Origin of the sequence: uncultured Algibacter sp. (assembly GCF_947487575.1) — a bacterium.
Taxonomy (GTDB): domain Bacteria; phylum Bacteroidota; class Bacteroidia; order Flavobacteriales; family Flavobacteriaceae; genus Algibacter_B.
Map to the genome: position 1 here is coordinate 173,015 of NZ_CANKXG010000007.1, position 57,671 is coordinate 230,685.

At 31.9% G+C, this 57,671-nt stretch carries 59 protein-coding genes, 1 other RNA gene and 1 pseudogene (2 of these 61 running past the window's edge); 29 read left to right on the plus strand and 32 right to left on the minus strand.

Features of this window, described 5'->3' with window-relative positions:
- From Q0870_RS09470 to rsfS, 7 genes are all read right to left on the minus strand, one after another.
- Nucleotides 1-1,033 carry the 5' portion of a TlpA disulfide reductase family protein gene (locus Q0870_RS09470; protein ID WP_298555018.1) on the minus strand. Its footprint begins 110 nt before the window's first position, so only the first 1,033 of its 1,143 coding nucleotides appear in the window; its start codon is at nt 1,031-1,033; the stop codon falls past the left edge of the window.
- A 156-nt stretch (nt 1,034-1,189) separates the two neighbouring features.
- A complete protein-coding gene (locus Q0870_RS09475) occupies nt 1,190-1,453 on the minus strand; it encodes an acyl-CoA-binding protein (RefSeq protein WP_298555023.1) in 264 nt (87 codons plus the stop codon).
- Nucleotides 1,446-2,102: a phosphatidylserine decarboxylase family protein gene (locus tag Q0870_RS09480; protein WP_298555026.1), complete on the minus strand. Its 657-nt coding sequence runs from the start codon at nt 2,100-2,102 to the stop codon at nt 1,446-1,448. The genes Q0870_RS09475 and Q0870_RS09480 overlap by 8 nt, the downstream gene beginning before the upstream one ends.
- Nucleotides 2,092-2,913, minus strand: a complete 822-nt coding sequence (locus Q0870_RS09485; protein WP_298555029.1) for a phosphatidate cytidylyltransferase — start codon at nt 2,911-2,913, stop codon at nt 2,092-2,094. Before Q0870_RS09485 ends, Q0870_RS09480 begins: the two co-directional genes overlap by 11 nt.
- A gap of 1 nt (nt 2,914) precedes the next feature.
- Nucleotides 2,915-3,523, minus strand: a complete 609-nt coding sequence (locus Q0870_RS09490; RefSeq protein ID WP_298555034.1) for an LUD domain-containing protein — start codon at nt 3,521-3,523, stop codon at nt 2,915-2,917.
- A 120-nt stretch (nt 3,524-3,643) separates the two neighbouring features.
- Nucleotides 3,644-5,605: an ATP-dependent zinc metalloprotease FtsH gene (ftsH, locus tag Q0870_RS09495; protein ID WP_298555036.1), complete on the minus strand. Its 1,962-nt coding sequence runs from the start codon at nt 5,603-5,605 to the stop codon at nt 3,644-3,646.
- 9 nt (nt 5,606-5,614) lie between these two features.
- On the minus strand, nt 5,615-5,986 hold the full coding sequence (rsfS, locus tag Q0870_RS09500) for a ribosome silencing factor (RefSeq protein ID WP_298555038.1): 372 nt from the start codon (nt 5,984-5,986) through the stop codon (nt 5,615-5,617).
- A gap of 93 nt (nt 5,987-6,079) precedes the next feature.
- Between rsfS and Q0870_RS09505 the strand changes: the two genes are divergently transcribed.
- Nucleotides 6,080-6,811 (plus strand): biotin--[acetyl-CoA-carboxylase] ligase, encoded by a 732-nt coding sequence (locus tag Q0870_RS09505; protein ID WP_298555041.1) that lies wholly within the window; start codon nt 6,080-6,082, stop codon nt 6,809-6,811.
- Here Q0870_RS09505 and Q0870_RS09510 read toward each other — a convergent pair.
- A complete protein-coding gene (locus tag Q0870_RS09510; RefSeq protein ID WP_298555044.1) occupies nt 6,808-7,203 on the minus strand; it encodes an SRPBCC family protein in 396 nt (131 codons plus the stop codon). The genes Q0870_RS09505 and Q0870_RS09510 overlap by 4 nt on opposite strands.
- 95 nt (nt 7,204-7,298) lie before the next feature.
- A complete protein-coding gene (gene pyrE / locus Q0870_RS09515) occupies nt 7,299-7,943 on the minus strand; it encodes an orotate phosphoribosyltransferase (RefSeq protein WP_298555229.1) in 645 nt (214 codons plus the stop codon).
- A gap of 249 nt (nt 7,944-8,192) precedes the next feature.
- Here pyrE and Q0870_RS09520 point away from each other — a divergent pair, with 249 nt between their 5' ends.
- Both Q0870_RS09520 and Q0870_RS09525 read left to right on the plus strand, forming a co-directional pair.
- Entirely contained in the window at nt 8,193-12,023 is a 3,831-nt protein-coding gene (locus Q0870_RS09520; protein ID WP_298555047.1) for a T9SS type A sorting domain-containing protein, read from the plus strand.
- 178 nt (nt 12,024-12,201) lie between these two features.
- Nucleotides 12,202-12,783, plus strand: a complete 582-nt coding sequence (locus tag Q0870_RS09525) for an NUDIX domain-containing protein (protein ID WP_298555050.1) — start codon at nt 12,202-12,204, stop codon at nt 12,781-12,783.
- A 1-nt stretch (nt 12,784) separates the two neighbouring features.
- On the opposite strand, the gene Q0870_RS09530 is transcribed toward Q0870_RS09525, so the two are convergent.
- The gene (locus Q0870_RS09530) at nt 12,785-14,521 is read right to left on the minus strand and encodes a M14 family metallopeptidase (RefSeq protein WP_298555052.1); all 1,737 of its coding nucleotides are present in this window, start codon (nt 14,519-14,521) and stop codon (nt 12,785-12,787) included.
- A gap of 165 nt (nt 14,522-14,686) precedes the next feature.
- Between Q0870_RS09530 and Q0870_RS09535 the strand changes: the two genes are divergently transcribed.
- Complete coding sequence (locus Q0870_RS09535; protein WP_298555055.1) at nt 14,687-15,058, plus strand: hypothetical protein; 372 nt, start codon at nt 14,687-14,689, stop codon at nt 15,056-15,058.
- Nucleotides 15,059-15,160: 102 nt separating this feature from the next.
- A complete protein-coding gene (locus tag Q0870_RS09540) occupies nt 15,161-16,774 on the plus strand; it encodes a SulP family inorganic anion transporter (RefSeq protein ID WP_298555058.1) in 1,614 nt (537 codons plus the stop codon).
- A 321-nt stretch (nt 16,775-17,095) separates the two neighbouring features.
- On the opposite strand, the gene Q0870_RS09545 is transcribed toward Q0870_RS09540, so the two are convergent.
- The 6 genes from Q0870_RS09545 to Q0870_RS09570 form a co-directional block, all read right to left on the minus strand.
- Nucleotides 17,096-17,734 carry a hypothetical protein gene (locus Q0870_RS09545; protein ID WP_298555061.1) on the minus strand — a complete coding sequence of 213 codons (639 nt, stop codon included), beginning with the start codon at nt 17,732-17,734 and terminating at the stop codon, nt 17,096-17,098.
- Nucleotides 17,735-17,785: 51 nt separating this feature from the next.
- Complete coding sequence (locus Q0870_RS09550) at nt 17,786-18,388, minus strand: Crp/Fnr family transcriptional regulator (protein WP_298555064.1); 603 nt, start codon at nt 18,386-18,388, stop codon at nt 17,786-17,788.
- 126 nt (nt 18,389-18,514) lie between these two features.
- Nucleotides 18,515-18,961 carry a HEAT repeat domain-containing protein gene (locus tag Q0870_RS09555; protein ID WP_298555067.1) on the minus strand — a complete coding sequence of 149 codons (447 nt, stop codon included), beginning with the start codon at nt 18,959-18,961 and terminating at the stop codon, nt 18,515-18,517.
- A gap of 218 nt (nt 18,962-19,179) precedes the next feature.
- Nucleotides 19,180-20,718 carry a phospholipase D family protein gene (locus Q0870_RS09560; RefSeq protein ID WP_298555070.1) on the minus strand — a complete coding sequence of 513 codons (1,539 nt, stop codon included), beginning with the start codon at nt 20,716-20,718 and terminating at the stop codon, nt 19,180-19,182.
- Between the two features lie 8 nt (nt 20,719-20,726).
- Nucleotides 20,727-21,185 carry a pantetheine-phosphate adenylyltransferase gene (gene coaD, locus Q0870_RS09565; protein ID WP_298555073.1) on the minus strand — a complete coding sequence of 153 codons (459 nt, stop codon included), beginning with the start codon at nt 21,183-21,185 and terminating at the stop codon, nt 20,727-20,729.
- Between the two features lie 137 nt (nt 21,186-21,322).
- On the minus strand, nt 21,323-22,294 hold the full coding sequence (locus Q0870_RS09570; protein WP_298555076.1) for a D-alanine--D-alanine ligase: 972 nt from the start codon (nt 22,292-22,294) through the stop codon (nt 21,323-21,325).
- 351 nt (nt 22,295-22,645) lie between these two features.
- On the opposite strand from Q0870_RS09570, the gene Q0870_RS09575 reads away from it, so the two are divergent.
- The 7 genes from Q0870_RS09575 to Q0870_RS09605 all read left to right on the plus strand — a co-directional run bounded on the left by Q0870_RS09575 (nt 22,646) and on the right by Q0870_RS09605 (nt 28,644).
- Nucleotides 22,646-23,203: a PASTA domain-containing protein gene (locus tag Q0870_RS09575; protein WP_298555079.1), complete on the plus strand. Its 558-nt coding sequence runs from the start codon at nt 22,646-22,648 to the stop codon at nt 23,201-23,203.
- A gap of 3 nt (nt 23,204-23,206) precedes the next feature.
- Entirely contained in the window at nt 23,207-24,241 is a 1,035-nt protein-coding gene (locus Q0870_RS09580; protein WP_298555082.1) for an RluA family pseudouridine synthase, read from the plus strand.
- A gap of 1,045 nt (nt 24,242-25,286) precedes the next feature.
- Nucleotides 25,287-26,045 carry a peroxide stress protein YaaA gene (gene yaaA / locus Q0870_RS09585; RefSeq protein ID WP_298555085.1) on the plus strand — a complete coding sequence of 253 codons (759 nt, stop codon included), beginning with the start codon at nt 25,287-25,289 and terminating at the stop codon, nt 26,043-26,045.
- 77 nt (nt 26,046-26,122) lie between these two features.
- Entirely contained in the window at nt 26,123-26,800 is a 678-nt protein-coding gene (locus tag Q0870_RS09590; RefSeq protein WP_298555088.1) for a uracil-DNA glycosylase family protein, read from the plus strand.
- 123 nt (nt 26,801-26,923) lie between these two features.
- A complete protein-coding gene (locus Q0870_RS09595) occupies nt 26,924-28,195 on the plus strand; it encodes a DEAD/DEAH box helicase (protein ID WP_298555091.1) in 1,272 nt (423 codons plus the stop codon).
- A 6-nt stretch (nt 28,196-28,201) separates the two neighbouring features.
- Nucleotides 28,202-28,417 (plus strand): DUF6500 family protein, encoded by a 216-nt coding sequence (locus tag Q0870_RS09600; protein WP_298555094.1) that lies wholly within the window; start codon nt 28,202-28,204, stop codon nt 28,415-28,417.
- Nucleotides 28,417-28,644: a VF530 family protein gene (locus tag Q0870_RS09605; protein ID WP_298555097.1), complete on the plus strand. Its 228-nt coding sequence runs from the start codon at nt 28,417-28,419 to the stop codon at nt 28,642-28,644. Before Q0870_RS09600 ends, Q0870_RS09605 begins: the two co-directional genes overlap by 1 nt.
- On the opposite strand, the gene Q0870_RS09610 is transcribed toward Q0870_RS09605, so the two are convergent.
- The 9 genes and pseudogenes from Q0870_RS09610 to Q0870_RS09645 all read right to left on the minus strand — a co-directional run bounded on the left by Q0870_RS09610 (nt 28,641) and on the right by Q0870_RS09645 (nt 37,061).
- Nucleotides 28,641-29,444, minus strand: a complete 804-nt coding sequence (locus tag Q0870_RS09610) for a DUF1080 domain-containing protein (RefSeq protein WP_298555100.1) — start codon at nt 29,442-29,444, stop codon at nt 28,641-28,643. The genes Q0870_RS09605 and Q0870_RS09610 overlap by 4 nt on opposite strands.
- Before the next feature lie 117 nt (nt 29,445-29,561).
- Nucleotides 29,562-30,014, minus strand: coding sequence for a tRNA (cytidine(34)-2'-O)-methyltransferase (locus Q0870_RS09615; RefSeq protein WP_298555103.1), 453 nt, complete (start codon nt 30,012-30,014; stop codon nt 29,562-29,564).
- Nucleotides 30,014-30,778, minus strand: coding sequence for a tryptophan synthase subunit alpha (trpA, locus tag Q0870_RS09620; protein WP_298555106.1), 765 nt, complete (start codon nt 30,776-30,778; stop codon nt 30,014-30,016). Before trpA ends, Q0870_RS09615 begins: the two co-directional genes overlap by 1 nt.
- A 224-nt stretch (nt 30,779-31,002) precedes the next feature.
- A complete protein-coding gene (gene trpB, locus Q0870_RS15420; RefSeq protein WP_363317950.1) occupies nt 31,003-32,184 on the minus strand; it encodes a tryptophan synthase subunit beta in 1,182 nt (393 codons plus the stop codon).
- 51 nt (nt 32,185-32,235) lie between these two features.
- Nucleotides 32,236-32,871, minus strand: a pseudogene (locus Q0870_RS15425) (phosphoribosylanthranilate isomerase); the annotation flags it as partial.
- A gap of 76 nt (nt 32,872-32,947) precedes the next feature.
- Nucleotides 32,948-33,733 (minus strand): indole-3-glycerol phosphate synthase TrpC, encoded by a 786-nt coding sequence (gene trpC, locus Q0870_RS09630; RefSeq protein WP_298555111.1) that lies wholly within the window; start codon nt 33,731-33,733, stop codon nt 32,948-32,950.
- A 299-nt stretch (nt 33,734-34,032) separates the two neighbouring features.
- Nucleotides 34,033-35,028, minus strand: a complete 996-nt coding sequence (gene trpD / locus Q0870_RS09635; protein ID WP_298555114.1) for an anthranilate phosphoribosyltransferase — start codon at nt 35,026-35,028, stop codon at nt 34,033-34,035.
- A 58-nt stretch (nt 35,029-35,086) separates the two neighbouring features.
- The gene (locus Q0870_RS09640; protein WP_298555117.1) at nt 35,087-35,653 is read right to left on the minus strand and encodes an aminodeoxychorismate/anthranilate synthase component II; all 567 of its coding nucleotides are present in this window, start codon (nt 35,651-35,653) and stop codon (nt 35,087-35,089) included.
- Between the two features lies 1 nt (nt 35,654).
- On the minus strand, nt 35,655-37,061 hold the full coding sequence (locus Q0870_RS09645) for an anthranilate synthase component I family protein (protein ID WP_298555118.1): 1,407 nt from the start codon (nt 37,059-37,061) through the stop codon (nt 35,655-35,657).
- Between the two features lie 266 nt (nt 37,062-37,327).
- On the opposite strand from Q0870_RS09645, the gene Q0870_RS09650 reads away from it, so the two are divergent.
- The 5 genes from Q0870_RS09650 (at nt 37,328) to Q0870_RS09670 (ending at nt 40,044) form a co-directional block, all read left to right on the plus strand.
- Nucleotides 37,328-37,873: a TlpA family protein disulfide reductase gene (locus Q0870_RS09650; RefSeq protein ID WP_298555120.1), complete on the plus strand. Its 546-nt coding sequence runs from the start codon at nt 37,328-37,330 to the stop codon at nt 37,871-37,873.
- A gap of 7 nt (nt 37,874-37,880) precedes the next feature.
- Nucleotides 37,881-38,522, plus strand: coding sequence for a thioredoxin family protein (locus tag Q0870_RS09655; RefSeq protein ID WP_298555122.1), 642 nt, complete (start codon nt 37,881-37,883; stop codon nt 38,520-38,522).
- A gap of 108 nt (nt 38,523-38,630) precedes the next feature.
- The gene (locus tag Q0870_RS09660; protein WP_298555125.1) at nt 38,631-38,948 is read left to right on the plus strand and encodes a rhodanese-like domain-containing protein; all 318 of its coding nucleotides are present in this window, start codon (nt 38,631-38,633) and stop codon (nt 38,946-38,948) included.
- 19 nt (nt 38,949-38,967) lie between these two features.
- A complete protein-coding gene (locus tag Q0870_RS09665) occupies nt 38,968-39,366 on the plus strand; it encodes a rhodanese-like domain-containing protein (RefSeq protein WP_298555128.1) in 399 nt (132 codons plus the stop codon).
- Between the two features lie 408 nt (nt 39,367-39,774).
- A complete protein-coding gene (locus tag Q0870_RS09670) occupies nt 39,775-40,044 on the plus strand; it encodes a hypothetical protein (RefSeq protein ID WP_298555131.1) in 270 nt (89 codons plus the stop codon).
- A 55-nt stretch (nt 40,045-40,099) separates the two neighbouring features.
- On the opposite strand, the gene ssrA is transcribed toward Q0870_RS09670, so the two are convergent.
- Nucleotides 40,100-40,494: a transfer-messenger RNA gene (ssrA, locus tag Q0870_RS09675) on the minus strand.
- Between the two features lie 215 nt (nt 40,495-40,709).
- Between ssrA and Q0870_RS09680 the strand changes: the two genes are divergently transcribed.
- From Q0870_RS09680 to Q0870_RS09690, 3 genes are read left to right on the plus strand one after another with little or no spacing between them, the layout of a single operon-like run.
- Entirely contained in the window at nt 40,710-41,912 is a 1,203-nt protein-coding gene (locus Q0870_RS09680; protein WP_298555134.1) for an NAD(P)-dependent oxidoreductase, read from the plus strand.
- 39 nt (nt 41,913-41,951) lie between these two features.
- Nucleotides 41,952-42,731 carry an SDR family oxidoreductase gene (locus tag Q0870_RS09685; RefSeq protein WP_298555230.1) on the plus strand — a complete coding sequence of 260 codons (780 nt, stop codon included), beginning with the start codon at nt 41,952-41,954 and terminating at the stop codon, nt 42,729-42,731.
- Nucleotides 42,732-42,782: 51 nt separating this feature from the next.
- Complete coding sequence (locus Q0870_RS09690) at nt 42,783-43,160, plus strand: DUF1801 domain-containing protein (RefSeq protein WP_298555136.1); 378 nt, start codon at nt 42,783-42,785, stop codon at nt 43,158-43,160.
- 1 nt (nt 43,161) lies between these two features.
- On the opposite strand, the gene kdsA is transcribed toward Q0870_RS09690, so the two are convergent.
- The gene (gene kdsA / locus Q0870_RS09695; protein ID WP_298555138.1) at nt 43,162-43,980 is read right to left on the minus strand and encodes a 3-deoxy-8-phosphooctulonate synthase; all 819 of its coding nucleotides are present in this window, start codon (nt 43,978-43,980) and stop codon (nt 43,162-43,164) included.
- A gap of 189 nt (nt 43,981-44,169) precedes the next feature.
- Nucleotides 44,170-44,529, minus strand: a complete 360-nt coding sequence (locus tag Q0870_RS09700; protein ID WP_298555140.1) for a hypothetical protein — start codon at nt 44,527-44,529, stop codon at nt 44,170-44,172.
- A 143-nt stretch (nt 44,530-44,672) separates the two neighbouring features.
- On the opposite strand from Q0870_RS09700, the gene typA reads away from it, so the two are divergent.
- From typA to Q0870_RS09745, 9 genes are all read left to right on the plus strand, one after another.
- The gene (gene typA / locus Q0870_RS09705; protein ID WP_298555142.1) at nt 44,673-46,472 is read left to right on the plus strand and encodes a translational GTPase TypA; all 1,800 of its coding nucleotides are present in this window, start codon (nt 44,673-44,675) and stop codon (nt 46,470-46,472) included.
- 73 nt (nt 46,473-46,545) lie between these two features.
- Nucleotides 46,546-46,785 (plus strand): uroporphyrinogen decarboxylase, encoded by a 240-nt coding sequence (locus Q0870_RS09710; RefSeq protein ID WP_298555143.1) that lies wholly within the window; start codon nt 46,546-46,548, stop codon nt 46,783-46,785.
- Between the two features lie 28 nt (nt 46,786-46,813).
- Nucleotides 46,814-47,023: a hypothetical protein gene (locus Q0870_RS09715; RefSeq protein ID WP_298555144.1), complete on the plus strand. Its 210-nt coding sequence runs from the start codon at nt 46,814-46,816 to the stop codon at nt 47,021-47,023.
- Nucleotides 47,013-48,395: a class I SAM-dependent methyltransferase gene (locus Q0870_RS09720; RefSeq protein WP_298555145.1), complete on the plus strand. Its 1,383-nt coding sequence runs from the start codon at nt 47,013-47,015 to the stop codon at nt 48,393-48,395. The genes Q0870_RS09715 and Q0870_RS09720 overlap by 11 nt, the downstream gene beginning before the upstream one ends.
- Nucleotides 48,395-49,882 (plus strand): hypothetical protein, encoded by a 1,488-nt coding sequence (locus Q0870_RS09725; protein ID WP_298555146.1) that lies wholly within the window; start codon nt 48,395-48,397, stop codon nt 49,880-49,882. Before Q0870_RS09720 ends, Q0870_RS09725 begins: the two co-directional genes overlap by 1 nt.
- Nucleotides 49,883-50,020: 138 nt before the next feature.
- Nucleotides 50,021-51,322: an O-antigen translocase gene (locus Q0870_RS09730; protein ID WP_298555147.1), complete on the plus strand. Its 1,302-nt coding sequence runs from the start codon at nt 50,021-50,023 to the stop codon at nt 51,320-51,322.
- A gap of 65 nt (nt 51,323-51,387) precedes the next feature.
- A complete protein-coding gene (locus tag Q0870_RS09735; RefSeq protein ID WP_298555148.1) occupies nt 51,388-52,647 on the plus strand; it encodes an O-antigen translocase in 1,260 nt (419 codons plus the stop codon).
- Nucleotides 52,648-52,652: 5 nt separating this feature from the next.
- Entirely contained in the window at nt 52,653-53,489 is an 837-nt protein-coding gene (locus tag Q0870_RS09740) for a glycosyltransferase family A protein (protein ID WP_298555149.1), read from the plus strand.
- The gene (locus tag Q0870_RS09745; RefSeq protein ID WP_298555150.1) at nt 53,486-55,087 is read left to right on the plus strand and encodes a sulfatase-like hydrolase/transferase; all 1,602 of its coding nucleotides are present in this window, start codon (nt 53,486-53,488) and stop codon (nt 55,085-55,087) included. The genes Q0870_RS09740 and Q0870_RS09745 overlap by 4 nt, the downstream gene beginning before the upstream one ends.
- A gap of 94 nt (nt 55,088-55,181) precedes the next feature.
- On the opposite strand, the gene Q0870_RS09750 is transcribed toward Q0870_RS09745, so the two are convergent.
- The 4 genes in view from Q0870_RS09750 to Q0870_RS09765 are tightly spaced (at most 58 nt apart) and all read right to left on the minus strand, a layout consistent with a single transcriptional unit that may run on beyond the window.
- Complete coding sequence (locus tag Q0870_RS09750; RefSeq protein WP_298555151.1) at nt 55,182-55,439, minus strand: hypothetical protein; 258 nt, start codon at nt 55,437-55,439, stop codon at nt 55,182-55,184.
- 38 nt (nt 55,440-55,477) lie between these two features.
- Nucleotides 55,478-55,984, minus strand: a complete 507-nt coding sequence (locus Q0870_RS09755; RefSeq protein ID WP_298555152.1) for a hypothetical protein — start codon at nt 55,982-55,984, stop codon at nt 55,478-55,480.
- A gap of 58 nt (nt 55,985-56,042) precedes the next feature.
- Nucleotides 56,043-56,978 carry a glycosyltransferase family 2 protein gene (locus tag Q0870_RS09760; protein WP_298555153.1) on the minus strand — a complete coding sequence of 312 codons (936 nt, stop codon included), beginning with the start codon at nt 56,976-56,978 and terminating at the stop codon, nt 56,043-56,045.
- Nucleotides 56,979-56,984: 6 nt separating this feature from the next.
- Nucleotides 56,985-57,671: the 3' portion of a hypothetical protein gene (locus Q0870_RS09765; RefSeq protein WP_298555154.1), read on the minus strand. It continues 642 nt past the right edge of the window; only the last 687 of its 1,329 coding nucleotides appear in the window; the start codon falls outside the window, past its right edge; it ends in the stop codon at nt 56,985-56,987.

Consider the following 57,671-nt stretch of genomic DNA (forward strand, 5'->3'; position numbering starts at 1 on the left):
AAACAAAGGTTGGAATGCCTTGAATTCCATATTTAATTGATGTTTCGCTATATCTTCCTTTTCCATCCCAAATACTATTCCAAGTAACTTTATCTCTTTCTAACGACTTTAGCCAAACATCTTTTTTGGGGTCTTGGGTGAAGCTTACTATTTTTAAAGAATCAGAATACTCCTTGTTTATTTCTACTAATTCATCTGCTGCTTTAATACAAGGGCCACAATAAGCTGCTGTAAAGTCAAGAAGTGTATATTCTCCTCTAATGTTTGAAAATTTAACCTTTTCTCCCTTTTGATTTATTCCTTCAAAATCGTGAAATTTATCTCCAATTTTAGCGATATTCTCTCTTAGAAATACTTCAACTACTTTGGCATATTTACTTTCTTTTATTTCAGGTGTATAATTTTTAAATATTTTCTGTATTGTGTCTTTTGGTAATTGATTTTTCAAATAGCCAAGTTCTATTATACTTATATAGGTGTTGGGATGTGATTTTATATAGTTAATTCGTGAAATCTGTGTAGCGCTATCTATTGTTCTAATTTTCTTCCAAATTCCTGCTCCTATTTCTCGTTGCTTTTCTTGGGGTAGATTCATAAAAGTTTGTACCAAAGAATTTCTTTTGATATTATTTTCCTTTGTTAGGCTTTGAGAATAATTAAAATCTTCTTGAGTTTTTGAACCTCTGATATTTACATTCCATGGAAAGTCTGATATATCTCCTTTAACAGTAATATTGTCATTTCCGATAAGAAGATTAGTATAAATAAATTTTTTATCAACAGTAGCGTTTAACCAAATTTGTTCTGGTGGGCTAGATAAATGTCCTTCAAACTTAAAACTGTTATTTTCTACTGTTGTGCTATCGAATACAGCATCAGTAGCCAAGTTTCTTAAATAAAATTTAGTCCCATCTGGAAATCCACTTATTTGTCCCAAGATTGTAAATTTTTCCTTTTTTCTTTCTTTTTCAACACAAGCAGTTATAGAAATTACAAAATAGATACTTAGAATTAATTTGTATATTATTTTCATTTGTTTAATGTTAGGTTTAATGGTTCACAACTAAAGGTATATTCAACTGCTTTATGTTTTATATCCGACTTTAAACGAAGTTATTTGAATTTTTTTACAAAGTCAAGTTTATAGTCTTATAAACTTTTAGAAATAGACGTTGTTTTATCTGTAAAATCACTTCCTGTATAAGAAGTAATTTGTAACCAAATCGATATAGGCTTGTTTGGCTTCATCTTCACTAAGTCCTTTGGCTTGGAATAAAGCGTTGGTTTTAAAAGCATTTATAATAGGTTTTTTGCTTCTAGGTTTACCGTAATTATTTGTGGCCTTTTTGTAGTAGGCATAAAGTTTTAAAAGGGTATCAGCAGGAAAAGGCGCTTCGTGAGCATTCACTCGTTCTACAGCTTCTTCAAACTCTATGTCTAATGGGTTACTCATTAATTTCTGCAATAATACTTTCGCCTCCCTTTACTTTCTGATTTAATTTTACTTTAATATTAGTATCTAAGGGTAAAAACAAATCTACTCTAGATCCAAATTTTATAAATCCAGATTCTCCACCTTGAGTAGCTTTATGGTCAACTTTTGCATAGTTTACAATTCGTTTTGCTAATGCACCAGCAATTTGTCGGTGTAATACTTTACCATAGGTTTCGTTTTCAACAACCACGGTTGTGCGTTCATTTTCTTCACTTGCTTTAGGATGCCATGCTACTAAATATTTTCCTGGGTGGTATTTACTAAACACAACATTTCCACCAATAGGGTAGCGCGTAACATGAACATTTATTGGCGACATAAATACGCTAACTTGCAAACGTTTTTTTTTAAAATATTCTTTTTCAAAAACCTCCTCAATAACAACTACTTTACCATCTACTGGCGAAATAACTTGGCTGTCATTAAGTTGCGTGTTTCGTTTTGGGTTTCTAAAAAATTGCAATATCAAAATGAGAAATACTAATAATGCTATCATTATAATAGTTCTTAGCCAAGTAATATCAACAAAACTATCTACTAATAAATAACCAGCTACAACAATAATAAGTGTAACAATTATAATTTTATGACCTTCTTTATGAAACATAATTCAAAATTCTTAAAAATAAATATATAAATGGAGCAGCAAAAATAATGCTATCTAGTCTATCTAATAATCCACCATGCCCAGGCATAATAATACCACTATCTTTTACGTTTGCTTGTCTTTTAAATTTAGACTCTATTAAGTCTCCTAAAGTGCCAAATACGCTAACTATTATGCTTAAAATTAGCCAGCTTGTAAATGTTAAAGTACCTGTAAAGGTAGCGATAAAATAACTTGCTACACATGAGAAGAACAAACCTCCAAGAAAACCTTCCACTGTTTTTTTAGGGGATATAATTTCAAATAGCTTTTGTTTACCAAAATTTTTGCCTACTAAGTATGCAAATGAATCGTTTACCCAAACTAAAATAAAGGCTCCTAATAGGATGTCTGGATTATAATCTTCATAATAATTTGCTATTAAAATTAAAAAAACAAATGCACTTGATAGGTAAAACGTTGTTAGTAAAAAACGTTTGGTTGCGAAAAGAGGAATGCTTTTTTTAGAAAATAAATCTTTAATTAAAAATAGCTCGACAAATATTGATAGTACTAAAAGAATTTGAGTGGTTTCGTTTAAACCAGTACTTGTATTTAGTATGGTTTGCCAATATCCAAAAACTGCATAAAGTGAAATGAATATGAAATAAGGAATATTACTTTTTAATTGGATTAGCTTTTTGAATTCGCCTATACAAATTAATCCAAAAACGAAAAAAAGAGCAATTAATGCATGTTCAAAACAGAGGCAAATAAGCAATAGTGAAACATAGACTAAGCCAGAAAGTGATCGTACAAGCGTTTCTTTCATTCTATAAATCTTCTAAAAGTAATAGGTATAAATTTTTAGCACTACTACCGTAACTTAGAAAATCTTTTTCATCTCCAGATTTAAAGTGTTTAATGGTTGTGATATTTGTTGGGATTTTTTGTCTGTTCTTATTTTTTATGCCTCGTAGACCTTCACCAATATTATCAACGATTTGACTTGTAGTGGCAAAAACAATAAAATTAAAAGGTAGTTCAGGAAGTTTTTTTTCAAAAATCTGTTTTGATGAAACTAATAAAGAGCCATCATTGGCAATTAAATTTTCGCAAGTTGTGATAAAGTATGTGGCTTCACTTATTTTTCTTGTTGGAAGTAAATTGGAGCCTTTAAATTTATCTTTTAATTCGGTATCAAGCAATAACACTTGTTCTTCTTCCCAGTCATTTTCTTCAATGATATGACCTAAGTTTTTATAAATCTCATCTAAATTTTCGCAATACAGAAACTTACCGCCATTAGCCTTAAAGTTTATGGTAAACCTTTCGTCTATTGGTAGCTTTATTTCGGGCATATACTTGCCTCTATTATCAGATTTTAATTCTTTCTCTGAACCAGCAGATCTAGAACCAAAAATTTTTCTAAAAAGACTCATTTAATGTATTGCTATTAACCGCTTTCCCTTCAATGTGCATCAAATATAAAAAATCTTAAATTAACCTTACGATTAATTTAAGATTTTTACTAAATGCTTAATAATTTAAGGCGTTAGGTCTTATTCTTCTTCGTCCTTTATTTCTTCTTTTGCACTTAAAGAACTTTCTTTTTCAAAAGGACGTTTTCCAAATATTTTTTCAAGATTATCTTTAAAAATAACCTCTTTTTCCAATAGTACTTCTGCTAGTTGTGTTAATTTATCTTTATTTGTTTCAAGTAGCTTTATTGCGCGTTGATATTGCTTTTCAATAATATCTGAAATTTCTTTATCAATTAATTCTGCTGTTTGCTCGCTGTACGGTTTTGTGAAACCGTATTCGCTTTGTCCTGAATCATAATATGTTAAATTTCCAACTTTATCACTAAGCCCGTAAATTGTAACCATAGCACGAGCTTGTTTTGTTACTTTTTCTAAATCGCTTAAAGCACCTGTTGAGATTTTATCAAAAATTACTTTTTCAGCTGCACGACCACCTAAAGCGGCACACATTTCATCAAGCATCTGTTCTGGGCGCACAATTAAACGTTCTTCGGGTAAATACCATGCAGCACCTAATGAGCGTCCGCGTGGTACAATAGTAACTTTTACTAAAGGTGCAGCATGTTCTAACATCCAACTGGTTACAGCATGACCTGCTTCATGAAAGGCAACGGCACGTTTTTCGCTAGGTGTGATAATTTTATTTTTCTTTTCAAGACCTCCAATAATTCTATCAACAGCATCTAGAAAATCTTGTTTGTCAACCGCCTTTTTACCATTTCTAGCTGCTATTAAAGCGGCTTCATTACAAACATTAGCAATATCTGCTCCTGAAAAACCAGGGGTTTGTTTTGAAAGGAAATCTAAATCTAGATTTTTTGCTTTTTTAAGAGGTCTTAAGTGGACTTCAAAAATTTCTTCACGTTCACGTACGTCTGGTAAATCAACAAAAATTTGTCTATCAAAACGTCCAGCACGCATTAAGGCTTTATCTAAAATATCGGCTCTATTTGTTGCGGCAATTACAATAACGTTTGTATTTGTACCAAAACCATCCATTTCAGTTAATAACTGGTTTAGTGTATTTTCACGCTCATCATTACTACCAGACATGGCGTTTTTACCTCTTGCACGACCAATGGCATCAATTTCGTCAATAAAAATAATTGATGGTGATTTTTCTTTTGCTTGTTTGAATAAATCTCTAACACGAGAAGCTCCAACACCAACAAACATTTCAACAAAATCTGAACCTGATAATGAGAAGAAAGGAACTTTAGCTTCTCCAGCTACAGCTTTTGCTAATAAGGTTTTACCGGTTCCTGGAGGGCCTACAAGTAAGGCACCTTTTGGGATTTTACCACCAAGAGTAGTATATTTTTCAGGAAATTTTAGGAAGTCTACAATTTCTTGAACCTCTTCTTTCGCACCTTCAAGACCTGCAACATCTTTAAAACTCGTTTTAACTTCTGTATTCTGATCAAAAAGTTTGGCTTTAGATTTTCCTATGTTGAAAATCTGCCCACCTGCACCTCCGCCAGCACCTCCAGACATACGACGCATAATAAATATCCAAACACCAATTAATAAAATAAAAGGGAGAATACCCATCAGTAAATTACCCCAATCGTTTGTTTCTGTATCAAAAGTTATTATCGGTTTAGCCGATAATTCTTCGGTCATTTCATTTAGTTGATTTTCAAAATTTTGAAGGTCACCAAACTCAAACCTGTAGTTAGGCAATTTTGTAGCAGATGGAATAAATGTTTGAGGTTTTGAGTTTTTATGAATCTCTTTAGCCTCAGCATCTTTGGTTAAATATACTTTCGCTACTCGTGTGTTTTTTACAATGTCAACACGGTCTACATCACCAGCTTCTAAATACTTAAAAAAGTCAGAAGGGGTTGTTTTGTTAGTGTCTTGATAGCTAGCTCCACTAAATAATTGATATCCAAGAAAAAGGGCTATCAATATGCCATAAATCCAATATGGACTAAATTTAGGTTTCTTATCTTTTGTGTTTTTCTTATCGTTTGCCATTTGATTTTTTTAGTAACTCGTTTCTATAACTGTAGTTTTTGCATCGCCCCAAAGACTTTCAATATCATAATACTCTCTAATATGTTTTTGAAACACATGCACTACAACATTAACATAATCAATCAATACCCATTCTGAGTTTTCAGCGCCTTCAGTATGCCAAGGATTATCTTTAAGCGTTTTACTTACTGTTTTTTGAATGGAATTAACAATAGCGTTTACTTGCGTGTTTGAAGTCCCTTCGCAGATAATAAAGTAATCGCAAACCGTGTTTTCAATCTCTCTTAAATCTAGAATATTAATTTCTTTGCCTTTAACATCTTCAATCCCACTGATTATTACTGATATTAATTGGTCTGCGCTTTTTTTTTCTTTCGCCATTAAATATTTTTAATTTGTGCAAAGTTATTATTTTTTTAGTTCTTTATACTTTAAAATAAACATAAGATTTTAGAGTAATTTAATAACTTGTATATGCGTATAGTCAAACTTAATGCCATCGATTCTACTAATAGGTATTTAAAGGAGCTAAGTGGCACTAAAGCTATTGATGATTATACTGTTGTTGCAGCTAAAAATCAAACTGAAGGCAAAGGTCAAAGGGGGACTGTTTGGAGTTCTCAAGCGTCTAAAAACCTTACCTGTAGTGTGTTTAAGGATTTGTCTGGGTTTAAATTTGAACATCCATTTTACATTAGTATTGCAACTGCTTTAGCACTTTTAAAGACCTTAGAATATATTGAAATACCTCGATTAAGTATAAAATGGCCTAACGACATTTTGTCAGCAGACAAAAAAATATGTGGTGTTTTAATTGAAAATGTCATAAAACAAAATAGTATTGCGGCTTCTATTATTGGAATTGGGCTAAATGTAAATCAAGTTATATTTGAAAATTTACCTAAAGCGTCATCATTAAAATTAATCTCAGGAAAGGCATATGATTTGGATGAGCTAACAATTACGTTTATAAATAATTTGAAATATTATTTCATACTATTGGAAGACGAAAAATATGAAGAATTAAAAACTGAATATGAAATTCACCTATTTAGAAAAAATAAGCCTTCAACTTTTAAAAATGCTGAAGGTGATATGTTTTCTGGTTTTATAAAGGGTGTTTCCGAATCTGGTCACCTTCAAGTATTATTAGAAGACAATATTTTGAAAGCATTCGATTTAAAAGAAATTACACTGTTGTATTAAATAGCTTTTGGAATACTTGTGGCAAGTGTTTCAATAAATTTGCTAATAGGACTTTTTATCATCATTGCCATCATAGGGTTGAAGTCTCCAGTAAAATCTAATTTTACTTCACTTGAGTTAGCATCAATTTCAATAATATTGGCTATCAACGAAAAATCTATTTTTCCTCCTGCAGCACCTAAAACTATTTTATTTGGAGGTATAACTTCTTTCTTTTTAAGAATAATTTCTGGCATGCCTTTTAAAGCAAAAAGAAACTTATCTTCATCTAAAATTTCAAATTTACTAATGTTTTCAGGCATTAACGATTCAAAATTTTTGATGTCAGATAAAAAATTAAATACATCTTCAGGCGATTTACTGACGCTAATTTTAGGGGATTCTAAATTCATTTTTTGTTATTGGTTTATAGTTAAGTTGCTAAGTTGATTGAAAATAGGTTTGACTAAACGCCTTAATAACTCAAAACAACTTTGCATTACATATATCAATTAGCGTTCCATTCACTAGGATTGGTGTTCCAATCTGATAAAGTTTCTAACTCTTTTTTAGATATATAATTAGTCTCTAAAGCTTCTTCAAGTAAATTTTCATAATTACTTAATGTATTCAAACGGATACCGTCTTTTTCGAAATTTTTTGAAGCTATATCAAAGCCATAAGTAAAAATAGCAACCATGCCTTTTACATTTATATTTGCTTCTTTTAAAGCTTTAACGGCATTCAAACTGCTTTTTCCTGTACTTATTAAATCTTCAACAACTACAACATTTTGTCCGCTTTCAACAAACCCTTCAATTTGATTTTTCCGTCCGTGCCCTTTAGCATCTGGTCTTACATATATAAAAGGAAGGCCTAAATATTCTGCAACCAATATGCCAATACCTATTGCGCCTGTAGCAACACCAGCAATAACATCGGGTTTACCATATTCTCTTTCAATATATTTTCCCATTGTTTCGCGTATATAATTACGAATTGGAGGAAAGGATAATACAATTCGATTATCACAATAAATTGGGGATTTCCAGCCTGAAGCCCAAGTAAAAGGTTCCTTAGGGCTTAGTTTTATAGCATTTATTTGTAATAAAACTTCGGCGGTTTTTTTAGCGGTGTCTTTGTCAAAAATCATATCAGCAAAATTACACATAAATTTAAATTTAATGACTTGTTAAATATATATAATCATATTTTTTTAACAATATTATAATCAAGCCTATATTAGATTTAGTGTCTATTTTATTGTTTTTAAGGAATTTAACTACATCTGAGTTGCTTTTTTCGATAAAGCGCATAATATTTTGTTTAAATAAATAATCAAATAATTAAACAATTAATTATTTTGTTTAACTTTACTTAAAATAAATTAAACAAAATAACAATGAACAGAAAACTACCTTACCGAAAAACCAAATCTCAATACCTAATTTATTTCTTCTTTCTACTAATTTCAATGCAATCGTTTGCGGATATTGATTGTGGAGATATTGAAGGTTTTGAATTTAGTAATGGACATGAGTCTGTTACTTTGATTGATGGCGGTAATTACATCTTTGATGAATTACCAACAAATTTTTATGTCAATATGCATGTTGATGGCTATTCTCAAAGCGTAAAATATGTCATTGAAAATTTGGAAACAGGAGAAAGGTATAAAGTTACTGAAAATCTTTTACCTTATACATTTCCGGCAGGTAATAAGCCTTGGTATATAGGTGAGGGGAAATTTAAATTATCAGCAAACCTCTATAAATTTGATTTAGGATTTGGTTACTGCGATTCAAAATCAATAACTTTTACTATTGGCGGTTCTTGTACCGCAGACGCAGGCACTTTACATGCCACATCAAGCAATGTCACTTTAACAGGAGATTCAGCAACAATAAGCGCAACACCAGATGGAAACATCAATTTGCCAGAAGGTTATAGCAGCATATTTGTATTAACCTCAGGCGAAGGCTTAGTAATAGAAGCCGTAAGTGCCACACCAGAATTTACAGTAACTAGTTCAGGATTATACACGATTCACACCTTAGTATATGACGGACGCGAGGACAGTGAGAACTTCCTAAACTTAGGTATTGTAGAATTTGGAACAACAACAGGCGTAGATGTATTAACGGTAGTAACAAGTGGAGGATTATGTGCCTCATTAGATGCAGCAGGGGCACCAATACAAGTAGAATCATGTACCGCAGACGCAGGAACACTGCAAGCCACATCAAGCAATGTCACTTTAACAGGAGATTCAGCAACAATAAGCGCAACACCAGATGGAAACATCAATGTGCCAGAAGGTTATAGCAGTATATTTGTATTAACCTCAGGCGAGGGCTTAGTAATAGAAGCCGTAAGTGCTACACCAGAATTTACAGTAACCAGTTCAGGATTATACACGATTCATACCTTAGTATATGACGGACGCGAGGATAGTGCAAACTTCCTAAACTTAGGCATCGTAGAATTCGGAACAACTACAGGTGTAGATGTATTAACGGTAGTAACAAGTGCAGGATTATGTGCCTCATTAGATGCAGCAGGCGCACCAATACAAGTAGAATCATGTACCGCAGATGCAGGAACACTGCAAGCCACATCAAGCAATGTCACTTTAACAGGAGATTCAGCAACAATAAGTGCCATAGCAGATGGAAACATCAATGTGCCAGAGGGTTATAGCAGTATATTTGTATTAACCTCAGGCGAGGGCTTAGTAATAGAAGCCGTAAGTGCTACACCAGAATTTACAGTAACCAGTTCAGGATTATACACGATTCATACCTTAGTATATGACGGACGCGAGGATAGTGCAAACTTCCTAAACTTAGGCATCGTAGAATTTGGAACAACAACAGGCGTAGATGTATTAACGGTAGTAACAAGTGGAGGATTATGTGCCTCATTAGATGCAGCAGGCTCACCAATACAAGTAGAATCATGTACCGCAGATGCAGGAACACTGCAAGCGGCATCAAGCAATGTCACTTTAACAGGAGACTCCGCAATGATAAGCGTTACACCAGATGGAAATATTAATGTGCCAGAAGGTTATAGCAGCATATTTGTATTAACCTCAGGCGAAGGCTTAGTAATAGAAGCCGTAAGTGCCACACCAGAATTCACAGTAACCAGTTCAGGATTATACACGATTCACACCTTAGTTTATGACGGACGCGAGGACAGTGCAAACTTCCTAAACTTAGGTATTGTAGAATTCGGAACAACTACAGGCGTAGATGTATTAACGGTAGTAACAAGTGGAGGATTATGTGCCTCATTAGATGCAGCAGGCTCACCAATACAAGTAGAATCATGTACCGCAGATGCAGGAACACTGCAAGCGGCATCAAGCAATGTCACTTTAACAGGAGACTCCGCAATGATAAGCGTTACACCAGATGGAAATATTAATGTGCCAGAAGGTTATAGCAGCATATTTGTATTAACCTCAGGCGAAGGCTTAGTAATAGAAGCCGTAAGTGCCACACCAGAATTCACAGTAACCAGTTCAGGATTATACACGATTCACACCTTAGTTTATGACGGACGCGAGGACAGTGCAAACTTCCTAAACTTAGGTATTGTAGAATTCGGAACAACTACAGGCGTAGATGTATTACAAATAATAATGTATAATGACATGTGTGCATCTTTAGATGTAGCAGGAGCACCAGTTACTGTAGAAGAAGATATTTGTTTAGCAGACGCAGGAACATTTAGTGGTATTTCAGGATCAGTAAATGATGGTGTTGGAACTATAGAAGCTATTGCAAATGATAATGTAGTAGTACCAGATGGATATAGTAAGATATTTGTATTAACTTCTGGAGAAGATTTAGTTATTGAACAAGTAAATGCAACACCTAATTTTACAGTTATAGAGGGAGGGAAATATACTGTTCATACATTAGTTTATGATGGAAGAGCAGAAAGTGAAAATTTCTTAGATTTAAATGTAGTAAATTTTGGAGAGACTACAGGAGGTGATGTGTTATCAATAGTTACAGCTAATGGTTTATGTGCCTCTCTTGATGTAACTGGAGTGTCAGTCACTCTAGGATTTTGTACCGCAGATGCAGGCACTTTACATGCCACATCAAGTAATGTCACTTTAACAGGAGATTCAGCAACAATAAGCGCAACACCAGATGGAAACATCAATGTGCCAGAAGGTTATAGCAACATATTTGTATTAACCTCAGGCGAAGGCTTAGTAATAGAAGCCGTAAGTGCCACACCAGAATTCACAGTAACCAGTTCAGGATTATACACGATTCACACCTTAGTTTATGACGGGCGCGAGGATAGTGCAAACTTCCTAAACTTAGGCATCGTAGAATTCGGAACAACTACAGGTGTAGATGTATTAACGGTAGTAACAAGTGCAGGATTATGTGCCTCATTAGATGCAGCAGGCGCACCAGTAGAAGTTTTAGGTGAAGTTGAGTGTACTGCATTCTCAGGAACAATGTATTCTAAGTTACCTGTAAGTTGTTTGAATAATGGTAAATCAACAATTACAGCTAAAACAAGAGAAAGTGCTGAAGTACCAAACGGTTTTGAAAGGCTATTTGTGCTTACTGAAGCATATTCATTAACTATATTGGGTGTTTCTAATAAGCCAAGTTTTGAAGTATCACATAGAGGTTTTTACAGAATACATAGTTTAGTTTACAACCCAGAAACTTTAGATTTATCAGTTGTAGTCCCAGGGCAAACAACAGGTTTTGATGTTGTTAACTTAATTAAGGATAATGGTATATGTGCATCTTTAGATGTTAAAGGAGCTCTTAACTTAGTAATAGGATCTAAATGGTTTTGTTACTTCTTCAACAAATATTTTAATTATAATAGTGGAAGAAATGATTTTTCATCTAGAGATGGTAATGAAAATGGCCTTTCAAAATTCGTAAATGATTACAATAATTATCAAGAATTCAAAGAAGATTTTATCGCTAATAATAGTAAATCAAAATTCTTCCCTAATCCTGTTGTAAATAGTTTAAAGGTTGAATTAGAATTATTTGAAAACGAAGTTATGAATTATAGTATTATAGATGTTAGCGGAAGAAACGTGATGTCTGGAACAGCTACTAATTTAGAATTTGGTTTACAAAATATTGATGCAAGTAGGTTAAATTCTGGTATGTATTTAGTGCAATTTGTCTCAGAATATAGAACAATAACTAAGAAAATAATTGTTAGGAAGTAATAAGAAAAAGAAAAATTGTTTTTTAAGAAAGTCGTTGTAAATACAACGACTTTCTCTTTTATAAAAACCAAATGATTAAACGCTATTTATAAATTAAAAAAAATATTTTTTAACAATGTTTAAAATGTTAGTAAAAATGATATTTTTACCATATTGAAATTGTTAATTATAACAAACCATGTATAAAATTTTTGTTGGCGATAAACCAATAATTTTAACCCATTTAGTTGAGAAAGAAACTAACTTTAAAAATTATTTGCTTAAAACAGTAAATATGGCAAAAGTTATAAGAAGACTAAATAGAACATCATTAAGTGAAGCTCGCTTAATTCATAAAAATCCAGATAAAATTTTAAAAAGATTTTTAAAGAAACTTCCTAATGTGATAGCTGGAGGAGGTAAAGTTTATAATGATAAGGGTGAAATTCTTTTTATTTATAGGAATGATAAATGGGATTTACCTAAAGGAAAAGCTGAAAAGAAAGAAACTATAGAGGAAACATCTATAAGAGAGGTTGAAGAAGAAACTGGTGTTAAAGGTTTGAAAATTATAAAACCGCTTAATACAACCTATCATATATTTAAACGCAATGGCCGTTATAAAATCAAAATAACTTATTGGTTTGAAATGAAAACCAGTTATAATGGTAAATTAATAGCACAAGAAAATGAAGGCATAACAAAAGTTGCCTGGTTAAATAAGAAACAATCAAAGCTAGCTCTTGAAAATTCTTACGCTAATATTAAGCTATTGGTTTAAATTATTTTAATTTGTATACAGGATATTGCATATGAGCATTTTCATAATGTTCACTTTGTTTAAATAACCAATCTAACTGTGCATACCAATTATTATTAAATTCAGAAAGGTCTTTTTTTCTATGTTCAAACGCTTCTTTTAATTTAGGATTATTATTTAGTAACTCTAAAGATTTGTCCTCCCATACATATGGTGAAAACCCCTCTTTTTGTTGTAAAATAGTATCGAAGAAATTCCAGCTAAAAAATGAATCAACTGATTGTGGTTCAAGTGTTTCTAGTATGTATCTAATAGCTTCTTGTTTTGTGTAAATTATATAATCTCCTTTACGAAATTCTATATTCTTTTTATTAGTTTTTAACTCTATGTTATAGTGGAGATAATGGCCTTCATAAGACATTTTTCTAGTTTCATATCTAGTGAGTTTATAGGTTTCAACTTTTAAAGTAGTATCATTTTCAAGATTATGCATTTCTACTTGATTAATTTTTAGTAAATCAATAACATTGTGCCAGCCTTGGGGTATAATGTAAGCAGAGGGAATTTCAATATTTAAACTTGGTTTAAAGTAATTTTGATATTTTATTTTTTTTGTGAATGGTTTTGTGGTGTCATATTTTAAACGCTCAAAACCAGTTATGGTACTTTTAATTGTTTCAGCTTCAAAACCTTTAAAGTTTAAAATAGTGTTTTTTGTTGTGTCTACTTCCCAATTTAGTTTATAAGATTTGCTGTTATATAATTTCTTTAAAACAGTTTTCCTTATTTTTGAGATTTGTTCTCCATCATCTTCAATAATTTCAATCATACTTTTCATTAATTCATAAGTACCTTCAACACGCTTTTTGTATGGTTTAAGCATATGCGTTTCAATCATCATCCCTAAGCAATTAAATAAAGTTGTGTAACCTGTGGAGTATCTCGGGGAATCCATAAATTGAGAAAAACCTTTTTCAGGAACTTTATTAAAAACATTTACATACGGTGTGATGTTCCATTGTTTTTTAGCTAAATTATGTTCTAATTTCGGCATCAAATCAGTATGTAAATAGTTACCCAAGTCGCCACCAAGTTTATTGTGTTGTGTAAACAAATGAGTGAGTGTGTATTGATAATTGGCACCATTGCTTACATGATTGTCAATAAAAACATCTGGTTTAATTATATGAAAAACTTTAGTAAATGTTTTAGCATTTTTAGTGTCACATTTAATAAAATCTCTATTTAAATCATAGTTTCTAGCGTTGCCCCTAAAACCATATTCTTTTGGGCCATTTTGATTAGTTCGTGTTGTAGAATTTCTATTTAGACTTCCTCCAATATTGTAAATAGGAATGGTTGCCAAAACAGTGTTCTTTGGAGCTTCAATCTTGTTTTGTAGAATGTCTCTAAAGAGCATCATGGTAGCATCAATACCATCAGATTCTCCAGGATGAATACCATTGTTTATAAATAAAATACGTTTGTTATTAGCTCTGATTTTAGAAAAGTCAAATACTTTATCGATATTCAACGTTACTAAATGTAAAGGCTTTCCTGAATCAGTTTCTCCTACGGATTTTATAGATACTTCGCTATAAACTTCAGCTAAATCATAATAAAATTTAATGGTTTGCTGGTAAGTAGCAGTTTCTAATCCGTTTGATTTTTCAAAATGAGTTTTGAAATTATAAACGGTTTTGTTAGAAGATCTATTACAGGAAACGAATAAAATAAGAAAGATTAATACTTTTCTCATGAATGAAGTTATAAATTTTTATAAAACTACGATTTCTTATATAAATAAAGTTTTATGTTGCTCGAAGTATAAAAAAAATGACTAGATTTAATGCTGTAAGTGCTATTACATGAGATTACTTAGTTTGAATGTGTTGTTTTGTATTATTCTCCAAAAGCAATAACTATGAGTATTTTTAAGCTTTCATTTGGGATTATTAATATTTTACAAAAAAACTTAGCTGAGGTTATTGTTGATGAGGGCGTAGTTATGGATGAAGTTTTGGTTAAAGAATTTCATGATTTTCTAAAGAATAATTTAGAAGCGTCAATTGGCTTATTGATTAATAAAAAGTATTCTTATACATATACCTTTGAAGCTCAAAAGAGTATTGTTCATTTGGATGAAATAAAGTTTATAGCTGTGTTGGCTAATACCAGTGGTGCAGTAATGTCTACAGAAACACTAATTAATATTAATGGAAATATTCATCGCAATTTTGAACTATTTCAAGAAAGAGATTCCGCATTAGTTTGGTTGCAAAAAGGATTGTCATAATTATTACTAAAACGTTATAGTTTCTCTAATAGATAAATTATAATCCTTCTTATTTGCTCTCAAACATATTAAGCGTAAATTTGCACCTTCAAAAAAAGAACCATGACTGAGTTTATTAGAAAGCGTGCAGCCAATGCTAAAAACGATATTTTAAGTGGAATAACTGTTGCTTTAGCGTTAGTTCCAGAAGCAGTAGCTTTTGCTTTTGTTGCTGGTGTAGACCCATTAGTTGGGTTGTACGCAGCATTCATGATTGGTTTAATCACCTCAATTTTTGGAGGTCGCCCAGGTATGATTAGTGGTGCCACTGGAGCTTTAGCAGTTGTAATGGTAAGCTTAGTCGCAGAAGGAAATGCTATGGGAGAACCTAGCGAGCAACTCGGGTTATATTATCTTTTCGCAACTGTTATCCTCATGGGAATTATTCAAATGTTAGCTGGTGTTTTTAAGCTTGGTAAGTTTGTTCGCTTAATTCCACATCCCGTAATGATGGGGTTTGTAAACGGACTAGCTATTGTAATATTCTTATCGCAATTAGCCATGTTTAAAGATGTAAACGGCGATTGGTTTTCAGGAACTCAACTTTGGACCATGTTAGGGCTTGTTGGTCTTACCATGGCAATCATGTTTGGTTTACCTAAATTAACCAAAAAATTACCAGAAGCACTTATAGCTATTTTAGTAGTCTCAGGAATTGTAATCTTCGGAAATTTGGATGTAGCCACCGTAGGAAGTTTTATTCGTGATGGAGGCGGAACAGGTTTAGAAGGTGGTTTGCCACAATTTCAAACCGATATTTTTTCTAAAGTACCATTCAATTTTCAAACGTTAAAATTTATATTCCCTTATGCCCTAATATTAGCAGCTATTGGTTTAATAGAATCTTTAATGACGCTTAATTTAGTAGACGAATTAACCGAAACCAGAGGTAATGCCAACCGCGAGTGTATGGCACAAGGCGGTGCAAACATCGTAACAGGTTTATTTGGTGGTATGGGTGGTTGTGCCATGATTGGGCAATCGTTAATCAACATAAAATCAGGTGGTAGAACACGCCTTTCAGGAATTGTAGCCGCAGTACTGTTACTCATATTCATCCTTTTTGCATCAGGTTTAATTGAGCAAGTTCCAATCGCTGCCTTAGTAGGGGTTATGTTCATGGTAGTCATCGGTACATTCGCTTGGAGTAGTTTCAGAATCTTAAATAAAATCCCGTTAAGCGATGTCATTGTTTTAGTTGCCGTATCATCCCTAACCGTAATTTTTGATTTAGCCATCGCAGTAATTGCAGGTGTTATTATCAGCGCATTGGTATTCTCTTGGGAAAACGCCAAACGCATACGCGCCCGCAAGCGCATTAAGGATGATGGTACTAAGATTTATGAAATCTGGGGCCCTTTGTTTTTCGGCTCTATTATAGCATTTAATGAGAAATTTGATGTTAAAAACGATCCAGACAAAGTAGAAATCGATTTTGTAGAATCACGAGTAAGCGACCACTCAGCAATAGAAGCTATTTTTAATCTGGTTGAGAAATACGAAGCCGCAGGAAAACAAATCAGACTTAAACATTTAAGTGAAGATTGTAAAGTCTTGCTTTATAAATCTAGCCCTAAATTTAGAGAAGTGATTGAAGAAGGTATCGACGATCCACGCTATCACCTTGCCGAAAACCCAGAAGCATTCACCAAAGGGCTTTCAGAGTATAAGTTCTAAATTTTTTATTTGGGCGTTACCACAAGGGTCGGGCTTTCCACTATATCTTTTTTTAATGTTATTGAGAGGGGTAAGCGACGTATTAATATGTAAATACTTCTGTCCTATACTTAACTTATAGTTGTCTTTTAAAAAAAGGATGCCGCTGCAATCCCTAACGCGGTCTAGTTTGCTAGCTGTCAGATTAAGTTATAGATTGAATTTCGTTTTTGAAATGGCCGTTTTAACAATGTCGTGTATCATTAGTGGTATTTTTAAACACTAGATTTAGTAAATAAAACCAAATAGAAATCCGTTAGTATATCATAAACTAGAAATAAATTATATACGGTATTCTGCATTCGTATTTAAATTTCCTGTTATTACATTGTATTCTTTCGGTATTTCTACGCCTTTAAATTCATTAGTCAACCCGTATAGTATAATCAAAGTAAAAATTATTCCTGTTATTAGAATTCCATATGATTGTTTAACAGGTTCTATACCAAGTATTTTTCTTTTCATTTTTTTTGAATGAACAGCAGAAATATGTCCAAAAAATGAAATTATTGCAAGACTGTAATATGGAATGAAAAACAGACTCAATGGAAACGTATTTAATCCTGCAACACCAAAATAAAAATTAGTATCCAGATTTAAAATCATTCTTCCAGATAATACTGCACTTAAATGAATAAAAAAGAAAACTGCAAGATAAAGCCCCGTCCAAATTTGTAATTTTTCAAAAAAACCAGAAGCAATTTTTCTCTTTTTTAAAAATAACTTGACACCTGAAAAAATTTGGATTATAACAGCAAAAAGTAATATGCTTTCTATAATTATATTTCTATAAACAACTCTTAAATCATTCATCATTTCAATATGAGCGTTTACTCCCAATAGACTATATAAATGATTTAACAAATGTACTCCCACAAAAAGGGAAATTATCACTCCAGAGAAATAATGTATGCGCTTCATTTTTTTTTAAGCAAAAGTCAACTTAAAAATTAAGTTGTCATTTGATTTATATCAAATTCGGTTTTTTAAATTCCGAATTCTACTTAATGTTTCGAGTGTAATTCCAATATATGAAGCTATATGTGTTAATGGCACTCTTTGTGTAATATCTGGCCTAATGGATAAAATATTATCATACTTCTGTTCTGCCGTATGAAATTGCATAGACGAAATTCTTTCTTGTTGTTGTAGCATTGTTTTTGTTATTACTATTTTACTTAAACGTTCAAAATCACGATACTCATCAGATAGTTTTTCTATATCTTTTCTTGATATCTCCAATAGTACGGTGTCTTCTAGTAATTCTATAAAATGTGGACTTGGAATATTGAGAAAAAAGCTATTTATAGAACTAATAAAATCATTATCAAAAGCAAACCAATCAGAAATATCTTTCCCGTCTTTTAAATAGAACGCTCTTGCACAACCAGAAAATATAAAAAATGTTTTATCAGAGTATTGCCCTTCTCTAACAAGTGTTTCGCCTTTTGATAATGTTAAAACTTTAGAGGTATTTGATAATTTCTGTTGACATTCAAAAGTCAATTTAGAATATGTCTCGCTAATTCGATTTATTATTTCTTCTTTACTTACTACCATTTCGTAATGACGCATAATATATAGGTTAGTTCCATTTTGATGAAACTTATTGTTTGTTAAACGAATTTAGCTGAAATGTTTTGCAAAATCAAATAATAGCTAAGCTATACTTACTAGTCTAAATGGAAGCTTTTACACATATTAGTGCATAGGGCGTTTCAATTGTTCCTTAACCCGATCAAACGATTTTTTACTGGCACGTTCCCAACGGTAAATGGTGTATTTCTTATCCTTGTTTGCTTCTTGTTTGGCTTCTTTATCTCTTAATTCCTTTACCCAATTAAAGCGTTTTTTAGTAATAGAAATCACCAAATTATCACCACAACCTAAGGCCTCTAAGGCATTTAAAGCAGCTATAGATACATTTTGTACACTATCATTTATAGCATGTAATAATACAGGAACAGAAGAACATTGTCCTGCATGCTCTAAAGCCTCTGCAGCTAATTTTCTAGTATTGTAGTTACCATGTTTTAATGCATACTCTAATTTAAGTACATCCTTAGTATCCATCCAAAGAGCAATGTCGTTTTCAGATGGCTGACGTACTTTTAATTTAAAGAGTAAATATGTAATGTTGTGTAACATGGATTATGGTTGTTAACTATTATATATGTATATAATATTATTAAATTGTTACACACTAAATTATGACGTGGATTACTCTTAAAAACTTAAACAAAGTAAATTGTGTTTTAGTTTAAGTTGTAAAAGCTAAAATTTAATCGTTGTATTTATGTTGAGATGTTGCCACGTTTTATTAGTTATTTAAAAAAAATAAAAGATGTCTTTTATTTTAAGGGAACTTATAAAATAGCTTTAGGAATTACTTTTCTTGTCCACGTTTTTAAACGTTTATAGTTGCTTACTTCAGAATCCGGATTAAAGTCTAAGGTGGTTTCCCATGAGTTTTCAGGTTTAAACTCAATTTCCATAATTTTTAAAACACTTTTAGAAATTTTTTCAGAATCAACTACCACAATACATTCTGTATTTAAGTTTGCACTTCTAGGGTCTAGATTAAAGGTTCCAATTACAGTTGTTTCTCCGTCAATAACCATAGATTTTGCATGAAGTCCAAAAATAGGTGTATACTCCAACTCTTCCTGTAGCTCTCCAGTCATTATTTTTTTTCGTGCTTCAGCATCGGGTTTAAATTCAAAAATTCTAACGCCCGTTTTTAGTAATGTTTCCCTATCCGATTGGTAACTACTAAAAGCCTCAACATTATCTGTAGAAGCTAAACTATTAGTAAGTATTCTGATTTTAACACCACGATTTACAGCGTTCTCAAATAAATCTTGACTAGCTTTTGAAGTAATTAAATAAGGCGTTTGTATATCAATAGACGATTTGGCATTATTAACTAAATCTACCAAAGCTGAAGTAGAAATACCACCTCCAAATAGACTAGATGGGTTATCGTTTTTTCCAGGTAAATCAGAAATAAAATAAACATCGTCAAGCCAAACTAGACCATCAGAATTTTTAATAGCATCAAATGTTTCTGGTAAATTCTCAATACGCTTTCTTACTTGAGGCCAGAAATTTTCTGGATTACAAGCATATTCATGGAGTTTGTTAAACCTATTTTTATCATTTAAGTTTTCAGGTTCATCTTTAATTACATCTGTAACATCTTCACTTAGTTCGCTATTCCAAAATGTTTCAAACGATGTTTTTACAGATTTAGATTCCTTACCTATTAAAAGAATGTCTCTATCTCTAAAATTATATTCATGGTCGTAATCAAAATACTCATTCGCTATATTTCTTCCGCCAGTAATAACAACTTGGTCGTCAACAATAAAGGTTTTGTTATGCATGCGTTGGTTGGCTGATACAAAGTTTGTTGCAAATTTTCCAATTTTCTGGAAGATATTTTTTCCTAGGTTAACTCCAGGATTATATATTTTAACCGAAATATTTTCATGAGAATTAAAGATTAGTATATCTGAAGCTTTTGCATCCACCATAATATCGTCAACCAGGACACGAACTTTAACACCTCTGTTTGCTGCTCTTACCAAATAATCGCAAGCAATAAGACCAACATTATCTGTTGAGAATATAAAGTATTGAATATCTATAGTTTTTTCAGCGTACTCAGTTAACCACGCTCTTGCAATCATAGAGCCACTACCGTCTTCAAGAACATAAACGCCAGTTTTGTCTTGCATTAATGGCTTGATGTCTTCAAGTTCTTTAGAAAGTGTCATACTATCATTTCTTTGAATTTCTGAACAAAAATCGGTTTCTATTTTTATAGCTTTCTTATCAGTACAAGATGCTAATAGGATAAAGAGTAAAAGAAAACAGCTTTTGAATTTCAGAATAGAATTCATTTTAGAGTTTATTTCTTAACCCGAACATTATCAGGAACCAACTTGGTATAATCTCCATTGTTTCTAATCACATCGCGCACAATAGAAGATGCAATGTAAGATGTGCTAGCCGAGGTTAAAAGAAATACAGTTTCAATAGGTGCAAGGTCTCTGTTGGTATGAGCAATGGCTTTTTCAAACTCAAAATCGGCAGGATTTCTAAGGCCACGTAAAATAAATTCAATACCTAGTTCTTTACAAAAATCGACTGTTAAACCTTCATAAGAAACCACTTTTACTTTAGGCTCGTGAGCAAAAGCATCTTTGATAAATTTTATACGCTCTTCAATAGAAAACATATATTTTTTATCGGCATTTACGCCAATGGCAACAATAATTTCATCAAATAAAGGTACGCCACGTTCAATAATATCGTAGTGTCCTAAAGTTAGTGGGTCAAAAGACCCTGGAAATAATGCTCGTTTCATTTTCTCTTCTCTTCTGTCATTCCTGCGAAGGCAGGAATCTATTTATGAATTTATTGTTTTAGTGGATTCCTGCCTTCGCAGGAATGACAACTATTATCAAATATAATATTTATTTAATGGAAACCACTTAGCTAAGACTATTTCAGCGCCTCTTCAATAGCATTATCAAATAAATCTGCTAAAGTAATATTTGCTGCTGCTGCTTGTTGCGGTAAAATACTTTCTCGGGTTAACCCCGGAACGGTATTCATTTCTAATAAATGCGGTTCGCCATTTTTAAAAATGAATTCGCTTCTGCTAAAACCTTTCATTTTTAAGACTTCGTATACTTTTTTAGCTTCTTTGTTTACTTTGTCTTCTTGTTCTTTGGTTAATCTAGCTGGTGTAATTTCTTGAGATTTTCCTAGGTATTTTGCTTCGTAATCAAAGAAATCATTTTCAGAAACAATTTCTGTGATGGGTAATACTTTGGTTTTTCCTTTATAAGTTATTACACCAACAGAAACTTCAACACCATCTAAAAAGGATTCTATAATAATCTCGTCGTCTTCTTTAAAAGCCACATCAATAGCCTTTTGCAAATCCTCTTGTTTATGGACTTTACTAACTCCAAAACTACTACCTGCTTTATTGGCTTTTACAAAACATGGTAAGGCAACAGTGTTTACAATAGCTGCTTCATCAATAGTATCGCCGAGGTTTAAAAAGTATGATTCGGCTGTTTTTATACCATAAGGTTTTAAAACGCTTAAGCAATCGCGTTTATTAAATGTTACGGAGGCTTGATACATATCGCAACTGGTATGCGGAATACCTAATAATTGAAAATACCCTTGCATAAAACCATCTTCTCCTGGGGAGCCATGAATGGCATTAAACACACAATCGAAAGTGATTTTAAAGGCATCAACATTTATAGAGAAATCGTTTTTATCGATTGGGAATTCATCTTCTTCATCGTTTACGTACACCCATTTATCTTTAAAAATATGGATACGATATGGCGTGTATTTTGAGCGGTCGAGCGTTTCGTAAACCACGTTTCCGCTGGTTAATGAGATTTTGTATTCGCTGGAATACCCACCCATGATGATGGCAATGTTTTTCATTTATTATATTTTTTGTCATTCCCACATAGGAGGGAATCTCATTTTAAATGTTACAACTATGACTTTTAGTTTTAAAGTTGATTGGTAGTTCTGCACCCGCGTTAGGGATTGCAGAGGAAAGCCCACAGCCCGACGATAGGAGGTGCGAGGACTTGTAACGTAAAGCCCGACCCTTGTGGTAACGCCCAAAATATTAAAACCTAAAAACAAATTGGTTTTTATTTACAACCAAAAACTAACATTAAAACGTATGTTATAATAGTTAATGTTAGTTAAGCTAAAATATCATATATATTGCGAAAGAAAAAACAGTTCTGTTTTTATATATTTGCCTAATTGAAAATTCTATAAATGAGCATCATAAAATTTATAACCAGTAAAACTTTTTTGAAGCAACTTGCTTTGGCTATTGTGGCTATTGTGGTGTTGTGTTTTATTATGTTGAAATGGTTGAACGTTACCACAAACCACGGCGATTTTGAAACTGTGCCAGAGCTTACAGGGAAATCTATAAGTGTTGCTGAAATTGAGTTGGAGGATAATAATTTGGTGATGAAAATTCAGGATTCGGCTAATTATAATCCGGATTACCCAAAGTTTTCGGTTATTGAGCAAGAGCCATTGGCGGGAACAAAAGTTAAGGAAGATAGAAAAATATATATTACGTTAAACCCGTCGGGTTACCGAAAAATGAATATTCCTACGGGGTTAATAGACCAAACGTATAGGCAAGTAAAACCCACTTTGGAGGCTTTAGGTTTTAAGGTTGGTAAAATTACTTATGTTGATAATATTGGTAAGGATATGGTGCTAAAGCTTACCCATAAAGGCAAAACGCTTAAAGCGGGCGATAAATTAGCTAAAACTTCGGTTATAGATTTAGTGCTTGGTAACGGTAACCGCCCATAAATTATGGATAGCCACACACCGCAATTACCAGACGAAAACGACCTGTACGAACACCACGCATTTACCGTAGATAAAGGGCAGGCGCCGTTGCGTATAGACAAATATTTAATGAATTTTGTTGAAAACGCTACCCGAAACAAAATACAAGCCGCCGCAAAAGAGGGCAGTATTTTTGTTAATGATGTGGCTGTAAAATCCAACTACAAAGTAAAACCCTTTGATAAAATTAGAGTGTTGTTTTCACATCCGCCATTTGAAAATTTATTGGTAGGCGAGGATATCCCGATTGATGTGATTTATGAGGACTACGACCTTTTGGTGGTTAATAAAGAAGCCGGTATTGTGGTGCATCCGGGGCACGGAAATTACTCTGGCACACTCATAAACGCCCTAATTTACAGGTTCGATAATTTACCAAATAACTCTAGCGAACGCCCAGGATTGGTGCACCGTATAGATAAAGATACTAGCGGACTTTTGGTGGTTGCCAAAACCGAAGAAGCCATGGCACATCTATCGGCACAATTTGCTAATAAAACTTCCGAACGCGAATATATTGCCCTAGTTTGGGGAAATATAGAGGAAGAAAACAGCACCATAGAAGGCAACATTGGCAGACACCCAAAAAACCGACTACAAAACACCGTTTTTCTTGATGATGAAGCCGAAAAAGGAAAACCCGCCGTTACCCATTACACCGTTTTAGAGCGTTTGGGTTACGTTACTTTGGTGTCTTGCAAGCTCGAAACGGGGCGCACACACCAAATTCGCGTGCACATGAAACACATTGGGCATACCCTGTTTAACGACGCCCGTTACGGTGGCGAAAAAATACTAAAAGGCACCACATTTACCAAGTACAAGCAGTTTGTAGAAAACTGTTTTAAAGTATTGCCTAGGCAGGCTTTACATGCCAAAACACTGGGTTTTGAGCATCCTAGAACAGGCAAGTTTATGCAGTTTGATACCGAAATTCCAGACGATATGCAGCAATGTATTGAGAAATGGCGTGGTTACGCTAAGCATCAAGAGATGTAACAGTTTTGTTATACTGTCCCGATAGCTATCAGGATTGTTTCAGTATCTCATCAAAAAAGTCTATTTGGAATTTTAATTATTTGGGCGTTACCCCGAAAAGGGGTCAGGCTTTCTGCTATATCTTTCTGCGAAGCAGTCCCGAACTTGTTTCGGGATCTCATTGGTTAATCAGCACCGTTTTTCAAATAAAATTTTAGTCTTTAAGCTCCGCACAAAGGATGCCGCTTCAATCCTTAACGCAATTATCAATTAGCTGATGTTTTTAATTGAAAAATTGTTTTATTTTTTGTGATGTTCGTTTAACGTTTATGTATAAGAATAGTTGCGGGTTTGTATGCGAGGATTTTCCGAAGGAAAATCAGATGCAGGCAAACACGCAATTGCCTTTGATTAAGCACTAAACCGCAATTATTTTTATACGGTGTTGTAGCACGTTTTTTTTAGTCAGCATACCATTCAAGAATTTCAGTAAAGAAAATAATAATTGGTATGACTTGACAGATAATCGATATTGTTATTAATTTATAATTTAACTTTTTTCGTGATTTATAAATAAATGTTATAATTAGAATTAGCCAAATTAAAAATGAGTATATCCAAATGTTTCCGGTGAAATTAATAATTGGGTGATATATTTCATAGATTTCCAATTCTTTTGGGTCTGGTTGATTATATCGTGGTAAATGTCCGATGATTTTCGCAGCGTGGAAATAAAAAATCAATATTGAAACTGAGAAAATTAATGGTAAAGTTGAAAAAAAGTAAATCATTATTTTAATCCATTTTATCATCTCTCTATTTTTATATTTTTCGTTTACTTAAACTTTTATTTGTGAGTTTTATTGTTTCTCAAATGTGCTACAACGGTTTTACGGATATGCGTCGTTTTAATGACTTATATCCGACGTTAAACGAAGGTAGTTGAAAATTTTTACAAAGTCAAGTACATCAATTCCATTTATAACCCCATCATAAATAATTCTAATCTTAAATTCTTAAAGTAAATTAGTAATCGTAAATTTGAGTTGAAAAAATAGCTTGATTCATGAAACTAGTATTATCACCAGCAAAGTCACTTAATTTTGAAAGTCCATTACCAACAACGCAGTATACCGAACCTGATTTTTTACCACAATCAGAGCGTTTAAATAAACTGCTTAAAACAAAATCAGCAAAAGGGCTATCAAAACTCATGAGTATTTCTGATGCTTTGGGGCAGTTAAACCATCAGCGTAATCAAGATTGGGAAATACCCTTTACTCCAGAAAATGCACGACCTGCGGTATATGCTTTTAATGGCGATGTGTATAGAGGTTTAGATGCATATACAATTCCAGAAAATAAACTGGAAACACTTCAAAATACAGTGCGTATCCTCTCAGGGTTATATGGTGTTTTAAGACCTACTGATTTAATGCAACCTTACCGTTTAGAAATGGGAACCAAATTAAAAGTTGGCACTAAAAAGAATCTTTACGAATTCTGGAAAAAAGACATCACAAAAGCCTTAAACGAAGAACTTGAAGACGATGAGTTGTTTTTAAACTTAGCCAGTAACGAGTATTTTAAGGCAGTTGATACCAAAGCTTTAAAAGTGCCAGTAGTAACCGCCAATTTTAAAGATTTTAAAAACGGTAAGTATAAAGTAATTTCGTTTTTTGCTAAAGAAGCTCGTGGTACTATGGCAAGATATATTGTTGATACCAATGCGAAAACCTTAGACGATTTAAAAGGGTTTAATTATATGGATTACGGTTTTAGCGAAGAGCTATCTAAAGACAACGATTTAGTTTTTATTCGATAGATTTGTTATTCCTGCGAAGGTAGGAATTCATAAATACTAAAACTAAATAAGATTCCTGCCTTCGCAGGAATGGCAGTATGTTTATTCATAAACACCCATATAAACCATTCATTCAAAACGATACAACAAAACTAATTGTAGGTACATTACCGCCACCACGATTTTCAACAGGTGAACTTTTAGAAAGGGATGTTGATTTTTGCTACGGTAGTTATTATAATTCCCTTTGGTTATTTATAGATAAAATTCATAATCTGAATTTGCGATACGACAATTCAAATGAAGCTATTGAAGAACGAAAAACATTTCTTATTAAAAATAAAATAGGTGTTTGCGATATCGTTGAAAGTGCTGAGCGTGATAAAATAGATGCATCAGATTTAGGAATGAAAAACATAAAACTTCGTGATGTTATTAGTTATTTAAAAAAATTTCCAAATATCAACACTTTGCTTTTTACAGGTGGAAATAGTAAAAACGGACCAGAGTATTTTTTTAGAAAGCATTTAAAAGATTATAGTTTAAAATTAGAGTTAGTAAATAGTGAAGTGCCTCGAATACACCAATTCACGATATGTCACACTGAGCGCAGTCAAAGTGTCTCGAGAACTATAAAAACCGTTTCGCTAACCTCAGGTTCAGGAGCAGCCAATATTTCAATAAGCAGAATACCACTTTACAAACAACTAAAAGCTAAAAACCCAAAATTCAATACCTTCGATTTTCGAGTGATGCAGTATCGGGAATTTTTTTGATGCATGAATTGAAATTTTCTCAGAAAATAAGGCGTACATTCGCAGCTTAAATAAAAGGAGGTGGTATTTTAAAAATAGATTGTCATCTCAAAATGCCCAATCATGGGATACTAAACAATTTATATGTCATTTCAATCTTTAGGCTTATCCGAAGCCTTGTTAAAAGCAGTTAGCAAAAAAGGATATACAACCCCAAGTCCCATTCAACAAAAAGCAATTCCTTCAATTTTAGAAGGTAAAGATGTTTTAGCGTCGGCACAAACAGGAACAGGGAAAACCGCAGGTTTTACATTACCGCTGTTACATATTCTTTCTGAAAACCCAAAAGAAAAATACAGGCCTATTCGGGCGTTAATATTAACCCCAACACGAGAGTTGGCTGCACAAGTTTATGCTAATGTTAGAGAATATAGTGAGTTTTTAAACTTACGAAGTGCTGTTATTTTTGGAGGTGTTAACCAAAAGCCACAAGTTGCAACCATTCGTCAAGGTATAGATGTTTTAGTGGCTACCCCAGGACGTTTGTTAGATTTACAAAGTCAAGGTTTATTATCATTAAAACGTGTAGAGATTTTTGTTTTAGATGAAGCCGATAGAATGTTGGATATGGGTTTTTTGAGAGATATTCAAAAGGTTATTAATTTGATGCCAGATAAACGCCAGAATTTGATGTTTTCAGCAACCTTTTCAAAAGATATTAAAAAGTTAGCAAACGGGATTTTAAATCATCCAGTTCAAGTTGAAGCAACTCCAGAAAACACAACAGTTGAAGCGATTACTCAAAAAGTATATCGTGTAGCAAAAGGCAAAAAAACGGGCTTGATTATTAAATTGATTTCTGATGGTAATTGGAAACAAGTTTTAGTGTTTACAAGAACAAAACACGGCGCTAACAGACTTTGCGAAAAAATGGTAAAGTCTGGAATTACGGCTGCTGCAATTCACGGTAATAAAAGTCAAGGCGCAAGAACAAAAGCATTAGCTGGTTTTAAAAGTGGAAAATTGAGGATTTTGGTGGCTACTGATATTGCAGCACGCGGATTGGATATTCCCTTATTACCTCATGTAATTAATTTTGAACTGCCTAATATCTCTGAAGATTACGTACATAGAATAGGTAGAACAGGTAGAGCTGGTGCTAACGGACAAGCCATATCTTTAGTAAGTGCCGATGAAACCTCTTTTTTAAGGAATATTGAAAAATTGATAAGCGAGAAAATTGAGGTAGAAATAGTTGAAGGTTTTGAGCCAGATCCGAATGCTTCTACAGCACCTATTAAACAAGGGCAAGGGAGACAAAATAGAAACTCGAGAAATTCTGGGAATTCAAACAGAAACTCAAATAGAAATAGTAATTCAAGACGCCCAAAGCGTAGCAATGATAGGCGTAATTAAGTTTTTATGCAACAGATTTTAAAAGCTAAAATTATTGAAGTTTGTAATAAAAAGATAGCCACAAAAGGAGAAAACGTGGGTATCTCTTTTTATGCATTTTTCAAAAACAAAAATGACAATCCAGAATTACTAATGGAAGCTGCTACTTGGTGGATTAAAACTCATAAGTTAGATCATTTTGAAAAGGCAGTAAAAATTAAAAACTTAGTCGGAAAATTATAATGAAATCTCAACCAAATAATCCACTTCATGGTATAAAATTAGAACAAATTATTAATGATTTAGTGGCGCATTATGGATGGGAATATATGGGCTATACGATTAAAATCAGATGTTTTACTGATCATCCTTCTGTTAAATCGAGTTTAAAATTTTTACGACGTACACCTTGGGCGAGAACTAAAGTAGAAGCTATGTATTTAAAGATGTTAGAAAATAAAAAATGTTAATCCAAAACTTTAATTTTTAAGTCTTTGAAGTTTATACCCTGACCTTCGGCTTGAAGCCCAATATAGCCTTCTTTAAGAAGCTTTCCATCAATTTTAATAGCACTATCAAAATCTCGAATTAAAATATCGCCACCAATTTGTGGCTTACTATACTCTAGTACTTTATTGCCATTCACAAAATGCTGAACTAAAGAATCTTTATAAACAATAAGTTCGCCATGAACCCATTCATCCCACTTATAAGTTTTAGATGAGGATCTTACACAATGTGAATCACTTATTTTATTATCAATTACAATATCAGTACCAGGAGAACACATATTACCAGTAGGCCTAGGTTCATTTTTATTAGCTTCAGCTAGTATTTGATATTCTACTGAAATGGGCCAATTTTGATTCTTTAAAATCGTTTTAGGATCTTGGGTATGAAACATAATACCACTATTTCTATAGGTAAAATGTGGCGCATCCTCCATCCATTGATTGGTAAATTGGTATTTGAATTTTAAATGATACGATGAAAATAGAGCGTTGTAAAATAAATGTCCATAGCGTTCATCAAAACTAGTATAATCATCATAATTAACCTGAATAACACCATTGGAAACTCTAAAGGTATTTAGATAGTTTACACCAGTATCTTCTTTGTAGAATTTGGGAGTCCAACCGTCAAGATTTTCCCCATTAAATAAATTTATCCATTCTTTTTCTATTACAATAGTATCATTTGATACTTTATTTTTACAATTGAAAATAATGAGAGAAAGACATGCTAGGGTTAAAAATTGTTTTAGTGTCATGATAATATTTATAAGGATTTTGCATTTTTAACTAAAATTATCCCAATCCTTTTAGGATGGTTTCATTTTATAAGTTCTTTTAAAAAAAGGTAAAAGTCAAATAATTGATGTCATAATTTAAATAATGTTTTTTAAACCTTCGTAAACAACTATACTAACAGCATTTGCTAAATTTAAACTTCTAACATGCTCACTGTACAGAGGGATTTTGAAAAGAGAATTTTGATGTTCTTCAATTAAAGGTTTAGGTAAACCCACGGATTCTTTACCAAAAACTAAAAACATATTATCTTCAAAAGGAATATCCCAATGTTTTTTTGAACCATGACTGGAAAGAAAAGCCATAGTTTTATCTTTATTAATACTGAAAAACTCATCAATATTGTCGTAATAGGTAACCGATAGATGTTGCCAATAATCTAGACCAGCGCGTTTTAGTCGAGTGTCATCAATTTCAAAACCAAAAGGCTTTACAAGATGTAAATGCGAACCTGAAGCTAAAGCTAAACGTCCAATATTTCCTGTGTTATTAGGTATTTCGGGTTCTATTAAAACAATGTTTAAAGGCATTAGTTTAATATAGATTTTGTAAAACTATCTATGGTTTTTACCCCATGCTTAGTTACATGCTTTACAAAAGCACTACCAATAATAGCACCTTTTGCATATTTTGTAGCCTGTGTAAACGTCTCGTTATTACTAATACCAAAACCAATTACTTGCGGGTTGTTTAAGTTCATTTTACCAATACGCTCAAAATACGCCGTTTGTTCATCACCAAAACCAGATTTTGCGCCAGTAGTACTCGCACTACTCACCATATAAATAAATCCGTTCGAAATAGAATCAATGTAGCGTATACGCGCATCACTAGTTTGTGGCGTAATTAAAAACACGTTAATTAGGCCGTATTTTTCAAAAATAGCTTGGTATTCATTATGGTACACATCCACCGGCAAATCAGGAATTATCAATCCGTCAATACCTAACTCTTGGCATTTTTTACAAAACGCCTCCACACCATATTGAAACATAGGGTTAAAATACCCCATAATTATCAACGGAATAGAAACCGTATCACGAATGCTTTCCAGTTGTTTAAAAAGCACCTCGGTAGTCATCCCATTTTTTAAAGCCGCCGTAGAGCTATCCTGTATAGTTGGGCCATCGGCCAATGGGTCGCTAAACGGCAAACCAATTTCAATCATATCCACACCGTTTTTTTCTAGATCTTGGATTATTGAAACCGTATCATTAATCTCTGGATAACCAGCAGTGAAATATATCGACAATAATTTTTTGTCTTCGTTAAGTTTACTAACAATTCTATTCATTTTTTTCTGTTTAATGGCGTTTCCCCTCGCTGGCACCTACAAGGTTAGAAAAAAACCTTGCAGGCTTGCTCACGGTCGGGCTATCCGCTATATCTTTTTTTCATGCTTCAAAAAAGGATGCCGCTTCTATCCCTAACGCACCACTGTTATGTGCTTACTCTTGTGTTTTACTCTTGCAGAGAGACCTGTCAGGTTTTTAAAACCTAACAGGTCTTTTCCCCAATCTATATTTTAAAATAATCTATATAGTTTTGTAAATCTTTATCTCCGCGACCAGACAAACTCATAACCACAACATCGTTAGGTTTAAAGGTTTTTTGTTCGAAAATAGCCAATGCATGCGAACTTTCAATAGCTGGAATTATGCCTTCTAGCTTACAAAGTTCTAGCCCTGCGTTCATAGCGTCATCATCGGTAATTGCCATAAATTCGGCACGTCCAGTTTTTGCTAAATGTGCATGCATAGGGCCAACACCTGGGTAATCTAATCCAGCAGAAATGGAATATGGTTCTGTAATTTGACCATCTTTAGTTTGCATCAGCAGCGTTTTACAGCCGTGGATGATACCTTCTTTACCTAATACTGATGTAGCTGCACTTTCGCCAGAATCAACACCTAAACCTGCTGCTTCAACAGCTATAATTTTAACATCGTTTTCATGTAAATAGTGATAATAAGTTCCTGCAGCATTACTACCGCCACCAATACAAGCAACTACATAATCAGGGTTTTCCCGACCTTCGTGTTCTTTTAATTGCCATTTAATTTCCTCTGAAATTACAGCTTGAAATCGCGTTACCATATCTGGATAAGGATGCGGACCGATAGCAGAACCAATGATGTAATGCGTTTTAACGGGATTGTTAATCCAGTCTCGAATAGCTTCATTTGTGGCATCTTTTAAAGTACGACTTCCTGATAATGCAGGGACAACCTTAGCGCCTAGCATTTTCATTCTAGCTACGTTTGGTGCCTGTCTGGCTATGTCAATTTCACCCATATAAACAATACACTCTAGACCCATTAAAGCACAAACAGTTGCTGTGGCTACACCATGTTGACCAGCACCTGTTTCAGCAATAATTCTGGTTTTTCCCAAACGTTGCGCCATTAAAATCTGGCCAATAGTGTTATTGATTTTATGGGCGCCTGTATGGTTTAAATCTTCACGCTTTAGGTAAATTTTAGTGTTGTATTTTTTCGAAAGGCGTTTTGCGTAATATAAAGGCGAAGGCCTACCAACATAATCTTTTAAAAGCTTATCAAATTGCTTTTGAAAGTCGGGTTCTGCCATTACTTTTAAATAGTTTTGGCGTAACTCTTCTACATTTGGATACAGCATTTCGGGGATAAATGCGCCACCGAATTCGCCATAATAGCCTTTTTCATCTACATTGTAATTCATAACTATTTCTTTATTATTGTCTAGAATTGTACTTAGGTTCTTTTTGAATGTTTTTAAATCTTCAATATTTTTTAATCCTGGTTCAATTTCAAATTTACTATTAACATCTAAAGCGTAGCAATATCTTGATGCTTTACTGTTTACAAATTGATTAATTTTTTCAACTTCGTTTAATCCTAATCCACCACTCAAAAAGAAAGGTTTAGTTGATGGATAGTTGTTTAGCACGTTCCAATCGAAAGTATAGCCGTTACCTCCTGGTAATTTTCCTTTGGTATCAAACAGAAAGTAATCGGAAACCTGTTCATATGGTTTTAAAATAGAAAAATCAAATTCATCTTTAATTGAAAAAACTTTGATAATTTCAATAGGATGAGATATTGAAACAAGTTCAGCATGACGTTTTTTTAAATTATTACAATATTCAGGGGATTCTTTACCGTGTAATTGTACAGCTTGTAATTGGTGTTTATTTATTTTTTCTAGGACAAAATCAATATCCGCATCAACAAAAACACCAGTTTTTTTAATGGATTTTGGTAACTCAAGGATACTTTCAGAATTAAAGTGTCGCGTGGATTTTTCATAAAATATGAATCCAAGATAATCAGGTTGCAATGTTGCAACTTGTTCCATATTATCTTGATATTTCATACCGCAAATCTTTAATTTCATCTTTTCTGTCATTCCTGCGAAGGCAGGAATTTTTTTAATTTTAGTTGTTATTTACAATGGATTCTGCATCAAGTGCGGAATGATAAATTTATCCTTCTAATTTATTTATAAATTTTGTAGCACTTGCTCCGGGGTTATCGGTTTTCATAAAGTTTTCGCCAATCAAAAACCCTTGATAGCCATAAGGTCGTAATTCCTTTATAGCTTCAATACTACTAATGCCGCTTTCTGATACTTTCACAAAATCATCTGGTATTAGGTTGCTTAAATTTTTACTAGTTTCTAAACTAACCTCAAAGGTTTTTAGGTTTCTGTTGTTTACACCTAGCATATCTAAACTTGGCATTACAGATTTATGTAGTTCTTCTTCGTTATGTACTTCTAAAAGTACATCCAAATGTAAACGTTTAGCAAATTCTGAAAATGGTTTAATTTCATCTCTCGATAATATGGCTGCAATAAGCAGAATTACATCTGCACCGTACGCTTTTGCTTCTAAAATTTGATACTCGTCTATTATAAACTCTTTTCTTAAAAGTGGCAAATTACAACTGGCTCTTGCGGTTAATAAATCGTCTAACGATCCTCCAAAATACTTGCAATCGGTTAAAACAGACATACCGCAAACGCCTGCATCTTCATAACCTTTGGCTACATCTTGGACGTTTAGATTATTGTTGATGACTGATTTTGAGGGAGAACGCCGCTTGTGCTCTGCTATAATTCCTGATGCACTGTTGCGTAAGTTGTTGGCTAGAGAAACCGTTGCTTTTTCAAATAAAACAGATTGTTCTAATTGTGAAACTGGAATTAAACGTTTTCTAAGTTCAACTTCTTTTCGCTTATCTAATGTTATTTTATCTAGTATGTTCATTTTTTATTTATTTCTGTTCATTTTGCCTTGATGCAAAACGAACCAAAAAATCATATCAATCTGAGGAAATTGCTAAAGCACCATTCGCTTTCGGAATTACGCGCTTGATGCTGCGCATCGCGACTCCATTCCTTCTCTCTTTATTTCTGCAGATTGATGATTCGGACGTTGTTCGAACTCGGGTGTTGACTTTTTGCTATTTTCTTTTATGTTTCTCAAATTAATTTCTAATCTTCCTAGTATCTAGTATCTAGTATCTAACGTCTAGTATCTAGTATCTAACGTCTAATATCTAATATTTAACCCTTGCTCAATTCAATCAACTTATCTAAACTTGCTTTTGCTTTTCCAGAAAACAATGATGTTTTCGCTATTTCAAAACCTTCTTGATGCGAAATTTGCTTACTAGTTGCAATGGCTAATCCTGCATTGGCGCAAACCACGTTATTTTGTGCCTCTGTACCTTTTCCACTTATAATATCTACAAATATTTTTGAAGCATCTTGTACAGTGTTTCCTCCAAAAATAGCATCTTGTGGTATGCGTTGTAATCCTAAATCTTCTGGTGCAAATAGTTTTTCAGAATGATTGGATACTATTTTAGCTTTTCCTGTTAATGAAATTTCATCGTAACCATCTAAGGCATAAATAATATTGTAATTATGTCCAGAATTTTGATGTAGAAAACTGTAAAGTCTTAAAACTTCTAAATTAAAAACCCCAAGCACATGGTTTTTTGGAAACGATGGGTTTACTAACGGGCCCAACATATTAAAAAAGGTTTTAACGCCTAATTCTCTTCTAATTGGCGCTACGTTTTTCATGGCTGGGTGAAACAATGGTGCGTGCAAAATGCAAATGCCTGCTTTGTCTAAACAGCGTTTTAAAAAATCTTCATCATTCGAAAATTTAACGCCTAAGTTTTCCATAACGTTAGACGATCCTGATGTTGATGATACACCATAATTGCCGTGTTTAGATACATGAACTCCAGCGCCTGCTGTTATAAATGATGATAAGGTTGATATGTTGAACGTGTTTTTACCATCACCGCCTGTACCTACGATATCTATAGCATTAAAATCTTTTAAATCTACTGCTACGCATAGTTCTAAAAGTGCATTTCGAAAGCCTTGTAATTCGGCTATGGTTATGCTACGCATCATAAAAACAGAAAGAAAACACGTTATTTGACTTGGGTTGTACATATCGTTTGATATGTTTACAATAACCTGTTTTGCCTCTTCTGTTGAAATGGTTTCGTGGTTTATTAATCTGTTTAAAATGTCTTTCATGCTTTTTGGCTTTTGGTTATTTGCTTTTAGCTAATGGCTAGCAGCAAATAACAAACGGCTAATTATTAACCCAATTTTCTAAAATCTTTTTTCCATCTGGTGTTAAAACAGATTCAGGATGGTATTGTACACCTCTAACATCATATTCTTTATGTCTTAAAGACATCACTTGTCCATTAGAATCAAAAGAAGTAGCCTCTAAGCTATCGGGTAATTTTGCGTTTACAACCCAAGAATGATAGCGCCCCACTTCAATATTTTTATCTAAATCTTTAAAAATATATTCATCATCTACGCTTATGGTAACATTGGTAGCTACACCATGATAAACTTCATCCAGATTTATTAGTGAGCCTCCAAAAACTTCGCCAATGGCTTGCTGGCCTAAACACACACCAAAAATACTTTTAGTAGCTGCATATTTTTCGATAATAGGCTTTAATAAACCAGCTTCATCAGGAATTCCAGGACCCGGCGATAACACAATCTTATCAAAAGGTTCAATATCTTCTAAGGCTAATTTATCGTTTCTAACTACGGTTACATTACAATTTAAATCCTCTAAGTAATGCACTAAATTATATGTGAAACTGTCGTAATTATCTATAACTAATACTTTCTTCATTTTATATGTCTTCTGCTAATTTAATAGCTTTAGTTAACGCGCCTAATTTATTATATACTTCCTGTAATTCGTTTTCTTGGTTTGATTTTGATACCAATCCTGCACCTGCTTGCCAATTGAGTTTGTAATCTTTACTTAAAAAAGTACGAATCATTATGGCGTGGTTAAAGTTACCATCGAAATCCATAAAGCCAATGGCACCACCATAAAAAGCGCGACTTGTTTTTTCGTAATCTTCAATAAGTTGCATAGCTCTATGTTTTGGAGCGCCACTTAACGTTCCTGCAGGAAATGTATCTGCCACAACTTGCATAGTCGAGGTTGATTCATGTTTTTGCCCTGTTACTTTACTTACCAAGTGTATAACGTGAGAGAAAAATTGAACTTCGCGATAGGTTTCAACTTTTACTTGACTGCCGTGGCGACTTAAATCGTTTCTTGCCAAATCGACCAGCATTACATGTTCGGCATTTTCTTTATCGTCATTTTTTAAATTTTCAGCTAAAACTTCGTCTTTTTCATAATCTCCAGTTCTTTTATATGTTCCGGCAATGGGGTGGATTTCTGCTAAACCATCTTCCACTATCAGTTGTGCTTCGGGCGAGCTTCCGAATATTTTAAAATCGCCATAATCAAAATAAAATAGGTAAGGCGATGGGTTTATGCTTCTTAGGGCGCGGTAAATATTAAATTCGTCGCCTGTAAATTCTTGAGAAAAGCGTCTTGATAATACCAGTTGGAATACATCTCCACGTTGACAATGTTTTCTGGCTACTTCAACATGCTCTCTAAACTCATCATCTGTTAAATTAGATTTTATATCGCCTTTTGAGTTAAACTTATAAGAAGCAAAATTCTGTACATTGATAAGTTTATCAATCTCATCAATATTATTTTCTACGCCTTCGTAACAATGCGCAAAAATATAGGCTTCGTTTTTAAAGTGATTGATGGCGATGATGTTTTGATAAACCGCATAATACATATCTGGAATTACAACTGAATTATCTTTTTTACTAATTTCAATATCTTCAAAATACCTTACTGCATCATAAGCCGTATAACCAAAAATCCCGTTGTTGATGAATTTGAAATTTTCTTCAGATTTTGTGTCAAATCGTTTTGTGAACTTATAAATTTCATCAGCAACATTTACTTCTTTTGTTATTTTTAATTCCGATGAATTTCCATCAGGAAATGTTTGAGAAATTACTTCGTTTTCAACCTTAATTGAAGCAATGGGATTGAAACAAATGTATGAGAAATTTTTTTGACTTTTATGATAATCACCACTTTCTAAAAGGATACTATTGGGATATTTGTCGCGTATTTTATAATAAACCGTAACAGGTGTAATAGTATCTGTTAAGATGCGTTTGTGGTGTGTATAAAGGCTGTATTTTTTCATTTGTTTGATATAAAAAAAAGGCTTGTCGTGAATGACAAGCCTTTTGGATATTTTAAGTTTTAAATATACTAGGGTTTTACTTCACGAAGATTAGTTTCGAAAGTTCCACCACCAAGTATTATTTAAAGTTTTTTTCATTGTTTTAAATGTTTACTGGTTCAAATATAGAAATGAAAATAGTAATACACAAAACTAAGTTACATTTTTTATATAAAAGTTTGTTAAACTGTAGGAAATGCAAAGAAGTATTAATTAATTTTATGCTTATGAAACTAAACGTATTAATTGTTGTTATTCTTTTAATGACAAGTTGCAAGAAAAACAGCAAAACTGCTGGAGTAATTAAAGAATCTACTAATGAAGTAGTTGAAAAAGAAATTAAAACAAGTGATATAGAACTAGAAATATACGATTATGCTGGTTTTGAAAAATTTCTGAATAGTAAGAATGGTAAAGTTTATGTTATCAATTTTTGGGCAACTTGGTGTGCGCCATGTGTTAGGGAACTTCCGTATTTTGAAAAATTGAATGCAGAATATAAAAATGATAACGTTGAGGTAATATTGGTAAGTCTTGATTTTCCGCATTTATATGATAAAAAACTGAAACCTTTTATAAAAGAGAAAAAATTAGCATCAAAAGTAATTGTTTTAGATGATGTTGATATGAATACATGGATTCCTAAAGTAGATGAAAAGTGGTCGGGCTCAATACCAGCAACTGTGATTTATAAAAATGATAATCGTAGATTTTATGAACAATCATTCAATTATGAAGAATTACAAAATGAAGTAAAACAATTTTTAAAATAAAATAATTATGAAAAAGTTAATCAAATTAGTTTCAGCTACGGTTCTTGTACTTTTTATTAGTGCTTTTACTTTAAATAAAACTAATCACAAAGGTTATGGCATTGGGGATGTAGCTGAAGATTTTTCGCTTAAAAATATTGATGGAAACATGGTGTCTTTAGCAGATTATAACGATGCTAAAGGCTTTATAATAACATTTACATGTAACACCTGCCCATTTGCTGTTATGTACGAGGATAGAATCCAAACTTTAAATGAAAAATATGCGCCAAAAGGCTATCCTGTAATTGCTATTATGCCAAATAATACAGATGTTAAACCAGGAGATGCTTTACCAGAAATGAAAAAGAGAGCTCAAGAAAAAGGCTTTACTTTTCCTTATTTAATTGATGAAAAGCAAAACGTATATCCGGAATTTGGAGCTACTAAAACGCCACATATTTATGTACTTGAAAAAACTAAAAATGGTAATGTTGTAAAGTATATTGGGGCCATTGATGATAATCATAGAGATGCTTCAGCGGTAAAAGTAAAGTATGTTGAAAATGCAGTTGATGCTTTGTTAAATGGAAAAGAAGTTCAACAAACTGAAACAAAAGCAATAGGTTGCTCAATAAAAGTTTCGAAGTCAACTAGTAGTTTCGATTAGAATTATATATAGTAAAGAAATTAAAACCGAAGTGTAATAACTTCGGTTTTTTTTCGTCTATAAGTATTAGTTGTATTAATTTTGTACAACATTAATATAATAACATACATGGAAGATTTAACACAGGAAGAATGGTCAGAACAACTTGCTAATGATGAAAATGCAGTAGTATTGGATGTACGTACTGATGCTGAGGTAGCAGATGGAATTATTGCTAATGCCATTCATTTGGATATATATAAAGGTCAAGAGTTTATTAATGAGATTGAAGACCTTGATAAAAGTAAAAATTACTATGTGTATTGTCGTTCTGGAAATAGGAGTGGACAAGCATGTCAAATTATGGAACAACTTGGTTTTGAAAACGCCTATAACCTTGAAGGTGGTATGCTAGATTGGACTGGAGATGTAGTTGATTTTAAATAAATAGTATTGAATTGTTTTTATGAAACATTTTTTAATATTTACATTTATACTATTAAATATATTGTTTTTTAGTTGTCATACTTCGACGAATAAAAACGTTACTAATCTTTCTCCAGAAGAATTGAAACAAATCTTAATTAATAATGATTCTATACAGCTCGTTGATGTAAGAAAACCAACTGAATATGTTGCTGGACATATACCTAAGGCGATAAGCATCAATTATTTTTCTAATGATTTTGCAAAAAGCATAGGTAAGCTAAATAACAAAAAACCAGTTTATATTTATTGCCGCTCTGGTAAACGCAGTGGTAAAAGTGTTATTGAGTTTAAGAAAGCTGGCTTCACCAAAATTTACAATTTAAAAGGTGGGATTTTAAATTGGCAATCAAAAGGTTTTGATATTCAAATTAAGTAATAACAGTATCTATATTCTTTAAAATAATCCTAAAGATGTATCCTAATTAATTTATGCAATGCGATTCAGTATCATTTGTCTACATAGGGTTTTATGAAAAAATTAAGACAGAGTTTGACGAGAAAAATGGGCAAATAGTTAATAAGTATGGGTCAAATAATATTTTCTAATTCATAGGGTTAAATACAATCTTATAATGTACATATAAGAGTAAGATATTGGTTGTTTTAATATAGCATCCTTTTTGCTTTTTTTGCACATTCAACTAGTTTTTTAAGTACTTCACCTTTTTTATTTTTAATAGATTACGAATTTTACTTATTTTGTTATAAAGATTGTCATTTTATTAACAAATTATTAATTTAATGGTTTCTTTATAAGATTTTACTAATTAATAGCATTTAAATAATGGACAACGGTTTCATCATATTAGGAATTATTGCTCTTCTATTCTTGAGTATGTATGGGTTCTCATATCTTTCTGTAGCTAGAGAGAAAATGAGTCAAAAAAAAGAACAGCAAAAAGAGTTAGAAAAAGCAGGGTTAAGACGTCAAGCTCGTATTAAAAATCAAGAAATTATTGATGAAAGAGTAAGAAAGTTTAATCAAAGAAAAGAAGAAATACAACATGAATTAATGTTGTTAAATAAGATGAAAGAAAAGCAAAAAGTAAGTTAATAAATTTGTTTTTCTTTATAAAAAAAACCTGTAAGCTATAGCTTACAGGGTTTTTTTGTGGAGTCGGAGAGAATCGAACTCTCGTCCAAACAAGTAACCAAAGAGCTTTCTACACGTTTATTCTATTCTTAGGTTTTCGATTATAAGCTGGTTACAGACAACCCACTTATAACTTATCTTCTTTAGTTTCAAAAAGGCATCAAAGCGCTACCTAATCTATATTGACATTTACGATGCCTCAAAATGGAACGCCGTCAATCAAGGCTTTCCGGAGACATAAAGCTTGTACACCTTGTGTACCTAGGCTAATTCTACTATAATTCGAATTATGCAGCTAAAGCGTAGTTATTCTCGCCGTTTAAAATTTGGTCTAGCCTTTAACGTGTTTCAATGCCATTACACGACGTGCTTACCGTTCAATTAATCTCGCTGTCAAAACCAGTCGACCCCATTATTAATAAAATAGTAATTTGGGCGTTACCCTAAAAAGGGTCAGGCTTTCGGTAGTCGCTTTTTTTGAGAAAAACAAAAAAGAGCTTCAACAATGCCTCAATCCTTAACGCGGGCAGCAAAGGTATCAAAAAACTTTGTTTACCACTTCAAATCTATTACTTTTAGTCAAAATTTATACCAAAACATATTAGTGTCAGTTAAAAATTAACTTTATGAAGTTTGCTATAATTAAAGAACGCAAAAACCCACCAGACCGTCGTGTGGTATTTTCACCATCAAAATTAACAGAAACAAAAGCACAATTTCCAGAAGCCACTTTTAAAGTAGAATCGTCTGATATTAGAGTATTTCCAGATGAACAATATAAAAACGCAGGATTTGAAGTAACACAAGATGTTTCAGACTGTAACGTAATGATAGGCGTAAAAGAAGTTCCAATTGATGCACTAATTCCAAACAAAAAATACTTTTTCTTTTCGCATACCATAAAAAAACAACCTTATAATCGTAAGCTATTAAAAGCCATTTTAGAGCAAAACATCGAGTTGTATGACCATGAAACTATAGTAAACGAAAAAGGATTCCGTTTAATAGGTTTCGGACGTTATGCGGGCATAGTGGGCGCATACAATGGATTCCGGGCATGGGGCTTAAAGTTTGATACATGGAATTTACCAAAAGCAGGCCCATTACCAAATCAAGCAGCACTTATAGATGAATTGAATAACATCAAATTGCCAAACATAAAAATACTTTTAACAGGTAGCGGAAAAGTGTCAAACGGTTCTCAAGAAATGTTGGATGCCATGAATATTAAACATGTTACCGTTCAAGATTATTTAAACAAGACTTTTAACGAACCGGTTTATTGCAAAATAGACGTGCTAGATTATAATAAACGAAAAGACGGTAAGGTTATCAATAATGTAGATTTTTTCAATAACCCTCAAGATTACGATTCCAATTTTATGCGTTTCGCTAAAGTGACCGATTTTTTTATCGCAGGTCATTTTTATGGAGATGGTGCGCCTTATTTATATACTAGAGCTGATGTGAAATCGGTAGATTTTAATATTAAGGTAGTGGCCGATATAAGTTGCGATGTTGATGGCCCAGTAGCTACAACTCTAAAAGCTTCTACCATTGCTAATCCAATTTATGGCTACGACCCAGAAACCGAAAAAGAAATAGATTATAAAAACGATAAAGCCATAACGGTTATGGCAGTCGATAATTTGCCTTGTGAATTACCCCAGGATGCAAGTGAAGGTTTTGGTGATATGTTTTTAAAATATGTAATTCCAGCTTTTTTTAATAATGATGAAAATGGCATTTTAGAAAGAGCAAGAATGACTGCCAATGGGAAGCTGACAGAAAAATTCTCGTATTTACAAGATTATGTAAATGGAAACTAATATTTTTGTAATGAGTTTAACGTTAAAATTACTTTCATAATTAAGACGGCATTAGTAACAGGCGCGGCTTCAGGATTAGGCTATGAGTTAACACTTTTATTAGCAAAAGATGCTTATAAATTAATACTAGTGGATGTTGATGCTGAAAATTTAGCAAAAACTAAAGCTGAATTAGAGAAAAACTTTAGCGTAGAAGTTATTGCTTTAGCTAAAGATTTAAGCCTCCCAAATATAGCCCAGGACATTATAGATGATATAGATAATACACAAATAGATGTATTAATAAACAATGCAGGGTTTGGTTTATTTGGCTCATTTGCAGAAACTGATTGGGAGCGCGAATCGGCCATGCTACATGTACATATTATAACTGCAACACATTTAACAAAATTGGTGTTAGATGGTATGATTAAGCGTGGTTCAGGGCAAATTTTAAATATGTCTTCTCTAGCGGCTTTCCAGCCTGGTCCGCTTATGTCGATTTATTACGCCTCAAAAGGTTACATGTTATCGTTTTCGGAGGCTATAGCAAATGAGCTTAAAGGTACTGGCGTAACGGTAACTGCTTTGTGTCCAGGGCCAACAAAGACAGCTTTTCAAGAAACCGTTTCTGAGAATACTTGCGATAATAAAATAAAATTCAACATGGCTTCGGCTAAAGAAGTTGCCCTTTACGGATATAAGGCTATGTTAAAGGGTAAAACGTATGCTATTCCTGGCGGATTTAATAAATTCTTGGCAACTATTCCAAGGTTTATTACTCGAAATGCGGCTACCTCTATTGTTAGAAAAATTCAATTAAAAAACAGAGAAAATTAGTTTTTTAACTTAGATATAGAAATTTGTTAAGTTTGAAATAAAATAAGTTTAGTGAAACCTGTTGACGAATATTTCATAAATCAAAAAGAGCCATATCAATCCATTATGCTTTATGTTAGAGATGTAATTTTACATTCCTTACCAGAAGTTGAAGAACGCTATAGTTACAAAATCCCGTTTTATAATATTGGCAAAAAGCCAATGATTTATTTAAATATTCTGAAAGGTAAGGATTATGTTGATATTGCTTTTGTTCAAGGCATTTTGCTTGAAAAAGAGTTTCCTGTTTTGAAAAATGATAATAAACGAAAGCAAGTGCGTTCTATTCAACTAAAAGAACTAGAAGATTTAGACCAAGAAAATTTCACAGCCTTATTACACGCGGCGTCTAAATTATTAAAAGAAAGTAAAAGGGCTTGGTTTATATAAATTATAGGCCATTTACTGTTTTCCTAATAGCTACTAAGTTTGTTAATAGTTTTTCCAAATTATTTAAATGTAACATATTAGCCCCGTCGCTTTTTGCGTTTGCTGGATCGAAATGTGTTTCTATAAACAGACCATCTACATGATTTACAACGCCTGCTCTGGCTATGGTTTCAATCATATCTGGGCGTCCGCCTGTTACTCCTGCTGATTGATTTGGTTGTTGTAGGGAATGGGTAACATCTAACACGGTTGGTGCCATTTCTCGCATGGTTGGGATGCCTCTAAAATCTACAATCATGTCTTGGTAGCCAAACATGGTGCCTCTATCTGTAATCCACACTTTGTTGTTTCCGGCGTCTTTTACTTTTTGTACAGCGTGCTTCATGGCTTCTGGGCTCATGAATTGTCCTTTTTTTAGGTTGACAACTTTACCAGTTTTGGCTGCTGCTACTACTAAATCGGTTTGGCGTACTAAAAATGCTGGTATTTGTAATACATCTACATATTGTGCTGCTTGATGTGCATCTGATACTTCGTGGATATCTGTCACGGTTGGTACATCAAAAGTTTCGGATACTTTTCTAAGAATTTTTAAGGCTTTCTCGTTTCCTATTCCTGTAAAACTGTCTATTCTGCTACGGTTTGCTTTTTTAAAACTGCCTTTGAATATATATGGAATTTCTAATTTATTTGTTATAGAAATTACTTTTTCGGCAATGCGTAATGCCATGTCTTCGCCTTCGATGGCACATGGTCCACATAATAGAAAAAAGTTATTGGAATTGGTGTGTTTTAGTTTTGGAACTTCAGTAAGGTTCATTTGCTTAAAAATTTAAGCTGTAAAGTTAGCAAAATTGCTTTGAATTTGCTGAATTATAATTGGTTTTGGCGGATTTGCCCGCGTTAGGGATTGCAGAGGAAAGCCCACAGCCCGATTCCGATAGTTATCGGGAGAGGTGCGAGGACTTGTAACGGAAAGCCCGACCTTTTAGGGTAACGCTCTAATATTTTAATATGTTTTATTTAGGCTATTTTTTATAATCCATAATGCCATAATGAAGCTTGCGAAAACGAATAATCCGCCATACATCATAAGGTGTTTTATAGGACTTGAAAGGGATACAATTTGTAAGCTATCTGACAAAAAGGCTAGTATTAAATAGGATGAAATACAGACGAATGTTATGCCTAATGTGAAATTTAATTTTCGATTTGGCCTGATTATTTGCCATAAAAACGGAATGGCGAAGAATAAAATGGGGTATGCGGTAATACCTTCGCTTTGGTTAACTATAGTAAACCAATACGCTGAAACAGCAATAAAATAGAGGTGAGGGATGAGTTTTGTGAAACGAGAGATTAGGGACATGTTACATGTTTTTTAATTCACTAGGTTGATAATTATATAAAAATAACGAAAACATGAGTTGAAAATTATAATAGCTAATAATTATAACATATTTTTAACTAAATAACACGTACCTTTGCACGCGCTTAAAATAAGGCACTATTATGGCTAATATTAAAAACATTGCAATTATTGCACACGTAGATCACGGTAAAACTACTTTGGTTGATAAAATTATGTATCACTGTCAATTATTTCGTGAAAACGAAAACACAGGTGATTTAATTCTTGATAATAACGATTTAGAACGTGAAAGAGGTATTACTATTACTTCTAAAAACGTTTCGGTGATTTATAAAGACACTAAAATTAATATTATTGATACACCAGGTCACGCCGATTTTGGTGGTGAAGTTGAGCGTGTTTTAAACATGGCTGATGGTGTTTTATTATTAGTGGATGCCTTTGAAGGTCCCATGCCACAAACACGTTTTGTATTACAAAAAGCGATTGATTTAGGTTTAAAGCCTTGTGTGGTTGTAAACAAAGTTGATAAAGAAAACTGTACACCTGATATTGTACATGAAAAAGTTTTTGACTTAATGTTTGAACTTGGTGCTGAGGAGTGGCAATTAGATTTTCCAACCGTTTATGGTTCTGCAAAGAACAATTGGATGAGCGATGATTGGCAAAATGAAACTGAAAATATTGAGCCATTGTTGGATATGGTAATTGAGCATATTCCTGAGCCTAAAATTGAGGAAGGAACTACACAAATGTTGATTACTTCTTTGGATTTTTCGTCTTTTACTGGTCGTATTGCAATTGGACGTTTAACTCGTGGAGAATTAAAAGTTGGTCAGAATATATCTTTAGTTAAAAGAGATAAAAGTATTGTGAAATCTAAAATTAAAGAACTGCATATTTTTGAAGGCCTTGGTAGATTAAAAGTAGATGAGGTTCAAACTGGTGATATTTGCGCCATTGTAGGTTTAGAAGGTTTTGAAATTGGTGATACTGTTGCAGATTGGGAAACTCCTGAGGGTTTAAAGACTATCGCTATTGATGAGCCAACCATGAGTATGTTGTTTACAATTAACGATTCGCCTTTCTTTGGTAAAGACGGAAAGTTTGTAACATCTAGACATATCAAAGACCGCTTAAATAAAGAACTTGAAAAGAATTTAGCACTTAGAGTTGAAGAAACTGATAGTGCAGATAAATTTATGGTTTTTGGCCGTGGCGTATTACACTTATCGGTTTTAATTGAAACCATGCGCCGTGAAGGTTACGAATTGCAAATTGGTCAGCCACAAGTTATCATTAAAGAAATTGATGGTGTAAAGTGTGAGCCTGTTGAGGAAATGACTATTGATTTACCTGAAACAGTTTCTGGAAAAGCTATAGAAATGGTAACGATGCGTAAAGGTGAAATGCTAAGTATGGAAGCCAAAGGCGATAGAATGGTTTGTGAGTTTATTGTACCATCAAGAGGTATAATAGGTTTGCGTAATCAATTGTTAACAGCTACAGCTGGTGAGGCAATTATGGCACATCGTTTTAAAGAATATCAACCTTTAAGAGGAGGTATTCCAGAAAGACAGAATGGATCTTTAGTATCTATGGAAAAAGGTCAAGCAATTCCTTATTCTATTGATAAATTACAAGATAGAGGTAAATTTTTTGTTGACCCAGGTGAAGATATTTATGAAGGACAAGTGATTGGTGAAAACTCTCGTGGTGATGATATGACGGTTAATGTAACTAAAACTAAAAAGTTGAGTAACGTACGTTCTTCTGGAGCCGATGATAAGGCCAAAATTGTTCCAGCAATTAAGTTTTCTTTAGAAGAAGCTTTAGAATATATTCAGAAAGATGAGTATGTTGAAGTGACACCAAAATTTTTACGTTTACGTAAAATCTATTTAACAGAAGTAGATAGAAAGCGTAATAAATCAATATAAATTTATTACATTAGTTCAAGATTTTTAAAAGAGAAATTCTAAATAGAGTTTCTCTTTTTTCATGACAGTAAATATGGAATTATTTGGGATTACTGGTACAGAATATATTGGCTATTTAGCATCATTAATGATACTTGTGTCTTTTACGATGAAAAATGTGAAAAAATTGCGTCTTGTAAATATGGCAGGATGTGTTTTATTTATAATTTATGGATTTTTAATGCCAACCATAAGAATTGGATTGCCTATTATAATTGCAAATGCTGCAATTTTATTTGTTAATTTATACTACTTGTTCATTAAGCAAGAATAGAGTTTATTATATTTACAAAAAAATAATTATGAATTTTCTTTATTTCGATCCAGCAATAGGAGCAATGATTGTTCAAGCAATAGTTGCAGCAGTAGCAGGAGTGCTATTGTTTTCTAAAAATTTATTGTTTAAAATTAAACTGTTTTTAGGAATTGTAAAGACAACTGATAAAGACTTGTTTGATGATATTGATATTGAAAAGTCTGATATAGAAAACAAAAAGTCTAGTGACTCATAAGCCATCTCATCCATCTTCATTTAGAGATCCTTCAGGTTATGTTTATATAGACGAAGGCGTTGTTAAAAGAGCTATAAACCCTATTTATTTTAAACAATACGCTGCACTTAAAGACTCTGGTTTTTTTGATAAATTATTTAATAATAAAGTATTAATTTCTCATAAAGAGTTATCAAAATCTCACACAGAAATTATTATTCAGCCAGAGCAAATCCCCTTTATAACATATCCTTATGAATGGAGTTTTAACCAGTATAAGGAAGCTGCATTATTAACTCTTAAAATACAAAAGTTTAGCTTAGAAAATGGGTTTTCACTAAAAGATGCTTCGGCATTTAATGTTACATTTCATAATGGGAAAGCCATTTTTATTGATACCCTTTCATTTGATTTTTATGCTAAAAACACCCCCTGGAGAGCCTACAAGCAGTTTGTAACTCATTTTTTAGGACCATTACTTTTAGCGCATTATCATGGCTCGCAATCTCTCAAGTTAATGAGCGAATTTTTTGACGGGATTCCTTTAAAAATGTTGGCGTCAATGTTGCCTTTCAAATCAAAACTAAGCCCTTTTCTTTATACGAATATTCATTTGTTGGCAAAATTTGAGAACAAGCATAGTGAAGATTATAAAGGTAACGCTAAAGTAAAACCGTTATCAAAAAAAGCACAATTAAATATTGTAAAAACCTTATATAGTTATATTAAAAAATTAGAACTTAAAGAAGATTCTGAATGGGGGAACTATTATAATAAAATAAATTATAGTGATGCGGCTTTTAATTTAAAGGCAAAAACTATAGATTCTTGGATAACTAATTTAAAACCAGAAAAAATAATTGATATTGGTGGAAATGACGGCGCTTTTGTAAGACAAATTACTCATAGACTTGAACAGGCATTAGTTTGTGATATAGATAATAATGCGGTTGATTTTAATTATGTAAAGGCAAAAACAAACAAAGAAAACTACATGACTCCTTTTGTATTAGATGTACTTAATCCATCTTCGGCAATAGGCTTTAATAATAAAGAACGGTTTTCGTTTATACAACGGATACAAAAATTTACTCCAGATGTTACATTGGCTTTGGCAGTAATACATCATATATCTTTATCAGGCAATGTAGCGTTTAATATGTCGGCTAGTTTTTTTGCATCTTTTTCCAAATATTTAATTATTGAGTTTCCTAAGAAAAATGATTCGTGGGTAGAACGTTTGTTAAATTCTAAAGCAGAATTTAAAGATCATTTTAGTTCTTATTCCATTGAAAATTTTGAAAAATCTTATGCTATTTTTTTTGATATTATAGAAAAAAAAGAAATTGATGATACCAAAAGAGTGCTATTCTTATTAAAAAAACAAAGGTAATGATTGAGTTAAGAACTCGTATAATTAAATTTTTAGATAGTAAAAAGCAATTCCCAATTATTGCCGCGGTTGCAGCTGGACTATATCCTTTATTATTTTATTATAATACCAATTTTACTTTAGTAAATTCTTGGACTCAATTTGCGTTTTTTTTAGCTTGTTATATTGTAATTCCTATTATAATATTTATAATTTCCTATGCTTTATTTAAAAAATTCGATAAGGGAGGCAAATATATAAGCTACGTAATTCCTGTACTAAATTTTACAGCGTTTACTTATTTTGTAATATTATCTACTTATGGTTTTAAAAATAAATGGCTATTTTTATTTTTGTTGGCTGTTTTTTTTCTAGCCATTCTTATTAAGAATCACATTAATAAAATAATTGTATTTCAGTTTTTATTGGCTTTATTTGTTTTTATAAAACTTCTTCCAGACTTTCATAAAGTTGCAACGTATTCTGCTACGTGGCAAGAACAACCAGATAATATAGAAGACGTTATATTTAAAAAGAAACCAAACATTTACATAATTCAACCAGATGGGTATGCTAACTTTTCAGAATTAAAAAAAGGTTACTACAGCTATAATAATAGTAGTTTTGAAAATTTTTTAAAAGATGAAAATTTTAAACTTTATAATAATTATAGAAGTAATTATGGGTCTACTTTAAGTTCTAATAGTTCAATGTTTTCTATGAAACATCACTATTATAATAATACCACAACAAGTAGCAAAGAATTATATAATACCAGAGAAATTATTGTTGGAGATAACCCAGTAATTTCAATTTTAAAAAAGAATAATTATAAAAATTTTCTATTACTTGAAAGACCATATTTATTGGTTAATAGACCTAAGGTTGGTTATGATTATTGTAATATAGATTTTAGTGAAATTTCATTCTTAGCCAGAGGTTTTGAGATTGAAAAAGAAGTTATTAGTGAATTAGAGCACGCAATAACCGAAAATGTTTCTACTAATAATTTTTATTTTATAGGTTTGATGCGACCTAGTCATATATCTGTAAATAAAAATGAATCAAAAGGTATAAAGAAGGAGCGCGAAACTTATTTAAAAGATTTAGAAAAAGCTAATAAGTCCTTAAAAGAAATTTTAAAAATAATTAAAGAAAAAGACACTAATAGTTTAATTGCAATAGTTGCTGATCATGGCGGGTTTATAGGATTAAATTATAGCATGGAAACTCATGTAAAACAAACAGAAAGGGATATTATTTATTCTATTTATACATCAGCTTTAGCTATAAAATGGCCAGATAGTGTACCTTCTTTTGATGTTAAATTGAATACATCTGTAAATTTATTTAGGGTTTTGTTTTCTTATTTGAGTGAGAACGAGTCTTATTTAAATTATTTAGAAAAAGATAAAAGTTTTGCATTAATAAAAGAGGATGCACCTTATGGTGTTTATGAATATATAGATGAAAACGGTAATACTATTTTCAATAAATACAAAGAATAAACGTTAAGTAATCTAATGGTTAAGCGGATATGTCATTAAATGATTTTGTATATTTAGTTTATTAAGAAAAAACATACATTTTGCTTTTGTTTTGTTTAAAAAATTAACCTTTTTGAAGAAAATTAAAATTCATATTAATTGAAAAAATTAATACATTATATTAACAGTAAGGTTTTAGTAAAGATTGCCTCATTGCAAACCACCTCTGTATTAACTAGAATAATAGCTGGAATATTAACCTCAAAAGCTATTGCTTTATTTATTGGAGCGGAAGGTTTGGCTTTAATCGGTAATTTAAGAAACTTTGTTAGTGCTTTTCAAACTATAGCAACTTTTGGATTTTATAAAGGAGTTGTTAAATATGTTTCTGATTTTAAGGATGATACGATAAAACTTAGTAAAACACTTTCTACAGTTTATTACACGGGTTTTATTTCTACTGTTGTAGTTTCCTTTTTTTGTTATTTTAGGGCAGAATGGATTAATGACGTCATATTTCCTACTTATAATGACTATGCTTATGTTGTTCAAATCTTTGCCATAGTACTTCCTTTTTATGCTTTAAATATGTTCACCTTTTCTATAATGAATGGGTTCTCTAAGTATAAAATACTTATTATCATTAATATAATTGGTCAGATACTAAGTGTTTCAATTGCATTACTTTTAATTTATCAAAATAAGATAGATGGAGCTTTAATCTCTGTTGTTATTGCCGAGTCTTTAATATTCTTAATCACGCTTGTTGGTATTATTAATAGAAAAAGCTTAGTTGACCAAATAAAAGTTAGCAATGTAAGCTACGATATATTTAAAAAAATGAGTCCATACTCATTAATGGCTCTTTTTTCGGCTGTTTTATTGCCGTTTGTAGCTATTGCAATTAGATCTTATATTATTGATAATTTAGGTTATAAAGATGCCGGTTTTTGGGAAGCTATGACAAGGATATCTAACTATTACTTAATGTTTGTTAGCTCTTTAATTGTATTATATCTTTTACCAAGGTTCTCTGAAATAAATGGTATTAAAGCATTTAAAAAAGAAGTATTAAGTTTTTATAAAACAATAATACCCCTAATGGTTGGCGGATTGTTTCTGATATATTTGTTAAGGCATTATATTGTGTTAATTATTTTTTCTGAGGAATTTGAGCCTGTAGAAGATCTGTTTTTATGGCAACTTTTAGGAGATTTTGTTAAAATACTTTCGATTATAATTGCTTATCAATTTTTAGCAAAAAAAATGTTTTGGCATTATATATTAACCGAAGCTTTTCTAGTGATAATTTTATATACTACAAGTGTTTATTTTATTGATTTATTAGATAATGTTGAAGGTGCTGTAATTGCTCATTTTATTAGTTACCTAATGTATTACGGTATTATTTTACTTATTTTTGGAAGCTCGCTTTTTGGTTTAGAGGGTCAAAAAGAATAAAGGTCTTATTGTTAATTTACTAAGCTAAATTATTGAACATACCAAGTTTCATAAAAAACAATTTATTGTTAAAGGTTACTTCTGCTAATACTTTGTTGGTTTTAGTAAGGATGGTGTTTTCTTTAATATCTCAAAAGGCTTTGGCTATTTTAGTTGGAGCTGAAGGTATTGCTTTAGTTGGTAGCTTTAAAAATGTAGTAAGCTTTTTTGAGAAGTTCTCTGTTTTAGGTGTCTCAAATGGTTTGGTAAAATATATCTCAGAATATAAAGAGGATAAAGAAAAACTAAATCAATTATTTTCAACTACTTTTTTATTTAGTGCAGTTGCAACTATACTATCTTTTAGTATTCTTTTTTTTGGAGCTAATTACATCAATCAACTAGTGTTTGGAGATGGTAGAGACTTTGTGGTAGTATTTAAAATTTTAGCATTTGTTATTCCATTTTTCGCTCTAAATGCTATAATAAATGCACTTTTAAATGGGCTTTCAGCCTATAAAATATTTACCAAAGCCACATTTGGAGTTGTTGTAATAAATACAGTTTTAATAGTTGGTTTTACAATTAAATACGCACTGTATGGGAGTTTATTAGCCATTGTGTTAATTCCCATTATACAGTTTGTCTATTATTTTGCGCTTACTTATAAAACGAGTTTTACGTACATAAATCTAAAACGGTTAAGCTTAAATTTAAATTTTAAGAATAAGCTACTTTCCTATAGTTTAATGACTATTTTGGTAGTGCTGTTTAGTAATATTAATGATATAGCTATAAGAAGATTAATTGAGCATAAAGTAAGTATCATAGATTCTGGATATTGGACGGCTATGAACTCTATATCAAAAACATATATGCAATTTACAGCGGCTATTTTTCCACTTTATATATTACCAAAATACGCTAAAATTACTGACACGTTCAATTTTAGAAAAGAAGTAAAACATATATATAAAATGTTATTACCCTTGTTAGTCATTGGTCTTTTTTTAGTGTTTTTATTAAAAACGCAAATTATTAAGCTGCTTTATACTTCAGAGTTTCTAGAAATGTCTAAACTTTTTAAATGGCAATTACTGGGTGATTTGGTTAAGTTTATAGCTTTAGTAATTGCGTATCAATTTTTAGCAAAAAAACAAACAGTAAATTTTGTAGTTACTGAACTTTTTTCCGTAATTGTTTTTTACATACTTTCAGTATATCTTATAGGTTATTATGGAACTGAAGGCGTGATAATTGCACATTTTATAAGATATATATTATACTTTATAGTAGTGTTATTTATTTTAAGACATACCTTCATGGGAAATAATAAAGCTTTGTAGTTTTTATGGAAGTACCGACTTCAAATCCTAATGTAGAGTTAGAAATTCTCGTTTCCACAATGAACCAGAATTCATTATCTTTTTTAGATAGTATGTTTCCTTATTGTGACTTATCAAGTTTACATATTTTGGTAGTAAATCAAACTAAAAAAGGGAAAGAATTGAGCTCTAGTAGTGCTAATATCAGAGTAATAAATTCTTATGAAAAAGGACTTTCGAAAAGTAGGAATTTAGCTATTGAAAATGCAGTCGGTAATATTTGTTTAATTTCAGATGATGATGTTCAATATGTTAAGGGGTTTCAAAATATTGTAGCCAAAGCCTTTGAACAGTATACAGAGGTGTCAATAATTAGATTTAAAATTGATACATTTTCTGGTCAAGCTTACAAAAAATATCCTGATAGTTCAACAGTATTAACCACAAGAAAGAGTATTAAATCTGCCTCTTCGATTGAGATAGGATTTAGGAAAAAAACTATTATTAAATATAATATAAAGTTTAATGCTATGTTTGGGTTGGGAGGTATCTTTCCTTCTGGTGAAGAGTATTTGTTTTTAAAAGATACATTAAAAAAATGTTTGAAGGTGTATTTTTATAATGAAACTATTGTAAAACACGGACATATTAGATCTACCAGTAATGCTGGAAGTGATGATAGAGTTAAAACCATAGCAGCCATTAATTACATCGATTTTAAACATTTTAGTTATTTATTAGTTCTTAAACATGTATATTTTTTGATTAAAAATAACTTTATAAAAATTAATGATGCAATATTTAAGATACAAGTAGGCTTTAAGGGTATAAACAGCTATAAGAAACTAAAAAATAAAAGATGAAAGTTTTTAATACGTTTTTTTTGAAATACCTGGTTCTTACCGTTTTGGTATTTGTTTTTGATTTAGTATTTAACCCTTTTAATTTATTTTCATTCTTTAATTTTATTGAAAATGTGGCATTTGGGGCAACTTTGGTTATTCCAATATTTTTTTTCAGTTCATCATTTTTAAAAACTATTTATTTTAAATTATCTTATATCTTTTTTGCAATATGTCTTTATGCTGAAACTGTTTATTATTATTTGTTCAAAGCATACTTTAGTCCATCATCTATTTTTGTTACTTTAGATACTAATACTAGTGAAAGTAAAGAGTTTTTGAGTTTTTATGTAGATACGCCAATTGTAATACTAGGAGTTTTATTGTTATCAATTACAGTTTTCTTTTTATTTAAAAGAAGACTTTTTTTAAAAACAATAAAAGCAAAGTCAAAGTCATATAAGCTTAAAATTGTTGCTTTATTTTTATTAGCAATTGTAGCCATAAGACAAACTCGGCTCATAAATTTCAATTTACCCTATTTAATATTAATTTCAATTGTAGATTATTCTATTGAAGCCAAAAAATTAGGGGATTATCAAAAGAATAAGGAGGGTAATTTTAAAGACGTTTTTAGGGAAGCAAAAAATGATGAAGAAGTTTATGTAGTTCTTATTGGAGAGTCTACAACACGATCTCACATGGGTATTTATAATTATCACAGAGAAACTACACCTAGGCTTGATAGTATAAAAAAGGATTTATTAATTTATGAAAATGTTATTAGCCCACATGCTTATTCAGTGGGCGCTTTAACAAAAATATTAACTTTAGGGAATTATGAAAACCCCAAACGAACAGTTGAAGGGTCTATAGTACAACTGATTAATAGTGCAGGTTTTGAAACTTATTGGGTATCAAATCAAAGACCAATTGGTGCTTTTGAGAGCTTGATTACTAAAATAAGTCTTTCATCTAATAATCATAAGTTTTTAACCACAACTGTTGCAGGTAACAGTAAGGTTTTAGACGATGCGTTATTAGAGCCTTACAAAGAAATACTAAAAAATAAGTCAAGAAAAAAAGTAATATTTCTACACATGATGGGGACACACCACCATTATGAAAATAGATACCCAAGACATTATAATAAATTTAAAGACGCCCCAAAAACTAAATTTAAGTCTCAGGATAGTTTTGAGAAAATAAATCATTATGATAATGCGATATTATATAACGATTTTATTATTTCTGAAGTTATAAAGTCCTTGGATAGCTTAGCCGTAAAAAGCTTTGTACTCTATTTTTCAGATCATGGCGAAGAAATGTATTCTAATATAAATATGGCAGGACATAATGAGGATATCTATTCGAAACAAATGTTTGATATTCCTTTTTTCTTATGGCAATCAAAAAAATATAAAGCTGAAGAAAACATATCTTTTGAAAAAAACAGAAAATATATGACAGATGATGTGTTTCACTCGCTAGCTAATTTGTTAAATATTTCAGCAAGAGAAGTAGATACTACACGTAGTATCTTTAACAAAAACTTCAAAGAAAGAACACGTGTTATAAAAGACACTATTAATTACGATACGTATTTCGAAGGACTATAGGATATTTTGTGTCTTAGTGATTTATATAATTGAAAAATAGTTTTGAAGTTCATAAGAAAAAAAAATTTTTTAAATTTTATAGGTTATTTTTAATCTAATTTGTATGGGATAAATTATTGATTTTAGTCAAAATAAAGTGTATTATTAGTTTCGGCTTTTTTGCTAAATAAAACTTGTCTTTAAATAGTATTGGCTCACTTTTAAACTTATGATTAAGGTTTTGTTTATTAATAAAATTATCAATACGTTCTGTTTGAGCTGAATCTATACCATAATGCCTTGCATACCATGTGTGGCATAACAAAGCTTTATCATCAAACCAAACTTCATTGGCAATACCGTCAGGTTTCATTTTTGCATTTAAAAACAGAATTTTTTTGTTATTTCTCCTTAGCCATAGATAGAAGCAGTAATATGGCTCAAATAAACTTTGGCATTATAAGCAAAATTTAGATGTTGTAAATCTTTGAACTCATTCGGCTTAGTATATTGATGCTTTAACATAGCTCTTTTATCCCAAATTCCGAGCACAGTTTTTAAATTTAAAATAGAAAAGAAAGTATTAATAACGTAAGGGTTATGGTTTCGATGTGCTATTATACCTCCATCCCTAACACCTGCGACTGTATAGTCTTCATTAATCATTCTCTCAATTATAGCAAATACTGTGTCAGGTTTATAAAAAATAACATCTTCATCGGCCATAATCAGCCATTCTATTGCTGTATCTTTTAATTTAGAAATCATAAATTTAATACTATCTATACCGTGCATACGATTTCTACCATCTATGACGTATCTTTTAATTCCTTTAGGAAAAAGTATCGAAGTTTTTTCGTAAAGTTCAAAATTTACTACTGTAGTTAATATTGCTATTTTAGATTTATGGATACCCATTTAGTTTAATTTATTATAAGACAAATATAGGTTAGTTAGTCTAAATATTGTTGGGAAATTATTTATAAGAAGAAATGTAAATACCTTTTGAAATCAAAAAAAGATGCCATTTTTTAAGAAAAATAACCACCGATGAAGGCATTTGCAATAAAACGCGCTGTTTCCAATTAAGCAGTGTGGTGTCAATTTCGGGCAATAACTTTTTAAATGTTGCTATATTTTTAGCTCTTTTACATTGAATAGCAAGTGAGTATCTGTTTAGTGTTAGGTAAAGGTGCAATGATGTATTGTTTTGTTCTTCAGCTTTAAAGCTATTAAATAACAAAAACTTCCCTTCTTGATGGTTTTCTTTGGAGAGGCTGTTTTGAACAGTTTTATCATAATAGCAAGTAATTTTAGGATTAAAAACTATGGTTTTTTCTAATCCAAAACGTATCAAAAGATCTAGGTCTTGCCCAGAAATTATAGTAGAATTAAAGCCACCAATTTTTACAAATGCTTTTTTATTTATTACTATCGCTGAAGTCCATCCAATAGGGTGAATAGTACTAGCCCTAAAATAATCTTCTATTATTTGCGGTTTTTCTTTTGGTTTAATATTGTAAGTAGCATTTTCAATATGCGATTTAGATAGTTTTAAAGCATAGGCATTGCAAAAAAGATCGGCATCGGTAAATGCCGAGATAGATTTGTAGTGTTCTTCTAGATGATTTGGGTACCATACATCATCCGCATCTAATAGTGCCATGTATTTTCCATTAGCTTTGCTGATGCCAAAATTTCTAGCACTTGAAGCCCCAGCATTCTCTTGAGAATAGATGTTTATTCTGCTGTCTGAAATCGACTCTACTTTTTCTAGACTTTTATCAGTAGAACCATCATTAACAATGATAATTTCAAAATCAGAAAAACTTTGTTTAAGAACATGCTTTATAGTGTGCTCTATTTGCTCTTCTTTATTGTATAATGGTATTATTACTGAAAAAAATGGCATAATAGTTTAGTCTGTCTTATGTTCTTTTGTTATTATTTCTGCAATACGTTTTGCAGTATTTAGTTCTTTATCTGTAATAAACCCATCAACTAAATGATTAAAAAATAATGCATTTAAAAAAAGATGTATTGCGTTTTTATCAGGTTGAAAACGTATAGCATCTTTTAAAGTTTTCGATAAATTATCATTATTATCATAAGTGATACAAATTCGTGGGTTAGCATAATAAGAATCCCCTAAAACTACAGTAGGCTTATATCTTGCAATAGCTTCTAACCCAACAGTAGAGTTGTTCACTATTACTACAGCAGCTTTTTTTAACATAGTATCTACATTTAGATTTGTATCAAAATCAATAGCATGTAATTTGGCGTAGTCATACAGTTTTTTTTCATATTTTCCTTTATACACAGGGTGTTCTCTAACTACAAGTTTTGTGTTTATAGGCAAGTGCTCTTTAATTGTTTTAAGAATATCAAAATGTGTTTTAAAAGTACTGTGGGAAATCATATTTACATCTAAAGGCACCTGTAAAATTAAAAAAAACACAGGTTGACTATAGGTTTTACTTTTTTCTAATAGTGATGCTTCTTTTTTATATTTTTTTGGAAATTGAAATGTATCTGTATACATTAAATCTGGCGGAAATACTATGGTAGATTTGAAAAGAAGATTGAGTGAATAGTCACAAGC

Bases quoted from the DNA above. Each gene is read 5' to 3' on its own strand.
- Q0870_RS09530 (WP_298555052.1), bottom strand. From the start codon at position 14,521: ATGAGAAAAGTATTAATCTTTCTTATTTTATTCGTTTCCTGTAATAGA.
- Q0870_RS09480 (WP_298555026.1), bottom strand. From the start codon at position 2,102: ATGTTTCATAAAGAAGGTCATAAAATTATAATTGTTACACTTATTATT.
- Q0870_RS09710 (WP_298555143.1), top strand. From the start codon at position 46,546: ATGGAATTATTTGGGATTACTGGTACAGAATATATTGGCTATTTAGCA.
- Q0870_RS09540 (WP_298555058.1), top strand. From the start codon at position 15,161: ATGACTGAGTTTATTAGAAAGCGTGCAGCCAATGCTAAAAACGATATT.
- Q0870_RS09590 (WP_298555088.1), top strand. From the start codon at position 26,123: ATGTTTATTCATAAACACCCATATAAACCATTCATTCAAAACGATACA.
- Q0870_RS09525 (WP_298555050.1), top strand. From the start codon at position 12,202: ATGTATAAAATTTTTGTTGGCGATAAACCAATAATTTTAACCCATTTA.
- Q0870_RS09755 (WP_298555152.1), bottom strand. From the start codon at position 55,984: ATGGGTATCCATAAATCTAAAATAGCAATATTAACTACAGTAGTAAAT.
- Q0870_RS09550 (WP_298555064.1), bottom strand. From the start codon at position 18,388: ATGCGTCATTACGAAATGGTAGTAAGTAAAGAAGAAATAATAAATCGA.
- typA (WP_298555142.1), top strand. From the start codon at position 44,673: ATGGCTAATATTAAAAACATTGCAATTATTGCACACGTAGATCACGGT.
- Q0870_RS09700 (WP_298555140.1), bottom strand. From the start codon at position 44,529: ATGTCCCTAATCTCTCGTTTCACAAAACTCATCCCTCACCTCTATTTT.
- ftsH (WP_298555036.1), bottom strand. From the start codon at position 5,605: ATGGCAAACGATAAGAAAAACACAAAAGATAAGAAACCTAAATTTAGT.
- Q0870_RS09665 (WP_298555128.1), top strand. From the start codon at position 38,968: ATGAAACATTTTTTAATATTTACATTTATACTATTAAATATATTGTTT.
- Q0870_RS09745 (WP_298555150.1), top strand. From the start codon at position 53,486: ATGAAAGTTTTTAATACGTTTTTTTTGAAATACCTGGTTCTTACCGTT.
- Q0870_RS09475 (WP_298555023.1), bottom strand. From the start codon at position 1,453: ATGAGTAACCCATTAGACATAGAGTTTGAAGAAGCTGTAGAACGAGTG.
- rsfS (WP_298555038.1), bottom strand. From the start codon at position 5,986: ATGGCGAAAGAAAAAAAAAGCGCAGACCAATTAATATCAGTAATAATC.
- Q0870_RS09505 (WP_298555041.1), top strand. From the start codon at position 6,080: ATGCGTATAGTCAAACTTAATGCCATCGATTCTACTAATAGGTATTTA.
- Q0870_RS09670 (WP_298555131.1), top strand. From the start codon at position 39,775: ATGGACAACGGTTTCATCATATTAGGAATTATTGCTCTTCTATTCTTG.
- Q0870_RS09510 (WP_298555044.1), bottom strand. From the start codon at position 7,203: ATGAATTTAGAATCCCCTAAAATTAGCGTCAGTAAATCGCCTGAAGAT.
- Q0870_RS09645 (WP_298555118.1), bottom strand. From the start codon at position 37,061: ATGAAAAAATACAGCCTTTATACACACCACAAACGCATCTTAACAGAT.
- Q0870_RS09520 (WP_298555047.1), top strand. From the start codon at position 8,193: ATGAACAGAAAACTACCTTACCGAAAAACCAAATCTCAATACCTAATT.
- Q0870_RS09680 (WP_298555134.1), top strand. From the start codon at position 40,710: ATGAAGTTTGCTATAATTAAAGAACGCAAAAACCCACCAGACCGTCGT.
- coaD (WP_298555073.1), bottom strand. From the start codon at position 21,185: ATGAAACGAGCATTATTTCCAGGGTCTTTTGACCCACTAACTTTAGGA.
- pyrE (WP_298555229.1), bottom strand. From the start codon at position 7,943: ATGATTTTTGACAAAGACACCGCTAAAAAAACCGCCGAAGTTTTATTA.
- Q0870_RS09740 (WP_298555149.1), top strand. From the start codon at position 52,653: ATGGAAGTACCGACTTCAAATCCTAATGTAGAGTTAGAAATTCTCGTT.
- Q0870_RS09570 (WP_298555076.1), bottom strand. From the start codon at position 22,294: ATGAAAAACATTGCCATCATCATGGGTGGGTATTCCAGCGAATACAAA.
- Q0870_RS09595 (WP_298555091.1), top strand. From the start codon at position 26,924: ATGTCATTTCAATCTTTAGGCTTATCCGAAGCCTTGTTAAAAGCAGTT.
- Q0870_RS09615 (WP_298555103.1), bottom strand. From the start codon at position 30,014: ATGCCTTTAAACATTGTTTTAATAGAACCCGAAATACCTAATAACACA.
- Q0870_RS09600 (WP_298555094.1), top strand. From the start codon at position 28,202: ATGCAACAGATTTTAAAAGCTAAAATTATTGAAGTTTGTAATAAAAAG.
- Q0870_RS09555 (WP_298555067.1), bottom strand. From the start codon at position 18,961: ATGTTACACAACATTACATATTTACTCTTTAAATTAAAAGTACGTCAG.
- Q0870_RS09715 (WP_298555144.1), top strand. From the start codon at position 46,814: ATGAATTTTCTTTATTTCGATCCAGCAATAGGAGCAATGATTGTTCAA.
- Q0870_RS09725 (WP_298555146.1), top strand. From the start codon at position 48,395: ATGATTGAGTTAAGAACTCGTATAATTAAATTTTTAGATAGTAAAAAG.
- Q0870_RS09750 (WP_298555151.1), bottom strand. From the start codon at position 55,439: ATGAAACCTGACGGTATTGCCAATGAAGTTTGGTTTGATGATAAAGCT.
- Q0870_RS09575 (WP_298555079.1), top strand. From the start codon at position 22,646: ATGAGCATCATAAAATTTATAACCAGTAAAACTTTTTTGAAGCAACTT.
- yaaA (WP_298555085.1), top strand. From the start codon at position 25,287: ATGAAACTAGTATTATCACCAGCAAAGTCACTTAATTTTGAAAGTCCA.
- kdsA (WP_298555138.1), bottom strand. From the start codon at position 43,980: ATGAACCTTACTGAAGTTCCAAAACTAAAACACACCAATTCCAATAAC.
- trpB (WP_363317950.1), bottom strand. From the start codon at position 32,184: ATGAATTACAATGTAGATGAAAAAGGCTATTATGGCGAATTCGGTGGC.
- Q0870_RS09535 (WP_298555055.1), top strand. From the start codon at position 14,687: ATGAGTATTTTTAAGCTTTCATTTGGGATTATTAATATTTTACAAAAA.
- Q0870_RS09650 (WP_298555120.1), top strand. From the start codon at position 37,328: ATGAAACTAAACGTATTAATTGTTGTTATTCTTTTAATGACAAGTTGC.
- trpC (WP_298555111.1), bottom strand. From the start codon at position 33,733: ATGAACATACTAGATAAAATAACATTAGATAAGCGAAAAGAAGTTGAA.
- Q0870_RS09660 (WP_298555125.1), top strand. From the start codon at position 38,631: ATGGAAGATTTAACACAGGAAGAATGGTCAGAACAACTTGCTAATGAT.
- Q0870_RS09490 (WP_298555034.1), bottom strand. From the start codon at position 3,523: ATGAGTCTTTTTAGAAAAATTTTTGGTTCTAGATCTGCTGGTTCAGAG.
- trpD (WP_298555114.1), bottom strand. From the start codon at position 35,028: ATGAAAGACATTTTAAACAGATTAATAAACCACGAAACCATTTCAACA.
- Q0870_RS09610 (WP_298555100.1), bottom strand. From the start codon at position 29,444: ATGACACTAAAACAATTTTTAACCCTAGCATGTCTTTCTCTCATTATT.
- trpA (WP_298555106.1), bottom strand. From the start codon at position 30,778: ATGAATAGAATTGTTAGTAAACTTAACGAAGACAAAAAATTATTGTCG.
- Q0870_RS09580 (WP_298555082.1), top strand. From the start codon at position 23,207: ATGGATAGCCACACACCGCAATTACCAGACGAAAACGACCTGTACGAA.
- Q0870_RS09545 (WP_298555061.1), bottom strand. From the start codon at position 17,734: ATGAAGCGCATACATTATTTCTCTGGAGTGATAATTTCCCTTTTTGTG.
- Q0870_RS09640 (WP_298555117.1), bottom strand. From the start codon at position 35,653: ATGAAGAAAGTATTAGTTATAGATAATTACGACAGTTTCACATATAAT.
- Q0870_RS09760 (WP_298555153.1), bottom strand. From the start codon at position 56,978: ATGCCATTTTTTTCAGTAATAATACCATTATACAATAAAGAAGAGCAA.
- Q0870_RS09485 (WP_298555029.1), bottom strand. From the start codon at position 2,913: ATGAAAGAAACGCTTGTACGATCACTTTCTGGCTTAGTCTATGTTTCA.
- Q0870_RS09605 (WP_298555097.1), top strand. From the start codon at position 28,417: ATGAAATCTCAACCAAATAATCCACTTCATGGTATAAAATTAGAACAA.
- Q0870_RS09560 (WP_298555070.1), bottom strand. From the start codon at position 20,718: ATGAATTCTATTCTGAAATTCAAAAGCTGTTTTCTTTTACTCTTTATC.
- Q0870_RS09655 (WP_298555122.1), top strand. From the start codon at position 37,881: ATGAAAAAGTTAATCAAATTAGTTTCAGCTACGGTTCTTGTACTTTTT.